The organism is Frigoribacterium sp. VKM Ac-1396 (assembly GCF_015350895.1).
Taxonomy (GTDB): Bacteria; Actinomycetota; Actinomycetes; order Actinomycetales; family Microbacteriaceae; genus Frigoribacterium.
This window is the reverse complement of sequence record NZ_JADKSD010000001.1, coordinates 1,298,624-1,353,624: the sequence shown is the minus strand read 5'-3', so window position 1 is coordinate 1,353,624 and position 55,001 is coordinate 1,298,624. Positions and strand designations below refer to the sequence as shown.

General features: G+C 73.6%; 57 protein-coding genes (2 of these 57 running past the window's edge). 36 read left to right on the top strand and 21 right to left on the bottom strand.

Features of this window, described 5'->3' with window-relative positions; translation table 11 throughout:
* The 3 genes from ITJ55_RS06275 to ITJ55_RS06265 all read left to right on the top strand — a co-directional run.
* Nucleotides 1-552 carry the 3' portion of a DUF3618 domain-containing protein gene (locus ITJ55_RS06275; protein WP_194594532.1) on the top strand. It extends 48 nt beyond the left edge of the window, so the window shows 552 of its 600 coding nt (coding positions 49-600); its start codon lies off the left edge, out of view; its stop codon occupies nt 550-552.
* Between the two features lie 299 nt (nt 553-851).
* Complete coding sequence (locus ITJ55_RS06270) at nt 852-1,976, top strand: AI-2E family transporter (RefSeq protein WP_194594531.1); 1,125 nt, start codon at nt 852-854, stop codon at nt 1,974-1,976.
* A gap of 111 nt (nt 1,977-2,087) precedes the next feature.
* Nucleotides 2,088-2,939, top strand: a complete 852-nt coding sequence (locus tag ITJ55_RS06265; protein ID WP_194594530.1) for an alpha/beta fold hydrolase — start codon at nt 2,088-2,090, stop codon at nt 2,937-2,939.
* A gap of 190 nt (nt 2,940-3,129) precedes the next feature.
* Here the strand turns inward: ITJ55_RS06265 and ITJ55_RS06260 are convergent, their stop codons facing one another.
* Together ITJ55_RS06260 and ITJ55_RS06255 are read right to left on the bottom strand one after the other, a co-directional pair.
* Nucleotides 3,130-3,387 carry a hypothetical protein gene (locus tag ITJ55_RS06260; RefSeq protein ID WP_194594529.1) on the bottom strand — a complete coding sequence of 86 codons (258 nt, stop codon included), beginning with the start codon at nt 3,385-3,387 and terminating at the stop codon, nt 3,130-3,132.
* A gap of 61 nt (nt 3,388-3,448) precedes the next feature.
* On the bottom strand, nt 3,449-3,646 hold the full coding sequence (locus tag ITJ55_RS06255; RefSeq protein WP_056259102.1) for a hypothetical protein: 198 nt from the start codon (nt 3,644-3,646) through the stop codon (nt 3,449-3,451).
* Nucleotides 3,647-3,842: 196 nt separating this feature from the next.
* Here ITJ55_RS06255 and ITJ55_RS06250 point away from each other — a divergent pair, with 196 nt between their 5' ends.
* Nucleotides 3,843-5,528, top strand: coding sequence for a RecQ family ATP-dependent DNA helicase (locus tag ITJ55_RS06250; protein ID WP_194594528.1), 1,686 nt, complete (start codon nt 3,843-3,845; stop codon nt 5,526-5,528).
* Between the two features lie 50 nt (nt 5,529-5,578).
* Here the strand turns inward: ITJ55_RS06250 and ITJ55_RS06245 are convergent, their stop codons facing one another.
* The 3 genes from ITJ55_RS06245 to ITJ55_RS06235 all read right to left on the bottom strand — a co-directional run bounded on the left by ITJ55_RS06245 (nt 5,579) and on the right by ITJ55_RS06235 (nt 7,941).
* On the bottom strand, nt 5,579-6,271 hold the full coding sequence (locus ITJ55_RS06245; RefSeq protein WP_194594527.1) for a triacylglycerol lipase: 693 nt from the start codon (nt 6,269-6,271) through the stop codon (nt 5,579-5,581).
* A 117-nt stretch (nt 6,272-6,388) separates the two neighbouring features.
* Complete coding sequence (locus ITJ55_RS06240; protein ID WP_194594526.1) at nt 6,389-7,585, bottom strand: LysM domain-containing protein; 1,197 nt, start codon at nt 7,583-7,585, stop codon at nt 6,389-6,391.
* Between the two features lie 107 nt (nt 7,586-7,692).
* Nucleotides 7,693-7,941 carry a hypothetical protein gene (locus tag ITJ55_RS06235; RefSeq protein ID WP_194594525.1) on the bottom strand — a complete coding sequence of 83 codons (249 nt, stop codon included), beginning with the start codon at nt 7,939-7,941 and terminating at the stop codon, nt 7,693-7,695.
* Between the two features lie 161 nt (nt 7,942-8,102).
* On the opposite strand from ITJ55_RS06235, the gene ITJ55_RS06230 reads away from it, so the two are divergent.
* The gene (locus ITJ55_RS06230; protein ID WP_194594524.1) at nt 8,103-8,279 is read left to right on the top strand and encodes a CsbD family protein; all 177 of its coding nucleotides are present in this window, start codon (nt 8,103-8,105) and stop codon (nt 8,277-8,279) included.
* Between the two features lie 77 nt (nt 8,280-8,356).
* Here ITJ55_RS06230 and ITJ55_RS06225 read toward each other — a convergent pair whose 3' ends face one another.
* The gene (locus ITJ55_RS06225) at nt 8,357-9,601 is read right to left on the bottom strand and encodes a GAF domain-containing protein (RefSeq protein WP_194594523.1); all 1,245 of its coding nucleotides are present in this window, start codon (nt 9,599-9,601) and stop codon (nt 8,357-8,359) included.
* 205 nt (nt 9,602-9,806) lie between these two features.
* Between ITJ55_RS06225 and ITJ55_RS06220 the strand changes: the two genes are divergently transcribed.
* From ITJ55_RS06220 to ITJ55_RS06210, 3 genes are all read left to right on the top strand, one after another.
* Nucleotides 9,807-10,511 carry a DUF4232 domain-containing protein gene (locus tag ITJ55_RS06220; RefSeq protein WP_194594522.1) on the top strand — a complete coding sequence of 235 codons (705 nt, stop codon included), beginning with the start codon at nt 9,807-9,809 and terminating at the stop codon, nt 10,509-10,511.
* 611 nt (nt 10,512-11,122) lie between these two features.
* Nucleotides 11,123-12,073 (top strand): alpha/beta fold hydrolase, encoded by a 951-nt coding sequence (locus ITJ55_RS06215; RefSeq protein WP_194594521.1) that lies wholly within the window; start codon nt 11,123-11,125, stop codon nt 12,071-12,073.
* Entirely contained in the window at nt 12,070-12,906 is an 837-nt protein-coding gene (locus tag ITJ55_RS06210) for an alpha/beta fold hydrolase (protein ID WP_370544044.1), read from the top strand. Before ITJ55_RS06215 ends, ITJ55_RS06210 begins: the two co-directional genes overlap by 4 nt.
* 77 nt (nt 12,907-12,983) lie before the next feature.
* On the opposite strand, the gene ITJ55_RS06205 is transcribed toward ITJ55_RS06210, so the two are convergent.
* Together ITJ55_RS06205 and ITJ55_RS06200 are read right to left on the bottom strand one after the other, a co-directional pair.
* Entirely contained in the window at nt 12,984-13,322 is a 339-nt protein-coding gene (locus tag ITJ55_RS06205) for a hypothetical protein (protein WP_194594520.1), read from the bottom strand.
* Nucleotides 13,319-13,915 carry a hypothetical protein gene (locus ITJ55_RS06200; protein ID WP_194594519.1) on the bottom strand — a complete coding sequence of 199 codons (597 nt, stop codon included), beginning with the start codon at nt 13,913-13,915 and terminating at the stop codon, nt 13,319-13,321. The genes ITJ55_RS06205 and ITJ55_RS06200 overlap by 4 nt, the downstream gene beginning before the upstream one ends.
* A gap of 90 nt (nt 13,916-14,005) precedes the next feature.
* On the opposite strand from ITJ55_RS06200, the gene ITJ55_RS06195 reads away from it, so the two are divergent.
* The gene (locus ITJ55_RS06195) at nt 14,006-14,707 is read left to right on the top strand and encodes an alpha/beta hydrolase (protein ID WP_194594518.1); all 702 of its coding nucleotides are present in this window, start codon (nt 14,006-14,008) and stop codon (nt 14,705-14,707) included.
* A 113-nt stretch (nt 14,708-14,820) separates the two neighbouring features.
* On the opposite strand, the gene ITJ55_RS06190 is transcribed toward ITJ55_RS06195, so the two are convergent.
* From ITJ55_RS06190 to ITJ55_RS15950, 4 genes are all read right to left on the bottom strand, one after another.
* Nucleotides 14,821-15,444 (bottom strand): DUF805 domain-containing protein, encoded by a 624-nt coding sequence (locus ITJ55_RS06190; RefSeq protein ID WP_194594517.1) that lies wholly within the window; start codon nt 15,442-15,444, stop codon nt 14,821-14,823.
* Between the two features lie 193 nt (nt 15,445-15,637).
* Nucleotides 15,638-17,317 (bottom strand): glycosyltransferase family 2 protein, encoded by a 1,680-nt coding sequence (locus tag ITJ55_RS06185; RefSeq protein ID WP_370544043.1) that lies wholly within the window; start codon nt 17,315-17,317, stop codon nt 15,638-15,640.
* Nucleotides 17,314-18,615, bottom strand: a complete 1,302-nt coding sequence (locus ITJ55_RS06180; RefSeq protein WP_194594516.1) for a hypothetical protein — start codon at nt 18,613-18,615, stop codon at nt 17,314-17,316. The genes ITJ55_RS06185 and ITJ55_RS06180 overlap by 4 nt, the downstream gene beginning before the upstream one ends.
* The gene (locus ITJ55_RS15950) at nt 18,612-19,637 is read right to left on the bottom strand and encodes a WcbI family polysaccharide biosynthesis putative acetyltransferase (RefSeq protein ID WP_228497572.1); all 1,026 of its coding nucleotides are present in this window, start codon (nt 19,635-19,637) and stop codon (nt 18,612-18,614) included. The genes ITJ55_RS06180 and ITJ55_RS15950 overlap by 4 nt, the downstream gene beginning before the upstream one ends.
* 212 nt (nt 19,638-19,849) lie before the next feature.
* Here ITJ55_RS15950 and ITJ55_RS06170 point away from each other — a divergent pair, with 212 nt between their 5' ends.
* From ITJ55_RS06170 to ITJ55_RS06155, 4 genes are read left to right on the top strand one after another with little or no spacing between them, the layout of a single operon-like run.
* Nucleotides 19,850-21,046 carry a glycosyltransferase family 4 protein gene (locus tag ITJ55_RS06170; RefSeq protein ID WP_194594515.1) on the top strand — a complete coding sequence of 399 codons (1,197 nt, stop codon included), beginning with the start codon at nt 19,850-19,852 and terminating at the stop codon, nt 21,044-21,046.
* Entirely contained in the window at nt 21,043-22,311 is a 1,269-nt protein-coding gene (locus ITJ55_RS06165) for a glycosyltransferase (protein WP_370544042.1), read from the top strand. Before ITJ55_RS06170 ends, ITJ55_RS06165 begins: the two co-directional genes overlap by 4 nt.
* Nucleotides 22,308-23,432 carry a glycosyltransferase gene (locus ITJ55_RS16485; RefSeq protein WP_194594514.1) on the top strand — a complete coding sequence of 375 codons (1,125 nt, stop codon included), beginning with the start codon at nt 22,308-22,310 and terminating at the stop codon, nt 23,430-23,432. The genes ITJ55_RS06165 and ITJ55_RS16485 overlap by 4 nt, the downstream gene beginning before the upstream one ends.
* An 11-nt stretch (nt 23,433-23,443) precedes the next feature.
* Nucleotides 23,444-24,265, top strand: a complete 822-nt coding sequence (locus tag ITJ55_RS06155) for a glycosyltransferase family 2 protein (RefSeq protein WP_370544041.1) — start codon at nt 23,444-23,446, stop codon at nt 24,263-24,265.
* Nucleotides 24,266-24,434: 169 nt separating this feature from the next.
* Here the strand turns inward: ITJ55_RS06155 and ITJ55_RS06150 are convergent, their stop codons facing one another.
* Nucleotides 24,435-25,094 (bottom strand): GNAT family N-acetyltransferase, encoded by a 660-nt coding sequence (locus tag ITJ55_RS06150; RefSeq protein WP_194594513.1) that lies wholly within the window; start codon nt 25,092-25,094, stop codon nt 24,435-24,437.
* A gap of 25 nt (nt 25,095-25,119) precedes the next feature.
* Nucleotides 25,120-25,404, bottom strand: a complete 285-nt coding sequence (locus ITJ55_RS06145) for a hypothetical protein (protein ID WP_194594512.1) — start codon at nt 25,402-25,404, stop codon at nt 25,120-25,122.
* A 155-nt stretch (nt 25,405-25,559) separates the two neighbouring features.
* Between ITJ55_RS06145 and ITJ55_RS06140 the strand changes: the two genes are divergently transcribed.
* From ITJ55_RS06140 to kdpC, 7 genes are all read left to right on the top strand, one after another.
* Nucleotides 25,560-25,889 (top strand): hypothetical protein, encoded by a 330-nt coding sequence (locus ITJ55_RS06140; RefSeq protein ID WP_194594511.1) that lies wholly within the window; start codon nt 25,560-25,562, stop codon nt 25,887-25,889.
* Nucleotides 25,890-26,002: 113 nt separating this feature from the next.
* Nucleotides 26,003-27,373 carry an LCP family protein gene (locus ITJ55_RS06135; protein ID WP_194594510.1) on the top strand — a complete coding sequence of 457 codons (1,371 nt, stop codon included), beginning with the start codon at nt 26,003-26,005 and terminating at the stop codon, nt 27,371-27,373.
* 219 nt (nt 27,374-27,592) lie between these two features.
* The gene (locus ITJ55_RS16230; protein ID WP_157490114.1) at nt 27,593-27,730 is read left to right on the top strand and encodes a hypothetical protein; all 138 of its coding nucleotides are present in this window, start codon (nt 27,593-27,595) and stop codon (nt 27,728-27,730) included.
* On the top strand, nt 27,727-27,816 hold the full coding sequence (gene kdpF, locus ITJ55_RS16480; protein ID WP_056259158.1) for a K(+)-transporting ATPase subunit F: 90 nt from the start codon (nt 27,727-27,729) through the stop codon (nt 27,814-27,816). The genes ITJ55_RS16230 and kdpF overlap by 4 nt, the downstream gene beginning before the upstream one ends.
* Nucleotides 27,816-29,489 carry a potassium-transporting ATPase subunit KdpA gene (kdpA, locus tag ITJ55_RS06120; protein ID WP_194594509.1) on the top strand — a complete coding sequence of 558 codons (1,674 nt, stop codon included), beginning with the start codon at nt 27,816-27,818 and terminating at the stop codon, nt 29,487-29,489. The genes kdpF and kdpA overlap by 1 nt, the downstream gene beginning before the upstream one ends.
* A gap of 2 nt (nt 29,490-29,491) precedes the next feature.
* Complete coding sequence (gene kdpB / locus ITJ55_RS06115) at nt 29,492-31,690, top strand: potassium-transporting ATPase subunit KdpB (protein ID WP_194594508.1); 2,199 nt, start codon at nt 29,492-29,494, stop codon at nt 31,688-31,690.
* Nucleotides 31,691-31,717: 27 nt separating this feature from the next.
* Entirely contained in the window at nt 31,718-32,323 is a 606-nt protein-coding gene (kdpC, locus tag ITJ55_RS06110) for a potassium-transporting ATPase subunit KdpC (RefSeq protein ID WP_194594507.1), read from the top strand.
* A 509-nt stretch (nt 32,324-32,832) separates the two neighbouring features.
* On the opposite strand, the gene ITJ55_RS06105 is transcribed toward kdpC, so the two are convergent.
* Together ITJ55_RS06105 and ITJ55_RS06100 are read right to left on the bottom strand one after the other, a co-directional pair.
* Entirely contained in the window at nt 32,833-33,543 is a 711-nt protein-coding gene (locus ITJ55_RS06105; RefSeq protein WP_194594506.1) for a hypothetical protein, read from the bottom strand.
* A gap of 127 nt (nt 33,544-33,670) precedes the next feature.
* Nucleotides 33,671-34,546, bottom strand: coding sequence for a cyclase family protein (locus ITJ55_RS06100; RefSeq protein WP_194594505.1), 876 nt, complete (start codon nt 34,544-34,546; stop codon nt 33,671-33,673).
* A gap of 134 nt (nt 34,547-34,680) precedes the next feature.
* Between ITJ55_RS06100 and ITJ55_RS06095 the strand changes: the two genes are divergently transcribed.
* On the top strand, nt 34,681-35,136 hold the full coding sequence (locus ITJ55_RS06095; RefSeq protein ID WP_194594504.1) for a MarR family transcriptional regulator: 456 nt from the start codon (nt 34,681-34,683) through the stop codon (nt 35,134-35,136).
* A gap of 33 nt (nt 35,137-35,169) precedes the next feature.
* On the opposite strand, the gene ITJ55_RS06090 is transcribed toward ITJ55_RS06095, so the two are convergent.
* On the bottom strand, nt 35,170-35,649 hold the full coding sequence (locus ITJ55_RS06090; RefSeq protein WP_194594503.1) for a GNAT family N-acetyltransferase: 480 nt from the start codon (nt 35,647-35,649) through the stop codon (nt 35,170-35,172).
* Between the two features lie 98 nt (nt 35,650-35,747).
* On the opposite strand from ITJ55_RS06090, the gene ITJ55_RS06085 reads away from it, so the two are divergent.
* From ITJ55_RS06085 to ITJ55_RS06060, 6 genes are all read left to right on the top strand, one after another.
* Nucleotides 35,748-36,980, top strand: a complete 1,233-nt coding sequence (locus ITJ55_RS06085; protein ID WP_194594502.1) for a DUF2254 domain-containing protein — start codon at nt 35,748-35,750, stop codon at nt 36,978-36,980.
* 251 nt (nt 36,981-37,231) lie between these two features.
* On the top strand, nt 37,232-37,663 hold the full coding sequence (locus ITJ55_RS06080) for a translesion error-prone DNA polymerase V autoproteolytic subunit (RefSeq protein WP_194594501.1): 432 nt from the start codon (nt 37,232-37,234) through the stop codon (nt 37,661-37,663).
* Nucleotides 37,656-38,957 carry a Y-family DNA polymerase gene (locus tag ITJ55_RS16220; RefSeq protein WP_194594500.1) on the top strand — a complete coding sequence of 434 codons (1,302 nt, stop codon included), beginning with the start codon at nt 37,656-37,658 and terminating at the stop codon, nt 38,955-38,957. Before ITJ55_RS06080 ends, ITJ55_RS16220 begins: the two co-directional genes overlap by 8 nt.
* 109 nt (nt 38,958-39,066) lie before the next feature.
* A complete protein-coding gene (locus ITJ55_RS06070) occupies nt 39,067-39,684 on the top strand; it encodes a hypothetical protein (RefSeq protein WP_194594499.1) in 618 nt (205 codons plus the stop codon).
* A 236-nt stretch (nt 39,685-39,920) separates the two neighbouring features.
* Nucleotides 39,921-40,850, top strand: coding sequence for an acetamidase/formamidase family protein (locus ITJ55_RS06065; protein ID WP_194594498.1), 930 nt, complete (start codon nt 39,921-39,923; stop codon nt 40,848-40,850).
* Nucleotides 40,851-41,369: 519 nt separating this feature from the next.
* Complete coding sequence (locus ITJ55_RS06060) at nt 41,370-41,939, top strand: manganese efflux pump MntP family protein (RefSeq protein ID WP_194594497.1); 570 nt, start codon at nt 41,370-41,372, stop codon at nt 41,937-41,939.
* Between the two features lie 155 nt (nt 41,940-42,094).
* On the opposite strand, the gene ITJ55_RS06055 is transcribed toward ITJ55_RS06060, so the two are convergent.
* Entirely contained in the window at nt 42,095-43,702 is a 1,608-nt protein-coding gene (locus tag ITJ55_RS06055; protein ID WP_194594496.1) for a serine hydrolase, read from the bottom strand.
* Between the two features lie 154 nt (nt 43,703-43,856).
* On the bottom strand, nt 43,857-44,900 hold the full coding sequence (locus ITJ55_RS06050; RefSeq protein ID WP_370544040.1) for a DMT family transporter: 1,044 nt from the start codon (nt 44,898-44,900) through the stop codon (nt 43,857-43,859).
* Nucleotides 44,901-44,992: 92 nt separating this feature from the next.
* On the opposite strand from ITJ55_RS06050, the gene ITJ55_RS06045 reads away from it, so the two are divergent.
* From ITJ55_RS06045 to ITJ55_RS06035, 3 genes are all read left to right on the top strand, one after another.
* Nucleotides 44,993-45,547 carry a CGNR zinc finger domain-containing protein gene (locus tag ITJ55_RS06045; RefSeq protein WP_228497571.1) on the top strand — a complete coding sequence of 185 codons (555 nt, stop codon included), beginning with the start codon at nt 44,993-44,995 and terminating at the stop codon, nt 45,545-45,547.
* Between the two features lie 74 nt (nt 45,548-45,621).
* Nucleotides 45,622-46,179 (top strand): MarR family transcriptional regulator, encoded by a 558-nt coding sequence (locus tag ITJ55_RS16475; RefSeq protein ID WP_194594493.1) that lies wholly within the window; start codon nt 45,622-45,624, stop codon nt 46,177-46,179.
* A 66-nt stretch (nt 46,180-46,245) separates the two neighbouring features.
* Nucleotides 46,246-46,686, top strand: coding sequence for an OsmC family peroxiredoxin (locus ITJ55_RS06035; protein ID WP_056258068.1), 441 nt, complete (start codon nt 46,246-46,248; stop codon nt 46,684-46,686).
* A 111-nt stretch (nt 46,687-46,797) separates the two neighbouring features.
* Here ITJ55_RS06035 and ITJ55_RS06030 read toward each other — a convergent pair whose 3' ends face one another.
* Nucleotides 46,798-47,856: a magnesium and cobalt transport protein CorA gene (locus ITJ55_RS06030; RefSeq protein ID WP_194594492.1), complete on the bottom strand. Its 1,059-nt coding sequence runs from the start codon at nt 47,854-47,856 to the stop codon at nt 46,798-46,800.
* Nucleotides 47,857-48,416: 560 nt separating this feature from the next.
* On the opposite strand from ITJ55_RS06030, the gene ITJ55_RS06025 reads away from it, so the two are divergent.
* The 4 genes from ITJ55_RS06025 (at nt 48,417) to ITJ55_RS06010 (ending at nt 52,947) form a co-directional block, all read left to right on the top strand.
* Nucleotides 48,417-49,391, top strand: a complete 975-nt coding sequence (locus tag ITJ55_RS06025; protein WP_194594491.1) for a D-isomer specific 2-hydroxyacid dehydrogenase family protein — start codon at nt 48,417-48,419, stop codon at nt 49,389-49,391.
* Nucleotides 49,392-49,573: 182 nt separating this feature from the next.
* Entirely contained in the window at nt 49,574-50,521 is a 948-nt protein-coding gene (locus ITJ55_RS06020; protein ID WP_194594490.1) for an aldo/keto reductase, read from the top strand.
* 124 nt (nt 50,522-50,645) lie between these two features.
* Nucleotides 50,646-51,281, top strand: a complete 636-nt coding sequence (locus ITJ55_RS06015; protein WP_194594489.1) for a hypothetical protein — start codon at nt 50,646-50,648, stop codon at nt 51,279-51,281.
* 205 nt (nt 51,282-51,486) lie between these two features.
* Nucleotides 51,487-52,947 carry an NtaA/DmoA family FMN-dependent monooxygenase gene (locus ITJ55_RS06010; RefSeq protein ID WP_370544039.1) on the top strand — a complete coding sequence of 487 codons (1,461 nt, stop codon included), beginning with the start codon at nt 51,487-51,489 and terminating at the stop codon, nt 52,945-52,947.
* Between the two features lie 94 nt (nt 52,948-53,041).
* Here ITJ55_RS06010 and ITJ55_RS06005 read toward each other — a convergent pair whose 3' ends face one another.
* A complete protein-coding gene (locus tag ITJ55_RS06005) occupies nt 53,042-53,521 on the bottom strand; it encodes a hypothetical protein (RefSeq protein WP_194594488.1) in 480 nt (159 codons plus the stop codon).
* Nucleotides 53,522-53,756: 235 nt separating this feature from the next.
* Here ITJ55_RS06005 and ITJ55_RS06000 point away from each other — a divergent pair, with 235 nt between their 5' ends.
* Both ITJ55_RS06000 and ITJ55_RS05995 read left to right on the top strand, forming a co-directional pair.
* Nucleotides 53,757-54,815: an LLM class flavin-dependent oxidoreductase gene (locus tag ITJ55_RS06000; protein ID WP_056258052.1), complete on the top strand. Its 1,059-nt coding sequence runs from the start codon at nt 53,757-53,759 to the stop codon at nt 54,813-54,815.
* Nucleotides 54,816-54,881: 66 nt separating this feature from the next.
* Nucleotides 54,882-55,001: the 5' end (the start) of a D-arabinono-1,4-lactone oxidase gene (locus ITJ55_RS05995; protein WP_194594487.1), read on the top strand. Its footprint extends 1,137 nt past the window's final position; the window shows 120 of its 1,257 coding nt (coding positions 1-120); it begins with the start codon at nt 54,882-54,884; the stop codon falls past the right edge of the window.

Here is a 55,001-nt window from a genome sequence, read left to right as displayed (position 1 = left end):
CGCGCCGAGATCGAGCGCACGCGTGCCGGCCTCAGCTACGACGTCGACGCGCTCGCCGACAAGGTGAACCCGTCGAGCATCGCCCACCGCCAGACCGAGAAGGTCAAGAGCCGCTTCTCGGGCGTGCGGGACTCGGTCATGGGTGCGGCGCACGACACGGCGTCGGGTGCCTCGGGCGCAGGACACGACGCCGCCGGCCGCGTCTCGGACGCGTCGTCGGCCGCCGTGCGGAAGGCAGGGGGCAACCCGCTCGCCGTCGGCCTGATCGCCTTCGGCGCGGGCTGGCTCGTCTCGTCGTTGATCCCGGCGTCCGACAAGGAGAAGGAGCTCGTCTCCGACGCCAAGGACGCGGCGGGCCCGGCGCTCGACTCGGTCAAGGGCGCGGCCCAGGACGTGGCCTCGAACCTGAAGGAGCCCGCGCAGGAGGCGTTCGCCTCCGTCAAGGGCACGGCGCAGGACGCCGCGTCGACCGTGAAGGACGACGCCACGAGTGCCGCCGGCGACGTGAAGGACAGCGCACAGCAGTCGAAGGAGAACGTGCAGGGGGCCTGACCCCACGCACCCGTCGGCCCCGACGCCGGAGGTGTCCAGTGGGTCGGTCAGCTTGCCGCTGTGCTCGGGGCTGCCGTCGACCGGGCGCGAGATCGTCGTCCCGATCAGCCCGATCAGCCCGATGTGGCTGATCAGCCCGATCTGGCTGATCTCCTCGGTGCCGTCGCCCTCGGCGTTCCCCCGTCCGGGGCGTCCGGTGACGGGTTGACGACCTCGGCAGCTGTCGTGTAGCCGTCTGCCTGCACCGCGCCTCCCGGGCGGGTCGGCCCTCGGCGCGCCCGACACGCCAGGATGGGCGGATGCCCTCGTCACCCCGTGCCCGTCTCGTGCGTCGATCGGCCGGAACGGCCCGCCAGGCCGACACCCCGCCCAGCCCGATGCAGCGCCCCGGTGCCTTCCGGTTCGGCCTGATCGCGACCCTGGGCGGCGGGCTGGGCGTCGGCATCATCGTCGCCCTGATGGCCCTGTCGACGATCCTCGTCTACATCGGCCTCGCGTTCTTCCTGGCCCTGGCCTTCGAGCCCGTCGTCCGTCGCCTCGCGCGGGCGGGTGCCCCCCGGTGGGTCGGCGTCGTCGTCGCGGTCGTGCTGGTCGTCGGGGTGGTCGTCGGCATCGTCGCCGCCGTCGTGCCGAGGCTCATCGAGCAGATCGGTGACGTCGTGCGGACCGCCCCGGCCGCGTTGCAGGAGCTCTCGCGCCAGCCCTGGGTGCAGCAGACGGTCGAGACCATCGGCTTCGACCTCGACATCGACGACGCCGTCGGGGCCGTGACGTCGTACCTGCTCGACCCCGACCAGCTGCTCGCGTTGGGCGGCGGGCTGCTGGCCGTCGGGCGCGGCATCACCAACGGGATCACCGCCGTCATCGTGGTCGCCATCCTGACGCTCTACTTCGCCATCACGCTGCCTCAGATGCTGCGCTCGCTCAGCCGGGCCGTGCCGCGCAGCCACCGCGAGAACGTCATGAGCATCGCGGACGAGATCTTCTTGTCGGTCGGTCGCTACGTCGCCGGGCAGGTGGCGCTCGCCGCGATCAACGCCGTCTTCGTCTTCGTCGTGCTCGAGATCGCCGGCGGGCCGTTGCCGGTGCTGTTCGCGACCCTGGCCTTCTTGGGAGCGCTCATCCCCGTGGTCGGCACCGTGGTCGCCTACTCGATCATCATCGCCGCCACGATCACCGTCTCGCCGGTGACGGCGATCGTGGTCGGCGTCGTGCTGCTCGTCTACGCCCAGGTCGAGGCTTACGTGCTGACCCCGCGGGTGATGTCGAAGGCCGTCGCCGTGCCCGGTGCCCTCGTGATCGTGGCGGCGTTCGGCGGCGGGGCCCTGGGCGGCGTGCTCGGCGCCCTCGTCGCGATCCCGATCGCCACGGCCGGCGTGGTCGTCTTCGAGCGCGTCGTGGTGCCGCGGCAGCAGCGGGTCTAGGCAGCCCGGTCGGGTGGTGCGTCCGGGCGTCTCGTCCGAGAGGCGCGTGTGCCCGGCGGAACCGGTCGGTGGGTCTGGTCTGCGGGCGGCCGCGCCGCTAGCGTGACCGACATGAGCGCGGTTCGAGTTGACGTGACCCTGTCGGATGGAGCCACCCTGGCGGTCACGCGGTGGCCGGGCGAGGGCCCGACGGTGGTGCTGTTGCACGCCGGGGTCGCCGATCGACGCAGCTGGACGGCGGTCGCCGACGAGCTCGCGGGTGAGGGCCTCGACCTCGTCGCGTACGACCGCCGGGGCTTCGGCGAGAGCCCGGCCCACGCCGAGGGCAGCGAGGCCACGCACCTGGGCGACCTCGTCCAGGTGCTCGACCGCGTGGACGTCGGCCGCGCGGTCGTCGTCGGCAACTCGATGGGCGGCGCCCTCGCCCTCGACCTCGCGCTGACCGAGCCGACCCGGGTGGCCGCCGTGCTGCTGATCGGCGCCGCGGTCAGCGGCATGACCGACGACGACACCCCCTTCGACTGGACGCCCGACCCCGCGTCGGGACCGCTGATGGAGGCCCTGGACGAGGCGTCCGGCAGCGGTGACGTCGACGCGCAGGTGGGCCTGCTGGCACACCTCTGGCTCGACGGGCCCACGAGTGACGCGGGACGGGTCGGGGGTACCCCGCGCGAACTCTTCGCGCGGATGAACGAGCGCATCCTCGAGGTCGACGCGGCCGACGACGCGGGCGACGCGGGCCTGGACGCCTGGGCGCGGCTCGGGGTGGTCGAGGTGCCCGTGCTGGCGACCTGGGGCGCCCTGGACATCCCCGCCGACGAGCCGTTCTACGCCGAGACGGCCCGGCGGATCGGTCAGGGCCCCGGGCGGGTTCTGCCGGATGTGGCCCACCTGCCGGGGCTGGAGCAGCCTGCCCTCGTGGCCGACCTCGTCCGCGAGGTGGTGCTCGGCCGGGCCATGTGACGACGACGGGTGACCGGCCCGGGCGGGAGCCCGGCGGGTTCAGGTCGCCGAGCCCCCGGGGCCACGACGGTGACGTCGATCACGTCGACGACGGGGCGTGGCAGGGGCGGCGGGGTCTGGGCCTGCGACAAGAGTAGCCACCTGCGGGCGATAGGTGAAGAGGCGGACCGCACCCGCGCCTCCTGGGTCGTCAGACGGCCGGGCCGCCAGGACCGTCGTCGGTGGACGAGGCGGAGGGACGCGCCGGACCGGCCGGCCCGTCGTCGGCGAGCAGCAGGTCGATGCGCAGTTCGCGTTCACGCGTGACAGCCGACAGGGCGCGGATCACCCAGAGCAGGGTTCGGATCAACAACACGCCCAGCGTGATCGCGAGGGCGGCGACCACCACGAAGAAGACGGGGTAGAGGACGCCGATGAGCGAGAAGCCGAAGCCGGGGCCGTAGGTCATGGCTCCACGCTAGGCCACGGCCGCGAAGGGGCGGCTCCGTCTCGCGACGGAGCCGCCGGTGTCACTCCTCGGCGTCGGCGGGGCTCTCGTCCGCCTGCGCGGTCTCGTCCACGCGGTCACGCAGGTGGTCCGCCATGGCGGCGGCCCCCTCGTCGCCGTGGTCGGCCTCGACCTGTTCGATCAGGCCGCTCAGCTTCTCGTCGTCGGTGGCCTCGGTGGCGCCGTCCATGACGGGCTCGGTCTGCTTCTGGTCGCTCATGGCGTGAACGCTACGCCCCCGACCACGGCACGATCACGGTGGCGGCGCCGACCGGACCGCCGACGGCCGTCGGGGGTAGGGTCCGGCGCTCGACGGCGCCGGGGTACGCGAGGGCCGGGCATCGCCTGGCAGCGCCGCGCGTGTCGCCCGGCGCGTGCCTGGGATGGACTTCTGCCCCACCAGGACCGAGGACCACATGAGCGCCACCACGCACCGCACCGCCCGCACCGCCCGCCGTGACGAGATCGTCCGTGCCGCCGCCGACCTGTTCGGCTGGGACGACCTGCACCCCGCCCAGCTCGAGGCCCTGGAGGCGGTGGTCGCCGGGCGGGACACCCTGGCGGTCATGCCCACCGGCTTCGGGAAGTCCGCGATCTACCAGGTGGCCGGCGCGGTGCTCGACGGGCCCACCGTCGTCGTGTCGCCGCTCATCGCGTTGCAGGCCGACCAGGTGGCCGGACTGGTCGGGCGTCCCGACGCCCCTCCCGCCGTCGCGATCAACTCGGGCCACACCGACGCCGAGAACGACGAGGGCTGGCGACGGCTGGCCGAGGGTGAGGTCACCTACGTGTTCCTCGCCCCCGAACAGCTCGCCCGTGACGAGACCGTCGAGCGACTGCGCGACGCCGGGGTCGCCCTCTTCGTCGTCGACGAGGCGCACTGCGTGTCGTCGTGGGGCCACGACTTCCGGCCCGACTACCTGCACCTCGGCGAGGTCGTCGAGCGCCTGGGAGGGCCGACCGTGCTGGCGCTGACCGCGACGGGGTCGGGCCCCGTGCGCGACGAGATCGTCGAGCGGTTGCGGCTCGACGACCCGCTCGTGCTGAGCCACGGCTTCGACCGGCCGAACCTGTCGCTCGAGGTCGTCCGGCACGAGGACGACGACGAGAAGGCCCGCGCGGTCGTCGACCAGGTGGCCGACCTGACGACCCCGGGCATCGTCTACGTCGCGACGCGCAAGGCGACCGAGGACTACGCCCGCGCCATCGCCGAGCGGTGCCCCGACCGCACGGTCGTCGGCTACCACGGAGGTCAACGATCGGCCGAGCGGGGCGAGCTGCACGAGCGGTTCCACGCCGGCGAGGTCGACGTGGTCGTCGCGACGAGCGCCTTCGGCATGGGCATCGACAAGCCCGACGTCCGCTTCGTCGTGCACGCCGACGTGCCCGACTCGCTCGACTCGTACTACCAGGAGATCGGCCGCGCCGGGCGCGACGGCGACCCGGCAACGGCGACCCTGCACTACCGACCGGAAGACCTGTCGTTGCGGTCGTTCTTCGCCTCGGGCCTGCCGGGGCGGGCCGACCTGCGCGGTGTCTTCACGGCCCTCTCGGCGGCGGGCCGGCCGGTCCGACGGTCGGAGGTCGCCGACCAGCTCGCGCTCGGGGCCCGGACGGTCTCGCGCCTGATCGACCTGTTGCTCGAGGCGGGGACGCTGTCGGAGTCGTCTAAGGGGTTCGAGCCGGTCGACGGCTTCGACGCGAAGGCGGCCGCCGAGGCCGCCCGGCGGGTCGCCGAGACCCGGGAGCGCGTCGAGCACTCGCGCATCGAGATGATGCGCACCTTCGCCGAGGCTCCCGGCTGCCGCCGGCACTTCCTGCTCGGCTACTTCGGCGAGGACTCGCCCGAGCGCTGCGGCAACTGCAACGGCTGCCGGGTGGCCGAGCAGGCCGAGGAGGCGCGCGAGGGCGGGCAGGGTGATCGCACCGACACCGCGCCTCCCGCGTTCGCGAACGGGACCCGCGTCGAGCACGCGACCTGGGGCGCGGGCACGGTGATGAGCACCGACGACGACCGCATGACGGTGTTCTTCGAGAGCGAGGGCTACAAGGTGCTGGCCGTCGCCGACGTGGTCGACCACGAGCTGCTGACGCCGGCCTGACGGCGGCCTGACGCCGCCTGACGGCGGCACGCTGCGGCGTCGGGCCGCCGTCAGGCGGGTTCGTCGGCGGCGGCCAGCACGGTCGCGATCGTGCGGGGGTGGGCCAGCACGCGGAAGTGCCCCCCGGCGTGCAGGCGGACGTTGACGGCGCCGGGCAGTTCGCTGCCCTCGGGGATGTGCGGGTCGAACTCGCCGTAGACCGAGGTGATGCGGCCGTTGACCGACTCGTCCCGCCCGAGCAGCACCGTCGTCGCGTCGCGCGGCGAGAAGGCGCGGAGGGCGGGCAGCACCAGCCAGGTGGCGTACCGCGAGCCCGAGAAGGGCGAGCAGACGGCGACCATCGACCGCACGCGACGCGTCTCGTCGAGTAGGGCCATGACGTACTTGCCGATCAGGCCGCCCTTGCTGTGGGCGACGATCACGACGTCGGTGAGCCCGTGCCCGACCAGGTAGGCGGCGACATCGCGGGCCGTGGCCGCGACAGGGCGGCTGTTCCAGCGGAGGTCGTCGAGCACGTGGACCGGGTGGCCCTCGGCGTGCAGCCGTTCGATCATCGGTCGGAGGAAGGCCCAGGTCTCCCAGACGCCGGGGATCACGAGCACCGGTCGCCCGTCGCCGCCGAGGTAGCGCTCGGGGTCGCGAGGGCTCGTCACGGCACGGATCTGCCAGACGGCGGCGTAGGCGTAGTCCTCGAGCCACCAGACGGCGTGACGGACGATCCGTCGGGGGTCGATCGGGGGCATGCCCCCGACCCTAGGCGTCGGGATCGGTGGTGCGCCGGGTCCGGCGTCGTCGCGGTCGGGCGCGGTGCGGGCGGCCGCCGTCGCGGTCGGCCGTCGTCGTGGTCGGGCGCGGTGGGGTCAGACGCTGTCGGGGTCGAGCACGAGGGTCGTGCCCTCGAACAGGTGCTGTTCGTCGTCGATGACCTGCAACCCCTGGTTCAGGTACAGCAGGGCCGAGACCGAGACGCCGAAGCGCTGGGCCACGACGTCGATGAGGTCGCCGGGCGCCACGGTGTAGCGCTTGGGCGCCCCGCTCGCCGTCGTCGCCTCGAGCGTCCCGGTGGCGAACGCCGTCGCGCCGGAGTCGACCGGCGCGATGTTCGTCTGTCGGGCCGGCACCGACCAGGCGACGGGCGCGACCGCGAGGACCTTGCCGGTCGCGAGCTCGACCGGGACGTCCGAGGAGGTGCTGGTCGAGTAGACGACGAGGGTCGAGAGGTACGAGGGCTGGCTGACCGCACCGAAGCTGCCCGACGCCGACGTCGGGGCGGCGGTGAGGCCGCCGATGCCGACGCCCCCGTCGCCGCCGTAGGTGATGCCGTCGCCCACCGACGGGGCGATCTCGAAGAACGCGGCGGTCACCGGGACCGGCAGGCTCGACGTGGCGTTCGTCAGCTCGGCCGAGTACGTGTCGTCGCCGACGGCCACGACCCGGTAGTGGAAGTGGACGCTGCCCTTGGGCGACGCGACGTCGGCCTCGGCGACCACCGTGCCGGCGGCGACCGGGGTGACGAACGGCGCGGGCACGGACGCGTCCTGCGGCGGCGGGGTGGCGGCCCGGGGCGAGGGCGACGACGAGGTGGTCGGCAGCGGCGAGGGCGACGGGGACACGCTGGGCGTGGGCGAGGAGGTGCGGGCGACCGTGGTCGGGCGAGGTGCCTCGGTGGGGGCTCCGGCCGCGAACGGGGTCGAACCGGTCGTGAAGAGGACGGCGCTCACGACGACCGAGACGAGGGCCGCGCCTGCGACGACGCCCCCGACGATCGCGAGGCGTCGGCGCCCGGAACGGGGTGCGGGGTCGTCGTCGCCGGCGTCGTCGCCGTCGTCACCGTCGACCGGGGCCGACCCTGCGGACGGGACGTCGTCGTCCGTTCCGGCTTCGCGGTGCGACCAGGCGACGAACCGGGGCCCGGTGTCGGTGCCGGGGCCGGTGTCGGTGCCGGGGCTCGGCTCGGAGGCCGTCGTCGAGCCCTCGGCCGACGGGGGTGGAGCGAACAGCTCGTGCCCGGGCGTCAGGCCCTCGTCGTCGTCCGCCCCTGATGTGTGCCGTGCCATGGTGCCCCCTCCGCGACGATCCTAGGGGCTGGCTCCGACGGGGTCGAGACCGATCGGTCTCGGCCCGGAGGTGAGGTCGGCCGCGGGGTCGGCGGCCGGGATCGACCTCAGTGGCCGGGGTCGACCTCGGCGGAGGGGGCGCCGGACCCGGCGGCGGGGGCGTCGGACCCGGTGGCGCCGGGTTCGTCGTGGACGTCCGTCTCGTCCATGCGCACCCGTAGGTGCTCGGCCTTCTCGTCGTCGGTCGCGCCCGCCAGGTCGCTCTCGACCTGTTGCTGCAGGCCCGCGAGCCGTTCGGCGTTCGTCGCGTCGTCGCTGCCGTCCATGATGGGGCTGGTCTGAGGGGTGGTGTCCATGTCGTGGACGCTACGCGCGCGGCCCGTCGTCGACGGCCGGGGCACACAGGGTGGGTCCGTGACCCGGAACAGCCTGTGAACGTCGGACCCGGCGCGGCCGGGCGGCCTACCGTGTGCCAGGTACCGGGGCTCACCGGTCGCCCACAACCAGGAGGCACGGCATGTCCGTAGGAGACAAGGCAAAAGATTTCGTCCAGAAGGCCGCCGGCAAGGCCGAAGAGGCCGTCGGCAAGCGCACGGACGACGAGGAGCTCGTCGAGCAGGGCCACAAGGACCAGCACATGAGTGAAGAGCGTCTCGAGACCGAGAAGGCCAAGGACGACCTCGGCAAGAACTGACCTCAGCGTCGGTTCGCGCCGACACGACGAAGGGCCCGGCATCCACGGATGCCGGGCCCTTCGACGTTCCGCCGTGGTCAGCCGTCGTCGTGCAGCCGGGCCTCACCGTCGACCGGACGACCGTCGTCCGACTCGTGCCGGAACAGGTGCCGTTGCACCGCGAGGGCGAGGGACCTCAGGGCCGTGGCGTCCGCGGTCGAGAAGCGCCGCGCCTCCTGGTCCATGACGCAGAGGGCGCCGATGCGCTGACCGTCGGGCGACTCGATGGGGTAGCCGGCGTAGAACCGGATGCCGGGCTCGCCGGCGACGACCGAGTAGTCGGCGTACCGCGAGTCGAGGCTGGCGTCCTCGATCACGAGGTGACCGGTGCGACGGATCGTGGTGTCGCAGAACGACTCCGGCCGCGGCACGGTGAGCGGCTCGGCTCCGGCCACCGACCGCATCACCTGGGTGTCGCTGCGGACCAGGGTCACGGCGGCGAGGGTCGTGCCGAAGAGGCGACGAGCCCGTTCGGTGAGGTCGTCGAGCTCGGGGTCGTCGTCGGCGCCCAGGCGTCGTTCGAGCCTCTCGAGCGCGCGCTGCCGGGCCGGCTCGTCGAGGGGCACGGTCTTCACGGCGAGGGGTCGGGCCGGGTCGAGCCTCCCGCTGATGTTCAGCGCGATGGGGGCGGCCCAGCGGGCGTAGACGGGGGCGCTCTCGGTCTCGAAGGCGTGATCTTCGGCCTCGGGCACGAACACCATCGAGGGACGGTCGGCGACGAGGTGCCGGGTCGCCGTGTTCAGCCGGACGGCGTTGCGGTCGACGACGCGACCGAGCCTCGCGGGGAAGTGCGGGTTCGACCCGAACGACGGCACGGCGAGGACGAACGTGGTCGTCGCCGCCGGCGCACGGCCGGCGACGTCGTCCAGCAGCGCGGACAGGTCGTCGCGCCACGCGTCGACGTCGATCAGTGCGAGTGCCTCGTTCGCCCCGAACGACAGGACGACGGCGTCGAAGCGGGCGAGGTCGACGCCCACGAGGGACGCCGGGCCCTGACGGGCCGTCATCCGGCCGTCCACGACGATGTCGACGTCGGTCGCCCGACCCGTCAGGGCCGTCAGGCTGCGGGCGAGGTGGCCGGGCAGCCCGAGCTCGTGGGTCCGCACGCCTCGGCCCGTGGCCGCCCCGTCGCCGACGATCAGCACCCGGTCGGGGTCGGTGCCCGGGGCGTGCAGGTGGGGCGAGTCGGTCGCCACGACGTGGCGTTCCCACGAGTGCGGACTCGTGCTGAGCCACGCCCGGATGAGCGGACGGGCGACGACGTGGGTGGCGGGGTGGAGCAAGCGGGCCTCGCCTCGACGGGGGGACGTGCCGACACGGGGACGGCCTGGAGAACCCTCGTCACGCGCTCGACGATGCGGCCTGGTCCGACCGAGCGTAGGCACGCGTCGAGCTCGGCGGCCACTGCTCGGTGGGGGCTTGACAGGGCGACTTCCGAAGAATCGTGCAGTCTGTGCAAAATCGGGTGGGCCGTGATTCGGTGGAGGCATGAACCGCTCGATCCGACCACTGGCCACCGCGGCCGCGCTCACCGCATCCCTCGTCCTCGTGCTCTCGAGTTGCTCGTCGCCGGGCGACGCCGCGGCGACGACCACCCCGACCGTGACCGTCACGGCGTCGCCGTCGGGCGGTGCCTCGGGCGGTGCCTCGGGCGGCGCCTCGGCGCCCGCGAGCACGCCCTCGCCGACGGCGACCGCGGGCCCGGACGGCGCGTCCGGCGGCGGGGGCGACCTCGGCGACGGGTCCACGGGCGAGGCGTCGTCACGCTGCACGGTGGGCGAGCTCACCGCCGAGATCGCCGACGGGGGAGGAGGCGCGGCCGGCAGCTACGGCGTCGCCATCATCCTGACGAACAGCGGGCAGCGCTCGTGCACCCTGCAGGGCTGGCCGGGCGTCTCGTTCGTCGGCGACGGCGACGGGACGCAGATCGGGGCCTCGGCCGCCCTCGACCGGTCGACCCCGCACGAGAGCCACACCCTCGCCCCCGGCGACGAGGTGCAGACGATCGTGCAGATCGCCCAGGCCGCGAACTACCCGGCCGACGAGTGCTCGCCCCAGGCGACCGACGGGTTCCGCGTCTACCCGCCCGGGTCGCTCGAGTCGATCTTCGTGGGGGCCTCAGGCTCCAGCTTCGACGCCTGCTCGAACCCCGCCGTGCAGCAGATGACGGTCAGCGCGCTCGCCACGTTCTGACCGGCGGGCCGGGCCGGGTCGATCCGGGTTCGACGCACGTTCGCGTTCACCGCCGGTCCGGCTCCGCCGCCGGTCCGGCTCCGCCGCCGGTCCGGCTCCGCCGCCGATCCGGCTTCGCCGCCGGCGTCGGCGTCGGCGTCGTTTCTGTCGGCAATTCCGGGCTGGTGCTGCGGCGGGGGCTCGAGACCGGCGCGGGACGGGGCTGGCCGCGGCAGGAGCCAGGAATTGCCGGACCTTGGCGGGACGCGAGGCGCGAGGCGCGTGATGCGCGGACCTCCGGGTCGAGGCCGGGTACGCGGACGATCCGGCGAAGCGCGGCGACCGGTGCCGGGGTCGATATTGTCAGCGGCGTCGACCCGGGCATCGCCCCCGCCCCCGTCCCCGGTGTCGGTGTCGGTGTCGGCGTCGCCGTCTCTGCCGGCAATTCCGGGCTGGTGCTCTGGCGGGGTGTCGAGATCGGCAAGGGATGGGGCTGGCCGCGGCAGGAGCCAGGAATTGCCGGCAGGGGCAGGGGCAGGGGCCGGGGCAGGCGCGTGGGCCGGGGCTCGTGATCCGGGCTGCCGTGTGGGGCCCCGTCGCGCCCGCGTCGACCCCGTGACTACGGTGGCCGCATGACCCACCCACCGCACGCCCCGTACCGAACGGGCTCCGTCGAGACGACGGACGGCGCGTCGCTCTTCGTCGAGGAGTCCGGCAGTCCCGACGGAGTCCCCGCGCTCTGGTTGCACGGCGGGCCCGGCGGTTCGCTCGGTCGAGGCGGCTACCGACGCTCGTTCGACCCGCGGGCCTACCGGCTGGTCGGCCTCGACCAGCGCGGTTGCGGTCGCAGCACGCCGAACGTCCTCGACGACCTGGCCCGCCTCGACCAGCACACCATGCAGCGGCTCGTCGCCGACCTCGACGAGGTCCGCATGCGACTCGGCATCGACAGCTGGGTCGTCGGCGGGGTGTCGTGGGGCACGACGCTCGCGCTCGCCTACGCCGAGGAGCACCCAGACCGCGTCCGCGCGCTCGCCCTCATGGCGGTCACGACCACCAGCCGCGACGAAGTCGACTGGATCACCGGCGGGGTCGGGCGGCTCTTCCCCGAGGAGTGGGCCGTCTTCGACCACGAGAGCAGGAGGCGCGACGACGAGAGACCGGTCGACGCGTACGCGAGACGGCTGGCTTCCGACGACGCGGCCGATCGTGCGGCCGCCGCGGCGAGCTGGGACCGGTGGGAGGGCGTGCACGTGAGCCTCGACGACCCGGACTCTCGGGGGCGAGGTCTTCTCGGCCCCGAGCGGCGACAGGCGTTCGCCACGCTCGTCACCCACTACTGGAGCAACGACGGCTTCTTGGCGGGTGATCGGTCGATCATGGCCCGGCTGCCTCGGATCGCCCACGTCTCCGCCGCGCTCGTGCACGGCCGCCGTGACGTGAGCGGCCCGATGGCCACGCCCTGGCGGCTGCACCGCGCCTGGCCCGCGAGCACCCTGACCGTCGTCGAGGACGAGGGGCACGGCGGCCCGCGTCAGGTCGAGGCGCTCAGCGCCGCGCTCGACGGGTTCGCCCGACGGTGAAGGCCGAGCCGGATCTGCGACGCGCGGACCTCGTCCGGCCCGAGGGTGTGCGGTGGCTGCCGGCGCACCACTCGGGTGACGGCGTCCTCGTGCTGGCGGGGTCGTCCGGGCGGGTCGACGACGAACGGGCTCGGGCTTTCGCAGGCCTCGGTTGTCTGGCCGAGTCGATCCGCTGGTTCGGCGGTGAGGGGCAGAGCGCCGGGCCGTGGGACGTCCCGCTCGAGACGTTCGTGGACCGTCTGGACGCCCTGGCGAGCGGGTGCGACCGGGTCTGGATCGTCGGGACGTCCTTCGGGGCCGAGGCGGCGCTGGCCACGGCGGCCCGGGCCCCCGGGGTGGCGGGTGTCGTGGCGTTCGCGCCGTCGGACGTCGTCTGGGCCGGCTACGACCCGACCGGTGCCGAACGGTCGCACTGGACGTGGGCCGGGGAGCCCCTGCCGTTCGTGCCGATCGACCCGGACGGCTGGGCGAGCGAGGCGCCTCCTCGGTTCTCGCCCCTCTACGAACGGTCGCGGCGGACGTTCGCCGACCGGGTGGGACCGGCGACGATCGAGGTCGAGCGCATCGCACGCGTGGTCGTTGTCGCCGGCGGCGACGACCAGGTCTGGCCGAGCACGGTGCACGCCGAGAACGTCAGGCGTCGGCGGGCCGAGCACGGAGCCGAGACCGTCGTGGTCGAGGCGGCGGGCGCCGGGCACCGGGCGGTGCTGCCCGGCGAGCCGGTTGTCCAGGGCGGCACGACCATGCGGCGTGGTGGCACCGAGGCGGCGGATCGCGAGCTCGGTGCTCGGGCCTGGACGGCGATCACCACGCTGCTCGCGGCCGCACGCTGACCCGCGCCCTGGGACGATCCGCGGTCGCGCTCGCTGCACGGGGAAGTCGCCCAGGCGCTGATGCGGTACGTACCGGATCAGGCAGGGTCGAGGTCGTTCAGCCGGGCGACGAAGGCCTCGAACCTGGCCGGGTCGGTCCGGCTGCTGAGGGACTCGCCGAACCACGTCGTCCAGATCGCGTCGACCTCGGCGGCGGTGATCGCGCCGGACCTCACGAGCTGACTGACCATGGGGACCGCCTCGAGTTCGTACTCGTCCCAGGGGGCGCCGTCCTCGGTGCCGGGCTCGAGGCCGTAGGGGTCGAGGGTGTTCAGCTCGGTTAGCACCTCGTCGACGAGGTCCCGCCAGGCCCGGCTGCGGCGGGGGACGCCGGCGTTCGCGTCTCGGGGACGGGGGGCTGCGGGGAGGGCGCTCACCGCGCCTCCTGACGGCCGGTCTCGTCGAGCGCGCGCAGCAGCGCCTCACCGTCGCGCACGTCGACGAAGGTCATCGGCAGGGGCGCCATGACCCCGTCGAGACCCGTGTTGGTCAGACCACGCTGGCGGGCGCCGAACGGGGTGTTGCCGGTGGTCGAGTCGGTCCAGTCGACGCTCACGTGGGTGCGGTCGCGCGACCACGAGACCTGCTGGTTCTGCTGCGTCGCGGGTGCCTGGTGGACGGTCGAGCCGACGACCAGGAACGACCGCTGGTCGGTGACGGCGTAACCCGTCCTGGTCTTCCGCGAACGCTTCAGCAGGAACCGGCCGACGACGAAGAAGAGGCCGATCACGACGAAGACGCCGCCGAACAGGACGAAGAACACGGAGGCGCCCTCGCGCAGCACCGAGACCTCCCAGAAGATCGCGAACCCGCACCAGAGCAGGCTGAACGGCACGAAGAAGAGGTCGTTCCGGCCGAACGTCACGGTCTCGTCGGGCCCACCCGACCAGAGGAGGCGCTCGCCGGGGCGGAGCTCGGGCTGCACGAGGGCGCGTCGGTCGTCGGGCTGGCGGGCGTCGGGAGCGCTCATGGTCGAGAAACTACCGTGGCGCGTCCGTCGGCGTCACCACGGTCGTAGTGTCGGGGCTCGACCCCGTCAGCCCCTCGAGAGGCAGCACCCATGGAACTCGTCTTCGTCCACGGCGCACTGGTGAGGGACGGTGACTGGTGGTGGCATCGCGCGGCCGCGCTCCTGCTCGACCGGACGGGCGTCCGCAGCCGAGCCGTCGCCCTGCCGTCGTGCGGCGAGGGGCCGGACGCCGCGCCGTCGGCCGGTCTCGTCGAGGACGCCCGGGCGCTGCGTCGCGTGCTCGACGACGTCGACGAGGCCGTGGTCGTCGGTCACTCGTACGGAGGGACGGTCGTCGCCGAGGCGGGCGCCCACCCCGCCGTGCGACACCTCGCGTTCGTGTCGTCGTACCTGCCCGAACTCGGCGACTCGCAGGGAGCGGTGATGAGCGGCGAGACCGACCCGGTCGCCGTGGCCGACGCCGGCGACGGGACCCTGGGCGTCAGCGGCTACGACGAGTCGTCGTTCGGCAGGAGGTTCCTCCACGACGCCGACGACGCCACCCGCGCCGAGGCGTGGCGCCGCGTGACCCGTCAGGGCGTAGGGGCCTTCGTCACCCCGACGAGCGCCGTCGGCTGGCAGGGCGTCGACTCCACCTACCTCGTGTGCACCGACGACCGCAGCACGTCGGTCGGCTTGCAGCGCCACCACGCGGCGAAGGCCACCCGGTCGGTCGACCTGCCGACCGGGCACCACCCGTTCCTCTCGCGGCCCGACCTCGTCGTCGACCAGGTCGAAGCGCTGCTCGCCTGAGTCGCAGGGGCGGGGCGGTCCGGCCTCGGGCCGTCGGGCCGTCGGGCCGTCGGTCGGCCGGGCCAGCGGTCGGTCGGGCCTTCGGACCGTCGGTCAGTCGGGCCGTCGGTCGGTCAGGCCGTCGGTCGGTCGAAGCGAGCACCGCGGGGCTTCGGTCCGAGCAACGACAGGATGAAGATGACGAACGAGCCGAGGTAAGGGAAGAGGCTGATGAGTAGCAGCCACCCGCTGAGGTCGACGTCGTGCAGTCGACGGACTCCGAGGGAGAGGAACGGCACGAACGTACCGAAGAACAAGATCGCGAGCACGATGCCGAACGGGATGAAGCCCGGCCCCGGGTTCAGGGTGCCGTCGACGTCCGTGGTGCTGCCGGGGTAGCCGGCGACGAAGCCGACGATGCTGAGGGCGAAGAACAGGACGCCGTTCGCCAGGACCACCCACCAGTACTCGCTGCGGCTCGCCCTGCCCGAGAAGTCGGCGTACTTCTTGAAGAACCGCTTGACCGCGTCGACCGGTCCCGCGCCGTACAGCGGGGCCCAGAGGGGGACGGGCCCGCCCGAGCCGTAGGGCGGAGGCGTCGGCTGACCGTAGGTCGGCTGCTGGCCGTACGGCGGAGGCGTCGGCTGGCCGTACGTCGGCTGCTGGCCGTAGGGCGCAGGACCCGCTTGCCCGTCCGGCTGCCCGTACGGCGGCACCGCCCCGCCCTGCTGGTCCGCCCCGTCGTTCCGATCGGTCATGAGATCCCCCTCGTCCGTGCCGCCCACCGCGACACCGTCACCCTATCGACGTGCTGCGGCCCCGCCCCCTTCGGCGACGATCGAGTGGTCCCGGATCGTGCTTCGTCGGTCATCGAAGGACGATTCGGGACCACTCGACGCCGGACGGGTGGCGGATGCTGCGACGCGGCGTCGGGTGCGGCCGGCCGAGGGGTCAGCCCCAGCCGCCGAGGTAGGCGGCGACGCTCGGCTCGCCGACCACGGGGGTCAGCCAGTCCACGGAGGCGCGGTGCGAGACGAACGCGACGCCCGCCCCCCAGCGTCGGGCGCGGAGGCGGGCCCGACGCGACTCGACCGTCACGAGCACGCGGCCCGACGGGCCGAGCAGCTCGATCGTGCCGAGCGACCCCACGCCGACGGCGTCGGTCGCCGATCGCAGGTCGCGCGCGACGTCGTCCCCGAGCCCGACCGCCGCGGCCGCCGCCCGGGCGCGGGCGTCGTCGGAGCCGCCCGCGTCGACCGGGGGCAGCACCCGCACGGGCCCGTCGACCGTCACGACCACCCGGGCGCCGGCGAGTGCCGCGGCGGCAGCGTCCGTCGACCGGCCGAACACCCGCCCGTCTGCCTCGAACACGGCCGCGACCTCGTCCGGCACCACGACCGTCACGTCCGGCACCGACGCCCGCACGCTGTCCACCGCCACGAACGCCGCCCCGGCCGAGATCGGCGACCCGGCCGAGGTCGGCGACCCGGCCGAGGTCGGCGACGCGGCCGAGGTCGGCGACGCGGCCGAGGTCGGCGACGCGGCCGAGGTCGGCGACGCGGCGGCGACCAGCTCGACGCACACGTCGACGGCTCGGCTGCGCACCCCGAACCCGCGCGAGCCGCGCACCGCGATCAGGTCGGCGAGGCGCAGGGTCTCGCCGTTCTTCTCGGCCTGGCGCCGCGCCTCCTCGGCCTCTCGAGCGGTGCGCTCGGCCTCCGAGGGAGCGCCGGCGGCGCCGGCCGAACCGGCACCCGCCGAACCGGAGCCCGCCCCGCGCCCTGCCCAGTCGGGCCCGTCGTGCCAGGCCACCGCGCCGGGCACGTGAGCGAACACGGCGCCGGCGAGCCAGGCCCGGTGGGCCCACTCCCAGTCCTCGCCGCCGTAGCTCGTGAACGACTCGTCGAAGCCGCCGACCTCGTCGAAGAACCACCGCGTGCAGCAGGTGACCGCACCGATCAGGTGGCGGTACGAGCGGTCGTCCGCGTTCAGCAGGTCGGCCGACCAGCCGTAGGCCTGCTGCAGCCAGCGCGGCTGCTCGAGCTCATGCGCGGGCCCGGCCACCTCGACCGGCTGGGAAACCGGCACCGGCACCGGCTCGCCGACACCGCCGACACCGCCGCGACCACCACCACCGCCACCGCCCAGTACCCCCGCGAAGTCCGCGTGCTTCCGCTGCCCGACGGTGACGGCCTCGGGCGCGAGCGCGGGCAGCCGGGTGAGGCGCAGCACGTAGTCCGGTTCGGGCGACGTGTCGGCGTCGACGAAGCAGAGCACCGAGCCCGTCGAGGCGGCGACGCCGACGTTGCGGGCGGCCGAGAGGCGGAAGCCGCGGTCCTCCTGCACGATCAACCGCACCCCGTCGGGCACGGTGGGTGCCGTCGGCGAGCCGTCGTCGACGACCACCACCTCGAGCCGGTCGGCGGGGTAGCTCTGTCGGGCGAGCGCGGCGAGGGTCCGGTCGAGCTCGGCCTGCTGCCGGTAGTGCACGACGATCACCGACACCAGTGGCGGCAGCTCGGGCCACACGCCGTCGAGGGCGTCCCACGAGTTGCCGACCACGAACCGCCCGCCCGCAGGAGGCGCGGTGCCGGTCACCGCGGAGGCCGACGACCCGGCGTCGCGGGTCACCAGCGCACCCCGTCGGTCCACCAGGCCGCGTAGGCGTCGGCGACCTCGTCGAGCCCCGGCAGGGTGTCGGCGTCGTGGTCGAGCCAGGTCGACGCCGGGTCGGCCAGGGCCGCCGCGATCGCCGCCGCGAGTCCGCCTTCGGGGTAGAGGGTGAGCGTGCCCGGCCTCAGCGTCGCCATCTCGCGGGAGTACCGCGTGTCGGGCACGAGTGGGCGCCGCCCGGCCGCGATCCAGGTCGCGATCGACCCGGAGGCCGACACGTGCTGGTGCGCCGCCACGGGCACCGACGCGCGCCGGGCACGGTCGAGCAGGGTCGCGTCGTCGAGGTAGCCCGTCGCACCGAACGGCACGCCGAGGGCGGCGGCCTCGTCGACGAGCTGCTGCAGTTCGGCCTCGTGACCCGGGGAGGCGCGGCCGAGCGCCACGACGCCGGTCACGTCCGCGTCCGGTCGCGTCGTCGCGCCGTCCGTCCGGTCGGCCCCTGCGCCGGGTCGCCCGGCCGCGAGTCCGGCGACGGCCGCGACGACCTCGGCGTGCCCCTTGCCCGGGTAGAAGAACCCGATGACGGCGACGTCGCCGTCCGGTTCGGGCCGCCCGTCCGGCAGCGGGTGACGGTCGACGGGCAGGGGGATCACCTCGACCGGGCCCTCGAAGCCGACCCGTTCGCGCAGCAGGGTGCGCTCGTGCTCGCTGTTCACGACGACGCCCCGGGCGACGGCGACCACGCGGGCGTAGGCCTCGCCGCGCCTCCGGAGGTTGCGCTCGCCGTCGGACGGCTGCGGCAGGTCGTGCAGCGTCACGGTGAGCGCGGTGCCGTCGGCCAGGTGCTCGACGACGTCGGCCGCGGCCGCGGGCGACGGGCCCCAGAGGCGGTCGGTGAACTGCAGGTGCGCGCGCGGCACGACGACGTCGACGGGTGCCGGGTCGGCTGGGGTGACCTCGACGGCCGGGGGGAGGGGCGTGGTCGTCAGCAGCTCGGGGTCGAGCAGGTACGGGTCGACCGGGGCCGTCGGCGCGGGGCCGTGCCCGTCGTGGCCGCCCGAGACGCCGGGCGGGCCAGGGGCGTCGACGGGTGCCGGGGCGTCGAGCAGGTCCGGGGCGTCGAGCAGGTCGGCCACGTCGAGCGCGAGGTGACGGCCGCTCCGAGCCTCGACCGTCGCGGCGATCCGGGCAGCGTACGCCGCGACTCCGTGCTGGGGGTCGTGGTGGGTGACGACCACCGGCAGCTCGGCGAGGTCGTGGGTGGCCGCCGCGGCGTCCGCCGCCTCCGAGCGGGCCGAGTCGCGGGCCGCGCTCATGCCGCACCCCAGAGGGCGAACGTGTCGGCGTGCCGGGCCAGGGCGGCTTCGACCGCGTCCGGGTGCTCGGCGTACCAGGCGAGGTGCGCCCGCCGCACCTCGTCGGCGTCGACGCGCTCGCCGCCGACGACCCAGTGGTCGGTCGGCTCGTCGTCGAGGCCCCAGGCGTCGATCACGGCCTGCTCGCGCGGGGCGTGGACGCTCGAGAGCACCGGCCGGCCCGGGTCGACGACGTGCTCGGGCAGGCCGAGCCGCTGCCGCACCCGCGACGCGAGGGCCGTCCAGACCGGGTTGCCCGGGTGGTTCAGGGTGCGCATCTGGTCGAAGCGCGGCGTGCCCGGCCCGTCGCCGCCCCGGCCGTCGGCACCGCCCGGCCCGTCGCCGCCCGGCCCATCGCCACCCCGCCCGTCGCCACCCCGGCCGTCGGCACCCGACCCGACCTCGAACAGGTCCGACGCGACGACCGTGTCGTGGGCCGCCTCACGCTTCCGCAGCTCGGCCAGCGACAGCTCGGCGACCGACCGCACGACGGCCGGGGTCAGGGCGTCGGCGGCCAACGGCCGACCCGCGGCCTCGGCGATCAGTCGGACGTCGTGGTACTCGACGACGGGCGGCACGAGCGAGACGTCGCTCGGCGGGCGGACGATGACGTGCGCGGGGTACAGACCCGCGAACCGGACGACGGGCACCCGGACGACCCGCGCCTCCCGGGGCAGCATCGCGGCCAGCTGGGCCGTGCCGAGCGGCAGGCCGTGGTAGTCGTCGCGCACCGGCTGCGAGACGAGCAGGCCGGCCCGGCCGAGCCACCGGCGCAGCTGCGGCAGGTCGGTGGCCGTCAGCTCGTGGACCGGGGGCATCCGGACCGTCGTGAGCCCCGCCCCGTCGAGGAAGATCCGCAGCGACTCGGCCTGGCAGTTGCCCACCACGAGGGCGATGGCGCCGTCGCCCTCGGGCTCGCTCAGACCGTAGAAGTCGCCGTAGTGGCGGGTGCGTCCGTCGGGTTCGGTTCGCTGTTCGGACATGGTTCCCTCCGGCCCGGACTCGGAACGGACAAAGGGGGTCGCGCGGGCCTATGTTGAGTCAACAGCGACTTCCCCGGTCGCGTCATCCTTTCCCGCCGCCAGCCCCGGCACATCCCACCCGCATCGCCGCGGGTGCTCGTCGTCCCTCCGGTCCAGGCCTCGCGCGCCGGTCCGGCCACGGCGGGCGATCCGATCACGCCGAGGAGGCTCCGATGACCCATGACGCCCCGATCCACGCCGCGCCGATCCGGGTCGCCTCCGTTCCCGCCGGGCACCCCTACGTCCGCTCGTTGCTCGACCCGGCCGAGGCCACGGCCCGGGTCGTGCACCTCGCCGACCCGCTGCCCGACCCCGCCGAGCCGGCCCGCTGGTGGCCGCCCGTGGTGCTCGACGCCGCCTGGTTGCGGGCGCACGCCGACGAGGTCGACCTGCTGCACGTCCACTTCGGCACGGAGTCGTACCCGACCGAGCACCTCGTCGCCGTCGTCGAGGCCCTTCGCGAGCTGCGCCTGCCGCTCGTGTACACGGTGCACGACCTGACCAACCCGCAGCTCGTCGACCAGGCGCCCCACCTCGAGCACCTCGACGTGCTGATCCCCGCCGCCGACGAACTGATCACCCTGACCGACCCGGCCGCCGACGAGGTCGAGGCCCGCTGGGGTCGCCGACCGACCGTCATCGCCCACCCGGCCATCGTCGACCCCGGGCTCGACGAGGGCCGCGACGCCGAGCTGCCGGTCGGCACGCCGGGCGACGCGATCGTCGTGGGCGTGCACCTGCGCGACCTGCGACCGAACGTCGCAGGCGACGAGACCGTCCGCACCCTGCTCGCGGCGGTCGCGGCCCTGCGTGCCACGGGCGCCCCCGTGGAGGCGCGGGTCGACCTGAACGAGCGGGTGCGCGACCCCGAGCAGGCGGCTCGCGTGCGCGAGCTCGTCCGTGCCGCCGGCCCCGCGGCGACTCTCGTCGAGCACCCCCGCCTGGACGACGCCGCACTCGAGCGCTCGCTGGCCGACCTCGACGTGTCGGTGCTGCCCTACCGCCACGGCACGCACTCGGGCTGGGTCGAACTGTGCTGGGACCTCGCCGTCCCGGTCGCCGCGCCCCGCGTCGGCCACGCCGCCGCGCAGCACCCCGAGGCCGGGGCGACCGCCTCGTTCGACCTCGACGACCCCGCCTCGCTCGCGGCCGCCGTGATCGCCCTGGTCAGCCCGCACGCCGTCGACGAGACCGCCGACGCCCACGACGACCCGGCCCGCGTGCCGGCCTCGCGGCGCGGCACGGCGCACCGTGCCGACCAGCAGCGACGCCACCGTCGGCTGCGGCGGCAGCAACGGCACGACGTCGCGGCGGCACACCTCGCGCTGTACGAGCGCGCCCTCGCGACGGTCGCGGCGGTGACGGCGTGATCCGCGCCTCCCGGCCCCTGCGCATCGTCGTGGTGGCACCGCTGCGCTACCCGATCCGCGAGCCGTTCGCCGGCGGCCTCGAGTCGAGCGTCCACCACCAGGTGCGCACCCTGCGCGAGCGCGGGCACCGCGTGACGTTGATCGCGACCGAGGGCTCCGACCACCTCGACCAGAGTCCGCCCGAGTTCGTGCTGCCCGCCGTGGTCTTCGACGACCCGGCCGAGGCCACCGACACGACCTACCCCGCGGGCTACCTCGAACGGGCGCTGCCGGCCCTCGAGCGGGCGCTGCAGCACGTCGCCGACCACGCCGACGACTACGACCTGGTCGACAACCACAGCCTGCACGGCGTCCCGCTGGCCCGGGCCGACCGCCTCGGCGTGCCGATGGTCAGCACCCTCCACACGCCGACCCTGCCCGACATGCTCGCCGCGCACCGCTCGTCCGAGGGGCCGCGCAGCCGCTTCGTCGCCGTCAGCGGGCACACGGCCGCCGCCTGGGCGACCGAGGGCGTCGAGGCGACCGTGCTGCCCAACGGCGTCGACACCGACCGCTGGGGCCTCGGCCCGGGCGGCGACGACCTCGTCTGGTCGGGGCGCATCGTGCCCGAGAAGGGCCTGCACCTCGCCCTCGAGGTCGCACGCCGTGCCGGGCGCCGCCTCGTGATCGCGGGTCGCATCGGCGACGTCGACTACTTCGAGACCGAGGTCGCGCCGCACCTCGGCGTCACCGCGCACTATGTCGGCGAGCTGCGCCAGCCCGAGCTGGCGGCCCTCGTCGGCCACAGCGGCTGCGCCCTCGTCACGCCCGTGTGGGAGGAACCCTTCGGCCTCGTCATCGCGGAGGCGCTGGTCACCGGCACGCCGGTCGTCTCGTTCGCCGTCGGGGGAGTCCCCGAGGTCGTGGCGGGCTCGCTCGGGGCCGCCCTCGTCCCCGCCGGCGACCTCGACGGCATGGCCCGCGCCGCCGACGACCTGCTGCGCCGCGTCGGGACGGACGCGATCGCCCGCCGAACCGTGCGACAGGACGCCGTCGACCGCTTCTCGCTGCGGGCCCGCGCCGCCGTGCTCGAGGGGTTGTACGCCGAGGTCGTGGCGTCGGACGCCCGGACGTCGGACGCCGGGGCGACGAACGCCGGGGCACGAGCCGGGGCGACGACCGACGCGACCGTCGTCGCGGGCCTGCACCGCGCCTCCTCGTCCCTCGCCGGCGGCCTGTCCGCCGTCAGGCCGGTCGGGTCGGGGCGACGCGCGGTGACGGCGTGACCGCGCGGCCGCTCGTCGGCTGGTACGTGCACCACCACGGTGCCGGGCACCGCACCCGCTTCTCGGCCGTTCGACCGCACCTCGACGCCGACGTCGTCGTGTTCAGCTCGCTGGCGGCCCCGGCCGACCTGCCGGACGACACCACCTGGGTCGAGCTCGAGCGGGACGACGCCCCGACCACGGGTGCCGACGGGGTGGTCCGTCACCCCGCCGACGCCTCGCCGACCGTCGGCGGCCTGCTGCACTGGGCCCCCGTCGCGCACCCCGGGCACACGGCCCGCCTCGGCCGCATCGCCGCCGTCGTGGCCGGTGCCGCCGCCGACGGCCGACCCTTCGACGCCATGGTCGTCGACGTCTCGGTCGAGGTGACGTTGTTCGCCCGCCTGCTCGGCGTCGAGGTCGTCGTCGTGTCGCAACCGGGCGACCGGACCGACGAGCCCCATCGGCTGGCGTACGACGCCGCCTCACGCGTGATCGCGCCGTGGCCCGCCGGCACCCACGACTCGTCCGCCCTCGACCGCGTCGCCCCGAAGGTGCGCTGGGTGGGCGGCATCTCGCGGCAGGCCGGGCGCCAGGTCGCCACAGCCGCGCCCGCTGTCGCCGCGGGCCCGTCGTCGGCGGTCGTGCCCGGCAGCGTGCTGTTCGTCGGCGGCGCCGGCGGCAGCGACCACGACGACCTCGCGGCGTCGCTCGCCGGGGCGGCCCACGCCACCCCCGACACCACCTGGTCGACCCTGGGGATCGACCGCTGGGTCGACGACCCCTGGGCCGAGATGGCCACGGCCGAGGTGATCGTGACCTGGGCCGGTCAGAACACCGTCGCCGACCTGGCCGCCCTCGGCGCCCGGGCCGTCGTCGTGCCGCAGACCCGACCGTTCGACGAGCAGCTCACGACCGCCCACGCGCTCGACCGGGCCGGGCTCGCCGTCGTGGCGACCTCGTGGCCCGCCGACGACGAGTGGCCGGCCCTGATCGAGCGTGCCCGCGGGCTGCGCCCCGACTGGTCTGCCTGGCAGGTCGAGGGTGCGGCCGCCCGGGCGGCGACGGTCGTCGCCGAGGTCGCCGGACGCGGTGTCGGACGCGACGCCGGCCGTGGCGCTCTGGCCGGAGCCCTCTCGTGACGGTCGTCGTCGTGACCCTCGCCTCGGCCACGCGGATGAAGCACGTCGCGAACCAGATCCGCTTCGTCCGCCGGGTGGCCCCCGACGCCGGCCACGTGGTGGTCTGGCTCGACGAGACGCCGGCCCCCGACGTCCCGGCACTCGCGGGCGTCACCACGCTGCACGTGCCGCCGGGGCCCGACGGCCTCCGCCTCGCCGCCGGCCGCAACCGCGGAGCCGACACGGCGATCGGCCGCGGCGCGACCCTGCTGGTCTTCCTCGACGCCGACTGCGTGCCGGGCGACGACCTGTTCCGTCACTACGCGCACGCCGCCGACGAGCACCCCGGCGCGCTGCTGAGCGGGCCCGTCACCTACCTGCCCGAGGGCTTCGTGCTCGGCGCGGGTGAGGGCCTCGACGAGGCGACTTCTCCGCACGCGGCGCGACCCGCGCCTCCTGCGGGCTCGACGGTCGTGGCCGGGGCCGCGGACTACCCGCTGTTCTGGTCGCTCTCGTTCGCCGTCACGCCCGCGACCTGGGCGCGACTCGGCGGGTTCGACGAGCGCTACGAGGGGTACGGCGGCGAGGACACCGACTTCGCCTTCACCGCCCGGTCGCTCGACGTGCCGCTCGTCTGGGTCGGCGGCGCCCACGCGTACCACCAGCACCACCCGACCTCGTCACCCCCGTGGCGGCACCTGCCCGACGTCGTCCGCAACGGAGCGCTCTTCGCCGAGCGGTGGGGCGAGTGGCCCATGGGCGGCTGGCTCGAGGCGTTCGAACGCGAGGGCGCCGTGCGCCGCACCGACGACGGGGGCTGGGCCCTCGTCGACGGCCCGGGCGTCGCGCGCTGACCCACCCCGGGTCGCACCCTTCCCGAGTACGCGCCGGCGCCTCCGCGTCGCACCGCTAGGTGAGCGTCGCACCGCCTGATTCGACGGTGCGACGTCCAGGTGACGGTGCGACGGCGCCTCTCGGCGGCAGGGGTGGCGGGGCGACACCCCGAGGAGGCGCGCGCGGCCCTCAGGGTCGGGTCGCCTCGTCGAGGCCCAGCGCTCGCCGCGCCTCCGACGCCCCGTCGACGTGCGGCGTCCACAGCGGCCGGACGAACGCGTCGCGCACGAGCCGCAGGTGCCGGTCGAGTTCGGCCTCACCCCGCGGGGCGACCCTCGACACCCCGTTGTCGACGTAGCCGAGCCGGCGCGACACCCCGAGCGACGCGGCGTTCCACTCGGCCGCGCTCGAGGTCGCGACCTCGGCGCCCAGGTGGTCGAAGGCGAACGACAACGCCGCGGCCCGCATCTCGGTGCCGAGGCCCTGGCCCTGGGCCGACGTGGTCAGCCACGAGCCGGTCTCGACGGTGCGCAGGGCGACGAAGTCGCGCCCGACCAGGTCTTGCACGCCGATCGGCACGCCGTCGCGGCGCACGACGAGGTTGAGCGACCACGAGGCGGGGGTGAGCGCGGCCCGCTGGCGCCACTGGTGCTGCACCAGACCCGCGGTCAGCTCGTCGTCGGGCAGGTCGGTCCACGGTTGCGAGAACGGCATGCGGGCGGGGCCGTGGATGCCGGCTCGGGCAGCCTCGACGAGCCCTGGCAGGTCGCCGTCACGCAGCACCCGCAGCTCGAGCCGCGGCGTGCGCAGGGTCAGGCGGAACAGCGGCCAGACGTCGACGAGGTCCATCGCCCGAGCCTAGCCAGGCGGCCCGTCAGTCGAGCTTGCCCTGGTCCGACGACTTCTTGTGGGCGATCGCGTCGCGTTCGGCGGCGAGGGACGCGACCGTGGCCGGGTCGAGGGCGTCGTAGTCGACGAACGGGTCGGGCTGGCCCGTCTTGTCGGCGACGACCGCCGAGTACGCCGACACGGCGAGGCGCAGCTTGGCGGTCGCCCGCCCGGCGCGTTTGCTCGACAGGGGTTTCTCCTGCATGACCTTGCGGTGGTGGTCGAGCGCCTCGACGAGGTCGCGGTGGGCCGTCTTGAGCTTTTTCGCCATGCGACGATCATGCCCACCCGACGCCGTTCTGCCAACACGACCTCGGCCCCGGGGGACCGACCGGGGTACGGCCGGCGCGTGGGGACGAGACGTGACCGGGGTGCTTTCACAGCGGGCGGCCACACTGCCGTAACCTCGCGGCGGGACCATCAGGCATGATCTCGCTGACCGGAGTGATCCGCCCCACCGACGAGGTGGCCGTGCTGCACGTCGTCGAGCAGAAGCTCCGGCGGCACTTCCCGGCGATCAGCGCCGCATCCGAGGTGCTCGTGCTGCAGGCCTGGGGCCTGCCCGTCCGGGTCACCGAGCAGCTCGCCCGGCTGCGCCTCGACGTCGTCGTGGGCGACCGGTCCGAGGCCGACACCTTCCGCGACACGGTCGGTGCCGAGCTGCGGGGCTGGTCGGGGACCGGTTCGCTCCGCGTCGACTGGACCGAGGACGTCCTCCCCGCGGTCGCACCCGTGACGCTCGGCGAGGCCGGTTGAGCGTGTCCGACCGAGGTCGCCGTCGAGGCGACCTCCGGCTCCTGCCCACCCGCGCCTCCTAGGATGCTCGACGACGGTGGCCGCCCGAGCCCCCGCCCACCGAGGGAGTGACGATGGCGGACGACGCACGACGAGGCCCGGCGCCCGACGACTCTCCCGACGACGGAGGCGCGGTTCGGGCCGGCGGGATCGCCCGCCACGGTCGCCTGCGCCGTGGGCACCCCGTGGCCTTCGCCGCGAAGGTGACGGCGGCCGCACTGGCCGTCGTGCTGGTGAGCACCACCTCGGTCGCGGCCATCGCGACCTGGCAGGTGCTGCAGACCGCCGCGCCGACCGTCTCGCTGACCGGACCCGACGGGTCGACGGCGACCCCCGTGCCGCAGCTGACGGCGCAGACGGGCGAGGTCAACCTGCTGCTCATCGCCACCGACACCCGCGAGGGTCAGGGCGCCGGCTTCGACGACCCGGCCAACCTCGAGGCCAGCAGCGGCGTCGGCAACAACGACGCGAACCTGCTCGTCCACATCTCCGAAGACCACACGAACATGGCCGTGGTGAGCTTCCCCCGCGACCTGATCGTGCCCATCCCCGAGTGCCAGGGCGACGACGGCAGCGTGACGCCGGCGACCGACGCGGCACCGCTCAACGAGGCGCTGAGGCGCGGCGGCGAGCAGAACGGCCTCTCGTGCGTCGCTCGGACCATCTCGGAGCTCACCGGCGTGCAGGTGGACTACGCGGGTGCCATCAAGTTCGACGGGGTGGTCGCCATGGCCGACGCGGTGGGCGGCGTCGACGTGTGCCTCGCCACGCCGATCCAGGACGACGACGTCGTGCCGGCGCTCGACCTCGAGGCGGGCACCGTCAACCTGACCGGTGCCGAGGCCGGGTCGTTCCTGCGCTCGCGGCACGGGGTCGGCGACGCCAGCGACCTGGGGCGCATCAGCAACCAGCAGACCTTCTTGTCGGCGCTGGCGAGGCAGACCGTGTCGGCGGGAACCCTGACCGACCCGACGAAGGTGCTGGCGATCGCCCGGGTCGCGTTCGCGAACATGACCCTCAGCGACACGTTGGCCGACGCGGCGACCCTGGCCAAGCTGGGCCTCGCCGTCAACACGGTGGGGCTGTCGAACATGGTGTTCGTGCAGTACCCGGCGGTCGACGCACCGTGGAACCGCAACAAGGTCATCCCCGACGAGGGCCCGGCGGCCGTGCTGAACGACGCCCTGCAGCGCAACCTGCCGCTGACCCTCTCGGCCGACAGCCTGGGGCGTTCGGCCGTGCTCGACCCCGACGCGCCGGCCTCCTCGAGCCCGAGCAGCCCCTCGGCGACGCCGAGCGACGAGCCGTCCGACGCGACCACGACGCCGACCGACGCCGCGTCCGGCGACGCGTCGACCGCGACGCCGGCCCCGACCTCGGCCGCGTTGCCCGACAGCGTGACGGGCCAGTCGGCCGACCAGGTCACCTGCGCCAAGCGCGATTGAGGGCCAAGCGCGACTGAGGGCCGCCGCCGTTCGGCGGGCCGCCGCCGTTGGGAGGGCCGCCGCCGTTCTGCAGGCCGCCGCCGTTCGGCGACCTCCGCGGGGGCGTGGGGCGGGAGGGCCCCCGTGTGGTGTCCGTGAGGATCGGCGCGATGGGCGTGAGGAAGTCGTGAGGAGCGTCGGGACGGCACCCGCCGAGGTGTCTACTGACTCGCTGTGCCCGTGACGGGCACCGAGCCGCGAGGCTCGCCGATCGTCCTCTCCCTTGGAGTCGTAGTGCTCGACATCGTGTACGTGCTCGCCGTCATCGCTGTGTTCGCAGTGGTGTCCCTCGTGGCGAAGGGGGTCGAGAAGCTGTGATCGTCTTCAGCATCGGGGCCGCCGTCCTCGCCGTGGCCGCCCTGGCGTACCTCGTGTACGCCCTCGTGAAGCCCGAGAAGTTCTGATGGACGCGTTGTTCGGCGTCCTCCAGATCCTCACCGTCGTGGTCGTCCTGGTGGCGCTCTACCGACCCGTCGGCGACCACATGGCGAACGTGTTCACCACGACGAGGGACCTCCGCGTCGAGCGGGGCTTCTACCGCCTCGTCGGCGTCGACCCGGCCTCCGAGCAGACCTGGCAGGCCTACCTCCGGGGCGTCCTGGCGTTCTCGTTCGTCGGCGTCCTGTTCGTGTACGCGATCCAGCGCCTCCAGGCGTTCCTGCCGTACTCGCTGGGCTTCCCCGCCGTCCCCGAAGGCCTCTCGTTCAACACGGCGGCCTCCTTCGTCACGAACACCAACTGGCAGTCGTACTCGCCGGACGTGACCCTCGGGTACGCGGTGCAGCTCGGCGGCCTCGCCGTGCAGAACTTCGTCTCGGCGGCCGTGGGCATCGTCGTGGCCGTCGCCCTGATCCGAGGGCTCGCCCGGGCGAAGACGGGGACGCTCGGCAACTTCTGGGTCGACCTGACCCGCACGCTCGTGCGCCTGCTGCTGCCCCTGGCCGTCGTCGTGGCGGTCGTGCTCGTCGCGGGCGGCGTCGTCCAGGACTTCGCCGGCTTCACCGACGTCACGACCCTGACCGGGGGCACCGCGACGATCCCCGGCGGGCCGGTCGCCTCGCAGGAGGCCGTCAAGATGCTGGGCACCAACGGGGGTGGCTTCTTCAACGCCAACAGCGCGCACCCGTTCGAGAACCCGACGCCGTGGACGAGCCTGCTGCAGATCCTCCTGATGCTCGTCATCCCCTTCTCGCTGCCGCGCACCTTCGGCCGCATGGTCGGCTCGACGAAGCAGGGCGTCGCGATCGCGGCCGTCATGGCCACGATCTTCGCGGTATCCCTGTCCGCCCTCACGTGGGCCGAGCTCCGAGGCGCCGGCACGGCACCGCAGCTCGCCGGCGGCGCGATGGAAGGCAAGGAGGCGCGGTTCGGCATCTGGGGATCGACCCTGTTCGGTTCGACCTCGACCCTCACCTCGACCGGCGCCGTCAACTCGATGCACGACTCGTACACGGCGCTCGGCGGCATGATGCCGATGATCAACATGATGCTCGGCGAGATCGCCCCCGGCGGCGTCGGATCGGGCCTCTACGGCATGCTCGTCCTGGCCGTCATCACGGTGTTCATCGCCGGCCTGCTCGTCGGCCGCACGCCCGAGTACCTCGGCAAGAAGATCGGGCCCCGCGAGATCAAGCTCGCCAGCCTGTACATCCTCGTCACGCCGACGCTCGTCCTGGCCGGCACCGCCCTCAGCTTCGCGATCCCCGCGGTGCGCGCCGACGTCGAGGGCACCTCGATCTGGAACCCGGGCCTGCACGGCTTCAGCGAGGTGCTCTACGCCTTCACGTCGGCGTCGAACAACAACGGGTCGGCCTTCGCGGGGCTGACGGCGAACACCCCCTGGTTCAACACCGCCCTCGGCGTCGCGATGCTGCTCGGCCGGTTCGTGCCGATCGTGCTCGTGCTCGCCCTCGCCGGATCGTTCGCCGCCCAGGCCGTGGTGCCCGCCACCGCCGGCACCCTCCCCACCCACCGGCCGCAGTTCGTCGGCCTCCTCACCGGCGTCTCCGTGATCGTCACGGCGCTGACCTACTTCCCCGTCCTCGCACTGGGACCGCTTGCCGAAGGGCTGCAGTGACCATGTCCACCACCACCGACTCATCGACCCCAGACACGCCGACCACCGACTCACCGACCACCGACACGCCGACCGCCGAACGCGGGGGTGACCAGGCCCCCACGAACCGGGGAGGCGCGTTCGGCGCGGCCCAGCTCGTCGCCGCCCTGCCCGGGGCCCTGCGCAAGCTCGACCCGCGCGAGATGTGGCACAACCCCGTCATGTTCATCGTCGAGGTGGGCGCCGCCTACACGACGATCCTCGCGGTGGCCGGCCTCTTCACCGGTCCCCAGACCTCGGGCGGGTCGCCGGTGCCCGGCTCCTTCACCTGGGCCATCGCGATCTGGCTCTGGCTCACCGTCGTCTTCGCCAACCTCGCCGAGTCCGTCGCCGAGGGGCGGGGCAAGGCCCAGGCCGAGACCCTCAAGGCGACCCGCACCAGCACCACGGCCCGGCGCGTGGCGTCGTACGACGCGACCTCCGACGCGGGGGCCGAGCGCGCCTCCGTGGAGTCCGTCTCGTCGGCCGACCTGACGCTCGGCGACACGGTCGTCGTGACCGCCGGCGAGTTGGTGCCGGGCGACGGCGACATCGTCTGGGGCATCGCGAGCGTCGACGAGTCGGCGATCACGGGCGAGTCCGCCCCCGTGATCCGCGAGTCGGGCGGCGACCGCAGCGCGGTCACCGGCGGCACGCGCGTGCTCTCTGACCGCGTCGTGGTGCGCATCACCAGCAAGCCCGGCGAGACGTTCGTCGACCGGATGATCCGCCTCGTCGAGGGTGCCTCGCGGCAGAAGACCCCGAACGAGATCGCGCTGAACATCTTGCTCGCGAGCCTGTCGATCGTCTTCGTCGTCGTGACGCTGACGCTGAACCCGATCGCCGGGTACAGCGACGCGTCGGTGAGCATCCCGGTGCTCATCGCCTTGCTCGTCTGCCTGATCCCGACCACGATCGGCGCGCTGCTGAGCGCCATCGGCATCGCGGGCATGGACCGTCTCGTGCAGCGCAACGTGCTCGCCATGTCGGGGCGCGCGGTCGAGGCCGCGGGCGACGTGACGACGCTGCTGCTCGACAAGACCGGCACCATCACATACGGCAACCGGCAGGCCGCCGAGTTCACGCCCCTCGACGGCATCGCACGGGCCGAGCTCGTCGACGCCGCCGCGCGGTCGTCGCTCGCCGACCCGACGCCCGAGGGCAAGTCGATCGTCGACCTCGCGCTGACCACGGGGTGGCACGACGCCGACGGTCGACCCGGCGTCATCGTCCCCTTCACGGCCCAGACCCGCATGTCGGGGCTCGACCTGCCCGACGGCCTGCAGATCCGCAAGGGCGCCGGTGCCTCGGTCATCTCGTGGGTCGAGCAGGACCGCCGCCTCGCCTCGAGCGAGCACGACGAGCTGCAGGCCCGCATCGACGAGATCTCGAACGCCGGCGGGACGCCCCTCGTCGTCGCGACGAAGACGGCGGCGGCCGGGGCTCGCGTGCTCGGCGTGGTGTACCTCAAGGACGTCGTCAAGACCGGGCTGCGCGAGCGCTTCGCCGAGCTGCGCTCGATGGGAATCCGCACGGTGATGGTCACCGGGGACAACCCGCTGACCGCGAAGGCGATCGCCGCCGAGGCCGGCGTCGACGACTACCTCGCCGAGGCGACGCCCGAGGACAAGCTCGCGCTCATCGGTCGCGAACAAGAAGGAGGCGCGCTCGTCGCGATGACCGGCGACGGCACGAACGACGCCCCGGCACTCGCCCAGGCCGACGTGGGCGTCGCCATGAACACGGGCACCTCGGCCGCGAAGGAGGCCGGCAACATGGTCGACCTCGACAGCGACCCGACCAAGCTGATCGACATCGTCCGCATCGGCAAGCAGCTGCTCATCACCCGAGGGGCGCTGACGACGTTCTCGATCGCGAACGACATCGCGAAGTACTTCGCGATCATCCCGGCGATGTTCGCCGGGGTGTTCCCGGGGCTCGGGGTGCTGAACCTGATGCAACTGAGCTCGCCGGCGTCGGCGATCCTCTCGGCGATCGTCTTCAACGCGCTCGTCATCGTCGTGCTCATCCCGTTGGCCCTGCGGGGCGTGCGGTACCGGGCGGCATCGGCGTCGTCGATCCTGTCGCGCAACCTCCTCGTCTACGGACTTGGCGGCGTCGTCGCCCCGTTCGTCGGCATCAAGATCATCGACCTCGTCGTCAGCGTCATCCCCGGCTTCTAGCCGGCGACCGGAACCGAGAAAGAGACCATGAACACACGCACCCTCCTCCGCCAGTACGGCGTCGCCCTCCGCGCGATGCTCGTCTTCACCGTCGTCCTCGGCGTGGCCTACACGGCCGTCGTCACCGGGGTCGGGCAACTCGTCCTGGGTGGCAAGGCCGACGGCTCCGCCCTCCGCGTCGACGGGAAGACCGTGGGCTCGTCCCTCATCGGGCAGTCGTTCACCGACGCCGACGGGGCCGCCCTGCCCGAGTGGTTCCAGTCACGGCCCTCCGCGGCAGGGGACGGCTACGATGCCTCGGCGTCGAGCGGCAGCAACCTCGGCCCCGAGAACGACGACCTCGTCGCCGCGATCGACGAGCGCCGCGCCGCGATCGCCGCGAGCGACGGCGTCGACCCGGAGGACGTCCCCGCCGACGCCCTCACGGCGTCCGCCTCGGGCCTGGACCCGCACATCAGCCCCGACTACGCCCGCATCCAGGTCGAGCGCGTCGCCACGGCTCGCGACCTGCCGGTCGCGGACGTCGAGGCCCTCGTCGAGGAGCACACCCAGGGCCGGGACCTCGGCTACCTGGGCGAGCCCACCGTGAACGTGCTCGAGCTCAACGCGGCCCTGGCCGAGACGGGGCGCTGAGGCCGGCGGGTGTGCCCGGCGGCGGGCTGCCCGGCGGCCTGGCGGCCCGGCTGCCCGGCTGCCCGGGCCGAACTCCGCGATGAACCCGGTTTTGAACGATGAACCCGCAAGGAACGGGGTTGATGGTTCGAAACCGGGTTCATGGCTGGTGGGGCGCGGGTGCGGGGCGCGGAGCGCGGAGCGCGGGGCGCGGGGCGCGGGGCGTGGGCGGAGGGCGCGGGTGCAGGTGCGGGGTGCTGCATGGCCGGGTGCCGGGTGCCAGCGTGATCCGGTACGTACCGGATCAGCTGGCGGTCGGGCGTGAGGTTCGCCCCGAACCCCGTTCGCGAAGATGAACCCCGTTTTTTCGGGGTTCGTCTTCGTGAACGGGGTTCGGGGCGATGTGTCTTCCCCGGGGGGACGGGAAAACCCCGCCTCGTGCGGGGGCACGAGGCGGGGTCCACCGGGATCGCCGACCCCGTCGAGCAGGGCGGGGCCGGTGCGTCGTCACGGAGACGCCCGGATGAGTGTTACTCCGTGGCGGCGGTGATCTTCGCGACGCCGACGAGCATCTCGTCCTGGACGGCGTCGGTGTTGAAGGTCTGGTTCAGCAGGGCTGCGGCGTCGGGGCTGATGTGGACGGTGGTGCCCTCGAGGACGGCGTTGGTGCCTTCCATCTGGATGGGCTTGAGGGTGCCGCCCCAGAGGTTGAAGAGGTAGGCGTCTTCGGCGGCGACCTGGCCGTTGGCGGTGACGGTGCCGTAGAGCTTGCTCTCACCCGGGTCGATGCGGAAGTCGGTCAGTTCGACGACGGTGTCGCCGGCGGTCAGCGACAGGCCGGAGCCGTCGTGGTCGATCTCGCCCTGGACGTAGGGGCGGACGTCGCCGTTGGGGTCGTAGTAGTCGACGTTGCCGCCGGTGATCGGGAACGCGAACGTGCCCGTGGCGGAGTCGAAGGTCGCGTTGCCGACGACACCGGGGGTGAGGCCGAGCGAGGTGAGGGCTTCGACGAAGGATGCGTCGACGGTGACCTGGGTGTCGACGCCGTTGCTGAGGTCCGCGATCGAGGCCAGGGGGGTGGCCTCGGCGCTGGGCTCGGCCGACGCGGAGGTCGAGGTCGAGGAGGTGTCGGTCGCGGTGCCCGAGTTGGACGAGCAGGCGGCGAGGGAGAAGATCAGGGCGCCCGAGGCGGCGATGCCGAAGGCGGCTTTCGTGATGCGCTTGCGAGTGAAGGCGTTCATGGTGAAGCTCCTTGTCTGTTGGTCCCGGTGGGGATGTACAGGGTTCGCCACCACGACCCGAACCGATGGGTGAAGTCCACGTTCGTTACCCGCTCGTGATCTTCACCCCCGAACGAGGGCCACCCGGTCAGAAGATGGCCTGCGGGTTCACCGGCACGCCCGTGAGCCCGTGCAACCGCGGCGGTGCGACGCTCAGCAGGAAGGCGTACCGGCCGAGCTCGGCACACGTCGCGGCGAGGTCGTCGGTGGCGACGCTGTCGACGAGGGGCATGCCGAGGCGGGCCAGCGCCACCATGTGCAGGGGCATGGGCACCTGGGGGTCCGTCGGCGGGAACGAGTCGCCGACGTCGCCGGCGTAGAGCGAGACGCCGCGGTCGTGCAGCCAGCGGATGGCGTCGACGGTCATGCCCGGCGCCGGCTCCTCGGAGTCCCAGCTGAAGCCCCACCCGCTCCGGACGACGACCGCGTCACCGGGCAGCACCTGCGCGCCCGAGTGCTCCTCCGCCGCGTCGAGGTCGGCCCGGGTGATCGCGTGGGCGGACGGCAACCGCCCGCCGGGCGCGAGGTCGAGCAGGACTCCCCGCGTGGTGATGCCGACGGCGAAGGCGGTCGTCGAGCCGTGGTCGACGCCGCCGGCGGTGACGGCGTCCTCGAGGGGCATCCCCGGGTACACGACGCCGTCGACCGGCAGGTGGGCGAACGCGTCGAGGTGCGTGAGCGCCGGGTGGTGCGGCGTCACGATCAGCACCTCGGACATGCCCATGGGTGGCGTTCCCGTGTGGAGCAGGGCCTGCTGCACGGGGGGCGACGGCGGCGACGGGGGAGCGAACGGCCCGCCGAGCATTGAGGCCGGCTCGACCGGGAGCGCGAGCGACACGCTCCGCCCGACCCGCACCTCCTCGGCGGCGCGCGCCCTCGCGGCGTCGTCGATCAGGTTCAGGGTGCCGAGTTCGTCGTCGGCGCCCCAGCGGCCTCGGTCGTCGGGGAGTTCGGATGCGGTCATGGTGTCTGTCCTGTCGATTCGACGGCGCGCGGGTGGGTGGTGCACACTCCGAGGAGGTCCTGCAGAAGCAGGTTCCTGCACCATACCCCGAGAAGCAGCTTCCTGTTTGTGGGGTCGACGACGAGGAGGCGCGCGTGGGCGACGACGGAGGGTCCGGTCTCGACTCCGTGCTGGGGTGGAACGCGGTCAAGGTCGCGCGCATCATCGGGGCCCGCATCACCGCGGGCATGGCCGAGCACGACGTCAGCCTCGTGCAGTTCGGCGTGCTCTCGTGCCTGGCCGACGGTGCCGAGCTGACGTCGGCCGAGATCGCGCGGGCCGTGTTCGTCCGCCCGCAGACCATGTCCGACGTCCTCGACGGCATGGAGCGGCGGGGTCTCGTCCACAGGGTGGGCGTGCGCGCTCGTGGTCGCAGGAACCCGGCGGCGATCACCCCGACGGGCCAGGGTGTGCTGGACGCCGTGCAGGCGGTGGCGCTTGCCACGAACGATCTCACCTCGCTCGGCCTGGACGCCACGCAGAGCGCGCAGCTCAACGCCCTGCTGCTCACCGTCATCGATCACGCCGACGAACCGACGCACCCGGCGTGACCCGTCCCGGACGGGCCTGACGGTCCTGATCGGTCAGGCGGGTCGGACGTCCCGGGCGAAGCAGACCGACTCGGCCGACCCGACGTACGAGCCGAAGAGGGGGATGCTCTCGTAGCCCTCGCGTTCGTAGAAGCGGATGGCGTCCGGCTGCAGGGTGCCCGTCTCGAGGACGACCCGTCGGGCGCCCAGGGCTCGAGCCTCGTCCTCGAGGCGGCGCAGCACCGCCGTCGCCACCCCCGACCCCCGCGCGTCGGGGTCGACGTACATCCGCTTGACCTCGACCGTGTCCGGGCCGACCACCGCGTCCGCCAGCGGTCGCAGGCCTCCGCAGGCGATCGGGCGGCCGTCGTCCGACCGGGCGACGACGAACACCGGGACGTCCGCCGCCGACGGCGGCGTGCCGGGCTCGTGGTCGTCGCTGCCGTAGCGGGCGTCGAGCTCGGCTCGCTGCGCGCGCCGCAGGGCCTCGGCGTCGGGGTGGTCGAAGGGGGTCGGGGCGATCGTCCAGCTCATGTGCTCCATCCTCACTGACCGACAGGGACCGTCGCTCGTGGTGACGCCGGGCGGGGCCGGGCGGATCGCGGCCTGACGCACCGTCTACGCTCGGCGGCATGCTGTCGTTGACCCGTGTGCGGGAGTCGTTCTGGTTCTTGCCCGCCGTGTTCGGGCTCGTGGCGATCGTGCTGGCCGAGGTGCTCGTCACCGTCGACCGCACCCTGCCCACGTCGCTGACCGAGGGCCTGCCGCTGCTGGGTGCCCTCAGCGCCTCCGGGGGTCGCTCGCTGCTGTCGGGCATCGGCACGTCGATGCTGACGGTGGCCGGCACGTCGTTCTCGATCACGATCTCGGTGCTCGCCACGACCTCGTCGACCTACGGCCCGCGCCTGGTGCGCAACTTCATGGCCGACCGGGCCAACCAGTTCGTGCTCGCCACGTTCACCTCGACCTTCCTCTACTGCATCGTCGTGATGCGCACCGTCCACACCGAGGTCGACGACACGAGCGCCTTCGTCCCGGTGATCGCCGTGCACGTCGCGGTCCTGCTCAGCGTGTTCGACGTCGGGGTGCTGGTCTTCTTCATCCACCACATCGCGGGGTCGGTGCAGATCACCTCGCTGCAGGCGCGGGTGCTCGACGACCTGCGGGCCGTCGCCGCGCTCGTCTACCCGACGAGCCCGCGCGACGACGTCGACCAGGAGGCGCGGGCCGGCCTCTCGAGCGACGGTTCCGTCCCGGCGGACGGCGCGGTCGTCCGGGCCGACGCCGACGGCTACGTGCAGACGGTCGCGTGGGAGGCGCTCCGCCGCGCGGCCGTCCGCGACGGCGTCGTCGTCGAGGTCGTCTCGATGCCCGGCCGCTACGTGATCGTGGGGGACCCGCTCGTCGTGACCAGCGCCTCCGTGGGGGCCGACACGACCCGCGAGCTGCGTCGCGCGATCACGCTCGGAGCCGCCCGGACGCCGCACCAGGACGTCGAGTTCGCCCTGCAGCAGCTCGTCGAGATCGCCGTGCGCGGCCTGGCGTCGGGCAGCAACGACCCCTACACGGCCGTCAGCGCGCTCGACATGTCGGCCGGCGTGCTCGTGCCGCTGTGGCGCCGGGGCGAGCCGGTCACCGCCCTGCTCGACGACGACGGCGCCCCGGCCGTCCTCGTCTCGTGGCCGTCGGTGGACGAGCTCGTCGACTCGCTGTTCGACACCGTCCGCACCTACGCGCTCGACCAGCCGGCCGTGCTCGCGGCGGCGCTGCGCCTCATCGACCGGCTCGACGACGCGGCGGGCCCGGCCCGGGCCGGCCGGCTGGCCGACCACGAGACGGCCGTCCGGGGTGCACTCGCCGGATGAGCCGCGTCGGGTCGCGTGTCTCGTCGGCACCGGCACCGGCACCGGCACCGGCACCGGCGCTGGCTCCGGTACCGGCACCGGCACCGGCCCCGGCACCGGCACCGACTCCGACGATGTCGGTAGCGTGACGTAGCGTCCTCGGTGGGAGGCGCGATGCGAGACCACCGGCAGCTGACGGCACGAACCGGCGTGCGCCTCCTCGTCGACCCCTCGGCCCGCCGCGTGCTCGCGACCGAGTGCGAGGTCACGGCGTGACCGTCGTCGTCGGTCCCGTCGGCGGCGACGAACGCCCCGACCACCTGCTGCCCCAGCAGGCCTCCGAGGCCGTCCACGCCGGCTTCCCGTCGCCGGCCCAGGGCTACTACAACGGGCCCGTCGACCTCAACCGGCACCTGATGCGCGACCCGACGGCGACGTTCCTCGTGCGGGTGAGCGGGGACAGCATGACCGGTGCCGGCATCTTCGACGGCGACGAGCTCGTCGTCGACCGCGGTCTCGACGCCCACGACGGCAACGTGGTCGTCGCCGTCGTCAACGCCGAGCTGACGGTCAAGCGCCTGTCGTACCGGCAGGGGCAGATGGTGCTGAGCCCCGAGAACCCGGCCTACCCCGAGATCGTGCTCTCCGAGCTCGACGAGGCCACGATCTGGGGCGTCGTGACGAGGTGCCTGCACCGTGTCTAGGTCCACGACGTCCGAGCGCAGCATCGCGATCGTCGACGCCAACAACTTCTACGTCTCGTGCGAGCGCGTGTTCGACCCGTCGCTCGAGGGCAAGCCGGTGGTCGTGCTGTCGAACAACGACGGCTGCGTCATCGCGCGTTCGCAAGAGGCGAAGGCCCTGAACGTCGACATGGCGGCACCGTGGCACAGCATCGCCCCGATCGCGGCGATGCAGGGCGTCGTCGCGGTCTCGAGCAACTACGAGCTCTACGGCGACATGTCGGCCCGGTCGGCCGAGATCCTCAGCCGGTACACGAGCGACCAAGAGGTCTACTCGATCGACGAGTCGTTCATCGAGCTGACCGGCACGCTCGACGAGACGATCGCGCAGGCTCGCGAGATCCGCCGGGCGATGCGCAAGCTCATCGGCCTGCCGGTCAGCATCGGCATCGCGCCGACCAAGACCCTGGCGAAGCTCGCCAACCGCGGCTCGAAGCAGAACGTCGCCCTGGCCGGCGTCTGCCACCTGGGCAGCTACGCCCCCGACCGTCAGACCGCCATCCTCGCGAGCGTCGACGTCGGCGACGTCTGGGGCATCGGCCGTCGCACGGCGAAGAAGCTCGCGCCCCTCGGCATCCACACCGCGGCCGACCTGCGCGACGCCGACGCCGCCCGCATCCGCACGCGCTTCGGCGTCGTGCAGGCCCGGGTGGTGCACGAGCTGCGCGGGGTCGACTGCCTGCCGATCGAGCAGGTGCAGCCCGAGCGCGAGCAGATCTACCACTCGCGGTCGTTCGCGGTGCCGATCACGACGGTGACCGAACTCGAAGAGGTGCTGTCGGTCTACACGCAACGGGCCGCGGCCCGGTTGCGGAAGCAGGGCTCGCTGACGCGCCTCATGCGGTGCTTCACGGCCACGTCGCCGTTCTCCGACAGCGCCGCCCACACGAACCACTCCGTGTCGGTCGCGTTCCCCGAGCCCACCGACGACGCCGCCCTGCTCTACCGGTCGGCCATCGCCGCCCTCGGCCCACAACTCGAGGCCGGCAAGCGCTACGTCCGGGCCGGCGTCACCCTCATGGAGCTCACCCCGCGCGACGAGCACGCCAGCCTCGACGTCTTCGGCGAGGGCGACGCGACACCGCCCGCCTACGGCGCGGTCATCGACCGCATCGCCGGCAAGTTCGGAGACGACACGCTCGGCCTCGGCGTCGCCGGCCTCCGACACCGCCGCGGCTGGTCGATGAAGCGCGACATGGTCTCGCCCCGCGCCACCACCCACTGGGATGAACTGGCGACGGTGAAGGCGCGGTAGCCGGGCCGCGGCCGCGGCCGCGGCCTCGGTCTCGGTCTCGAGGCCGATCCCTGTCCCTCCTGCGGACGAGATCACCGTCACGCCCCTCGCGACGCACCATGCTGGGCTGATGACCGCCACGACCGCCACGACCGCGACGACCGCCACGCGCGTCGTGCTCGGCGCCGCGGCAGCCGCCCTGTTGGCGTCGGTCGCCGTGACCGTCCTCGCCCAGCACGTCGCAGCCGACGGCCGCACACTCGTCGTGGGAGCCCTGGGTGGCACGACGCTCGTCATGGTGGCCGCACTCGTCGCGGGTGTCGCCCTGATCGTCTTGATCCTCGGCCTCGCCTGGTGGCTCACCCGCCGGTCGGGCTTCTGGCCGCAGCTCCTCGTGCGGTCCGCCGCGTCGCTCCTCGCGGTGGTCGTCGGACTCGGGCTCTGCGTGGTCGCCTGGCTCGGCGCGTTGGGCTTCGTGAGGTACGTCGACGTGGGCACGGTGGACGGGCGAACGGTCATGGTGGCCGAGTACCAGTCGCTGGCCGGTCTGGGTGCCGTGCTCGGCTACCGGGACGGCTGGCTCGTCACGCCCGTTCCCGGCGCGACCGGCCGCGAGATCGGCCCCGACGACGGCGCGGTCGACCCGCAGGCCGAGTTCGGTGGGTACCGACTCGAACTGACCGCAGACCGGGTGACGGTCCGGTTCGGGGCGGACGGCCGGAACGTCCTGACCGCACCTCGCCGATAGGCCGCTTGCCGAGCCCTACTTCGAGGTGGCGAGCCCTACGAACGCGGCCGTGATCAGCCCGGCGCCGACGACGGTGATGGCAATGATGAGGACGTGGAAGAACAGGACCATGGGGGCGTCGGTCTCTCTCTGATCGGGTGCGGCGGGGTGTCGGCACGACGGGCCTCCATCGTACCGATCGAGCCTGGGCGGGCGGCGTCCGCGGTGGGTGCGGACGAGCGGCCTACGCTCGGACGATGACGACCCACCGCCTCGACCCCCGCACCGACACCGCCGCCGAGGTCTTCTCGCGCGACCACGCTCCCGTGCTGACGATCGACCCCGGCGACACGGTCGTCGTCCGGTCGCTCGACGCGTCCGGCCACCTCGAACCGCAGACCGTGCCCGGCGAGGTCACCCCGTACCTCTTCCCGACCCGCCGCGGCCATGCCCTGACCGGCCCGATCGCCGTCCGGGGCGCCCGGCCGGGCGACATGCTGCAGCTCGACCTGCTCTCGCTCACCCCCGACGACTGGGGGTTCACGGTCGCCGCGGCCGCCGACACCCCCGTCACGCGCCACCTCGGCCTGGTCGACGCCGACGCCGCCTGGTTGCTCTGGAGCATCGACCGCGAGGCCGGCACCGCCACCGAGAGCCGGGGCCTCCGTCGCCCGATCGCGCCGTTCCTGGGCGTCATGGGACTGGCACCGGCCGAGGCCGGAGAGCACTCGACCATCCCGCCCCGCGCCTCCGTGGGTGGCAACATCGACTGCCGCGACCTCGTCGCGGGCACCACCCTGTGGTTGCCCGTCGCGGTCGACGACGCCCTGCTCTACCTCGGCGACGGCCACGCGGCGCAGGGCGACGGCGAGGTCGGCGGCACCGCGATCGAGACCGGCATGACGACGGAGGCGCGGGTCGGCCTGGCCAGCGACCGCCCGCTCGCGACGATCCACGCCGAGACCCCCGAGGCCCGCATCACCTTCGGCTTCGACGCCGACCTCAACGTCGCCAGCGGCGACGCGCTCGCCGCGATGGTCGAGTGGATGCAGCAGCTGTACTCGCTCGACGCGGCCACGTCGCTGGCCTTCGCCAGCACGGTCGTCGACCTGCGGGTCACCCAGGTCGCGAACCGCACGTGGGGTGTCCACGCCGTGTTGCCCCGCGACGTGCTCGTCCCCGCCTGACCGGAGCCGCGCCTCCTGCCCGCGCCCCCGCCCCCTGCCCCCTGCTCGCACCCCGCGCCCTCTGCCCGCGCCCGGCCCCCTGCTCGTACCCCCGCGCTGCACCCCTCCGTTCGGCGCTGAACCCCTGCCTAGGCAAATCGTCGAGCGCCGGTGCAGCGGGTGCCCGAGCCGCGCCCTGCGCTGCACCCCTCCGTCCGGCGCCGAACCCCTGCCTAGGCAAATCGCCGAGCGCCGGTGCAGGGGGTGGCAGACGCGGTCCGCGTGACGCACCCTCGCGTTCGGCGCTGAAACCCTGCCTAGGCAAATCGCTAACCGCCGGTGCAGGGGGTGCCCGAGCCGGTCGCGCGGCGGTTCGGGTCGCGACGCCTCGCCCGACGGTGGGCCGACACCCCGAATTCGGCATCCCGAATACCTCTGATCAGGACTTTTCCGGACGAGGAGGCGCGCTCGGCATGGCAGGATCGTCAGGTTCCGAGACACCGGCGTCTCCACCCGACCGTCTCGAAAGGCGCTGCCCCCATGTCGTTCTGGGCCCTCTTCCTCATCGCGCTCGGCGTCTCCGCCGACGCCTTCGCCGTCGCCCTCGGCAAGGGCCTGCACATGACGCGCTTCAACCTGCGGCACGCGATCGTCATCGCCGTGACGTTCGGTGCGTTCCAGGCGCTCATGCCGCTGCTCGGCTGGTTGCTGGGCTCGACCTTCGCGCAGTACATCGCGCCCTTCGACCACTGGGTCGCGTTCGGCCTGCTCGCCCTGATCGGCGGCAAGATGCTCTACGAGGCGTTCTCGTCGCACCAGGACGACGAGAAGGACACCGACCGGCTCCCCCTTCGCGAACTGGCCGTGCTCGCCGTCGCGACGAGCATCGACGCTCTCGCGGTCGGCGTGACCCTGGCGTTCCTGCCGGTCTCGATCGGTTGGGCGATCCTGCTGATCGGCGTCACCACGGCCGTGCTGACCTTCGTGGGCGTGCTCGTCGGTCGCCGGGTGGGCGCGACGTTCGGCAAGCCGGCCGAGATCGCCGGTGGCGTGATCCTCATCCTGATCGGCGTGAACATCGTGCTCGAGCACACGGGCGTCCTCGGCTGAGCCGCCACGCACCGGATCACCGACGAACCCCGAACGCGCAGACGAACCCCGAGAGATCGGGGTTCGTCTTCGTGTTGGGGGTTCATCGCCGCACGTGGCGACACGACCCCGCAGGAGGCGCGGGCCGGGCCGGTCGCGTACCTTCGGCAGGTGCGTCAGTCGCGCGGCATCCGCAGTTGCGCCAGCGCGGGGGCGTGCAGCGGCTGGGTCTCCCACAGGGCGGTGAAGGTGCCGTCGGCCTCGTCGAGCGTCAGGTGCAGGCGGTGCGGCGTCTCGACGAAGACGACGTCCACGTGCAGGAGGTCGGCCGAGCGGGTCGCGCTCGTCGCGACCGGCGTGCCGCCGGAGCCGGAGCCGGAGCCGGAGCCCGAGCCAGAGCCGGAGCCCGAGCCGTCGCCGGCACGGGCGCCGGAGCCCTCGGCGGTGACGACCCAGTCCTCGGCCTCGATGCGGGCCACGAGCCGGTCGTCGGCCTCGACGAGGGTGAGCGTGGTCGCGGCGTCGGGCGAGGAGCGCAGCTCGACCACGGTGAGGCCGGGCTGGTCGTTGCCGTCGGCCGCGGTGAACGAGACGAGTCGCTCGGTGCCGGGGGAGTGCTGGTCGGCGACCGGCGCCTCCTCGGCGGACGGGCGGACGGGTGCGGCGTCGTGCTCGGCCGGCCCGGCGACCCCGGGCAGGGTGAGGTCGGCCAGGCGGGCCGCCAAGGCGGCGTCGGCACCGGCGGCACCCGCAGGGCCCGCATCGCCCGCGCCATCGCCCGCGCCCGCGCTCGCGGCGTCAGCATCGCCGTCGGCCCCGGCCCCGGCCCCGAACGCCGGCAGCAGGTGCGTCCAGGCGGCGTCGAGCACGGCCTGCATGTCGAGCGACTGGCCGGTGAGCGCGAGGACGACGTCGTGCTCGGGCAGCACGACGGCGAACTGACCGTAGGCGCCGTCGCCGCGGTAGCCGTGTCGGGCGATCCAGAACTGGAACCCGTAGCCCTGGGCCCAGTCCGGGTTCGCCTCTCCGGCGTTCGAGACGTGAGCGCGGGTGGCCTCGGCGACCCACTCGCGAGGCAGCAGCTGCACGCCGTCCCACTCGCCCTGCTGCAGGTACAGCTGCCCGAGGGCGGCGATCGCCTGGGTGGTGGCGTGGAGTCCGCTGAAGCCGAGCTCGCGACCCGACCCGTCGCGCTGCCAGCCGACCTGGCCGATGCCGAGCGGGTCGAACAGGCGCGGGCGCAGGTACTCGGTGAGCGACTGCCCGGTGACCCGCTGCACGATCGCGCCCACGCTGAACGTGCAGGGCTGGTTGTAGGCGAAGACGGTGCCGGGCTCGTCGTCGGGCGGGGTGAGCATGAAGCCGCGGACCACGTCAGCGGGGTCGATCGCCAGCGCCCGGTCGAGCGTCTCGGCCCGGTGCCCGCTGGCCATCGCCAGCACGTGCCGGACGCGCATCGACCGGCTGCGCGGGTCGGTCACCTCGGCGTCGAGCTCGGGGAAGTGGCTGAGCACGGTGTCGTCGAGGCCCATCAGGCCCTCCGCCACGGCGAAGCCCACCGCCGACGAGGTGAAGCTCTTGCTCAGCGAGTAGAGCAGGTGCACCCGGTCGGCCGAGTACGGAGCCCACCAGCCCTCGGCGACGACCCGGCCGTGGCGCAGCAGCATGATGCTGTGCGGTTCGACCCCGGCGGTGGACTCGAGGGCGTCGACGAAGGCGGCGACTCCCGCCGCGTCGACGTTCTGGGCAGAGGGCGTGCTGCGCGGCAGCGTCGTCGAGGTCACCCCCCGACCCTATGCCCGCCCCTCGCCGGGTCGGGTCCGACCCGGAGCAGCGGTGGATGACCTGCGGACCCGAGGGAGAGCCGAGGAGGCGCTGGTCAGGTCGACATCGGCACGGCGTCGTGGTCGACCCCGTCGGCGTTCTCGACGAAGTCCATCACGCCATGGTCGCACCACGGCCGTCGGCGGCCACCGCGTCGCCGAGGGGCGTCTCGGCGACCGCGTCGGCCACGACCTCCGCCTCGCGGGTGCGCTCGGCCCGGACGAATCCGATGCCGACCACGATCAGCAGCCCGCCGCCGAGCTGCAGCGGGGTGAGGGCCTCGTCGAGCAGCAGCCAGGCGTAGAGGGCGGCCGCCGCGACCTCGAGCAGGCCGACGAACGACGCCAGGCGTGAGCCGAGCATGCTGCTGGCCGTGATGCTCGTGGCGTAGGCGAGCGCGGTGGCGACGACGCCGACGACGAGCATCGGCACCCACCACGGCACGACGGCGTCGAAGAGCGGAACGTCGGCCGAGGACGTCGTGAACGGCACGAGGCCGGTGAGCCCGAGCAGGCCGAGCAGGCCGGACCCGACCAGCAGGCCCGACGCCGCGAGGGCGACCGGTGGCAGGTCGCCGCTCGGGCGGGCGGCGAGCACGAAGTAGGCCGCGCAGCACACCATCGCCGCCCCGGCGAGTGCCAGGCCGGCGGGGTCGAGGGCCACGCCCCCGCTCGGGGCGACGACCAGCAGGAGGCCCGCGAAGGCGATCACGGAGCCCACGAGCACGACGGCCTGCGGCACGCGCCGCGTGGTCGCCCAGGCCACCCCGACGAGCAGCAGCGGGGCGAGGTACTCGACCAGGATCGCCGTGCCGACCGGGATGCGGACCACCGCGGCGAAGTAGAAGACCTGCGTGCCGGCGACGCCGACCACGGCCATGCCGAGCACCCGCCACCGGGCTCGCCAGACCGGACCGAGCCGGCCCCGCAGGGCGAACAGGGCGACGGGGGCGAGCACCACCCCGCCGATCAGTGCTCGGACGGTGACGGCGGCGACCGGGCTCCAGCCCGACTCGAGCAGCGGCTTGACGAAGGGGCCCGAGAAGCCGAACGAGGCGGCCGCGACGAGGGCGACGAGCAGGCCCGCGGTGGTCGAGGCCGGGCGGCCCGCGGCAACGGGTGTCGTCGAGGTCGGCGTGGTGATCGCACCAGTGCTCACGGGGTGTCCTCCTGTCAGGGCCGTCATGCACAATGGGTGGTGACGCGCCGTCTCTGTCGCGAGCGTACGACCGCCCAGAACAAGGAGTCAACTTGCATTTCGCCCCTGACACAGAAGACGTCCTCGAGTTCAACGTCGCCCTGGTCAACACGGGTGCCGGGGCGAGTCGGTCCGGCGACGACGAGCTGTCGACCCGGGCCGAGCTCACGGCCCTGCTCGACGCGTTCGCCTTCTCTGGCCGTTTCGACCGCGACGACGCCGAGCTGGCCGCGGTGCAGGGCGTCCGGGCCGAGCTGCGGCGCATCTGGACGCTCGAGCGCGACCTCCTGGCCGGCGAGGTGAACCGGATGCTGGCCGACAGCGTCTCGTCCCCCCGTCTCGTGCGGCACGACGCGCTCGACTGGCACCTGCACGCGACGAGCGACGACGCGCCCCTGGCCGATCGCATCCGCGTCGAGTCGGCGCTCGCCCTGGTCGACGTGATCCGCACCGACGAGACCGGGCGACTGCGAGCCTGCGCCGCGGACGACTGCGAGGGGGTCTTCGTCGACCTGTCGCGCAACGGCTCCAAGCGGTTCTGCAGCGTGCGCTGCGGCAACCGGGTCAACATGATCGCCTTCCGCGAGCGCCGGGCCGACGCCGATTGACAGGGTACGGGCTCGATGTCCCCGAAACGAGTTGTGCACAATTTAGTCGCGCACGACGTGCTACAGTCCTCGACATGACCGCAGCAGCCGCGACGACGACCCCGGGCCCGACGCCCGTGCTCGACGAGCAGATCTGCTTCGCGCTCTACAACGCGTCGCGGGCGGTCACGGCCCGCTACCGCGACCTGCTCACCCCGCTCGGCCTGACCTACCCGCAGTACCTCGTGCTGCTCGTCCTCTGGCAGGGCGGTCCGACCACCGTCTCCGAGCTCGGCCAGCAGCTGCAGCTCGAGTCGGGCACGCTGTCGCCGCTGCTCAAGCGGCTCGAGGCCCACGGCCTGCTGACGCGCACGCGATCGGCGGTCGACGAGCGGTCGGTCGACGTCGCCCTGACCGACGCCGGCACCGCGCTCCGCGAGCAGGCCGCCGGCTTCGCCGACCAGATCTGCGGCGCGACGGGGCTCGAGCTGACCGACCTCCAGACGCTGCGGGCCGACATCGCCGCGCTCGCCGCCGCCGTCCGGGCCAACACCGCCGCCGTGACCGCCTCCGCCGCCACGCCGGCCGCCGCCACCTTGCCCGCCGCCACCCCGGCCCCCACCACCCCGGCCCCCGCAGACCCGCACCACTGACCCACCAGATCCCCCTCCACCCCGTCCGGTGCCCTTCCGCACCGACCCCACGAAAGAGAGCACTCCATGCCCACTCGCACCTCACGCACCGCCTGGAACGGCAGCCTCGAGACCGGTGAAGGCCAGGTCGAGCTCTCGAGCTCGAAGCTCGGCACCTACGACGTCTCGTTCCCGAAGCGCGCCGCCGACGACGCAAACGGCTCGACCAGCCCCGAAGAGCTGCTCGCCGCGGCCCACTCTGCCTGCTACGCCATGCAGTTCTCGGCCGTCCTCGGCCAGGCCGGCGGCACCGTCGAGGCCCTCGACGTCAAGGCCGACGTCTCGCTCGGCCCGGACTCGGCCGGCGGCTTCAAGCTCACCGGCATCGCCCTCACCGTCCGCGGCGAGGTCTCGGGCATCGACGAGGCCGCCTTCCTCGAGGCCGCGCAGAACGCCAAGGAGACGTGCCCGGTCTCGAAGGCCCTCACGGGCGTCGAGATCACCCTCGACGCCGCGCTCGAGGCGTAGGCCCGAGCCGCAGCACCGCACCTCCCCGAGGACGCAGGAGGCGCGGGTCACCCGACCCGCGCCTCCTGCGGCCTCTGCGTCCCGGCCCCGTGAGGCCGGTCGATCACGTCGTCAGAGCCATTTCTTCCACTTGAACACGCCCCAGATGCTGGCGCCGACCGCGACCATCGCGGCGACCGCCATCGGGTAGCCGAACTGCCAGTGCAGCTCGGGCATGTTGTCGAAGTTCATGCCGTAGACGCCGCCCACCAGGGTCGGCGCGAACAGGATCGCCGCCCAGCCCGAGATCTTCTTGACCTCGTCGTTCTGCTGCAGGCCGACCTCCGACAGGCGTCGGGTCTCCTCGTTCTGGGCGAGCCCCGCCTCGGACAACCGCCGCATCTCGTCGTTCTGCGCCTGGGTCACCAGCGTCGAGTGCACCGTGAGGGCGTTCTCGAGCAGGGCCCTGAAGGTGTCGGCCCGCTCGCCGATCCGCAGCACGTGGTCGAGCACGTCGCGCAGCGACCGCTGCAGCTCGACGTCGACGCCGTACTTGTCCGAGCCGCGAAGCAGGTTCTCGAGCATGCCGCGCAGCGGGCTCGTCGCCCGCTGGAAGCTGATCACCTCGCGCAGCAGCTCGTAGATGCGTCGCGAGACCTCGGGGTCGCCGCCGAAGAGCTCGTCCTCGATCTCGTCGATGTCCTTCTCGATGCCCGCGACCACCGGTCCGTAGCCGTCGACGACCTGGTCGAGCACGGCGTAGAGCACGGCCTCGGGGCCGAGGGCGAGCAGGTCCGGGCTCGACTCGAGACGGCGGCGCACCCGGCCGAGGTCGGGGTTCTCGGCGTGCCGGATCGTGATGACGAAGCCCGGCCCGACGAACACGTGCACCTCGCCGAACTCCACCGTCTCCTCGGCGTCGAGGTACCGGGCCGAGCGCAGCACGACGAACAGCGTCTCGCCGAAGCGTTCGAGCTTGGCGCGCTGGTGGCCCTTGAGGGCGTCCTCGACGGCCAGCGGGTGCAGGTCGAACTCCTGCGCGATCGAGCGCACCTCGTCGGGGTCGGCTCGGTAGAGGCCGATCCACGCCATGCCCTGGTGCTCGTGCAGCAACTCGAAGGTCTCGTCGAGGTTCGCCGGGCTGTCGGTGCGGTGCCCCGCGACGTAGATGCCGTTGTCGATGAGTGCCATGGTCTGCGTTCCTTGCCGTTCGTGGTGCGACGGCGTCGTGGTGCGACGCCGACGTCGAGCCGGGTGGTGGTCACGACAGCCGTCGGGGACGACGGGCGGGCGGTGCGGGCCGGGGGCGACGCACACGGGCGGCGACGCGACACCCGGAGGCGCGGATCGCCGACGACGCGCGTCGACGGAGACGTCGGTGCCCGTGGGCATCGCTCGTGATCGGTCGGCCCGGTCGCTCAGACGAGCGGGGCGGACGGCGCGACCACGGAGGGATGCCGCGGGGCGCCAGTACTGTCACCAGCCATCGCCGCTCACCTGCCTTCCGTCGTGCTGCCGCCGGGCCCGGACGGGCCGTGGGCACTGTGGGCCGTGGGACAGCGTACCCCCGCGGCAACCCGGGGGCGACCGGTGCGGACGGGTGATGTGAGAAGGAGGCGCGTGTCGCCGTTGACCCGTGCCTCCCGCGTCCACGATCGGGTTCGCGACCGGCAGACGGCGCCACTCTGCCACCGGTGCGGGCGAGACACGAGCCTGAGTCGTCTTCGTGACCCGATCGATACGGTGGAGCGATGAGCACCGTCGCCGTCACCGTCCTTCCCGCCGCCTCCGCCACCGCCGACTCCGAGGGGTCGTCGGGCGACACGTGGGGCGTCGGGCCCGCCGAGCGAGCGGTCGAGGCGACCGACGCGCGTCTGGTCGAGCTCGGCGACGAGACCGAGATGATCGTCGTCGGCGGCCGCGTCGACCAGGACGAGCTGCGCACCGCGATCGAACAGCACCCCGGGGTCCGCGTCGTGCAGCTGCCGAGTGCCGGCGTCGACGCCTACGTCGAGACGATGCAGGCCACCGCGCGCGACGGCCTCGTCTTCACCAGCGCCAAGGGCGCCTACAGCGCACCCGTGGCCGAGCACGCCCTGGCTCTGACGCTGGCGACCCTGCGCTCCCTGCAGATCAGGGCCCGCGCCTCCTCGTGGGAGCGCGAGCAGCGCGGCATCTCGTTGAACGGGTCGAGCGTGACGATCGTCGGGGCCGGCGGCATCGGCACCGAGCTGCTGCGCCTGCTGCAGCCCTTCGACGTCGAGGTGACGATGGTCCGCCGCACCGACGAGGCCGTGCCCGGCGCCCACCGCACGATCACCGTCGACCGCCTGGCCGAGGTGCTGCCGACCAGCGACGTGGTCGTCGTCGCCGCGGCCCTCACCGGGGGCACCCGCAGCCTGCTCGGCGCCGACGAGTTCGCCGCCATGAAAGACACCGCCGTGCTGGTCAACATCGCTCGCGGCCCCCTGGTCGACACCGACGCCCTCGTGACCGCGCTCGCCGAGGGGCACATCGGAGCCGCCGGGCTCGACGTCGTCGACCCCGAGCCGCTGCCCGACGGCCACCCGCTGTGGGCCGAACCGCGGGCGCTGATCACCCCGCACCAGGCCAACACGAACGCCATGACCGAGCCCCTGTTCCAGGCCCGCGTCGAAGCGAACGTGCGGGCGCTCGCCGAGGGCGGCGAGCCCGAGGGCGTCGTCGACGTCGAGCAGGGCTACTGAGCCGCTCCTTCCGGCGCACCAGCGAACCGCGGGGTGGACACGACACCGTGACGTGCGGCGGTGCCGTGTCCACTCGACGGTGTCGCAACGTCGCCAGGCTGGGAACGAACCCGCCCCCGACGCGTTAGACCTGGGTAGTCGCCGCGCCGACCCGACGCGACGTTCGCGAAAGGAACCCCCGCATGCCCCTCATCGGAACATCCGACCTCGACGTCTTCCCCCTCGCCCTCGGCGGCAACACCTTCGGCTGGACGAGCGACGAGGCCGAGTCGCACTCGGTGCTCGACGCGTTCGTCGCCGGAGGCGGCAACTTCGTCGACACGGCCGACGTCTACTCGGCCTGGGCCGACGGCAACTCGGGCGGCGAGTCCGAGACCGTGATCGGCACCTGGCTCGCGCAGGGCGGCGCCGCCCGTCGCGACCAGCTCGTGATCGGCACGAAGGTCAGCCAGCACCCCGAGTTCCCGGGGCTGAGCGCCGCCAACGTCGCCGCCGCAGCCGACGCCTCGCTGACTCGCCTGCAGACCGACCACATCGACCTGTACTGGGCGCACTTCGACACCGGCGACGACCTCGCCGAGACCCTCGGCGCGTTCGACGCACTGCAGAAGGCGGGCAAGGTGCGGCACGTCGGCATCTCGAACTTCTCGCCCGAGCGCATCTCCGAGTGGATCGAGATCGCCGGCCGTGAGGGTTTCGCGGCCCCGGTCGCGCTGCAGCCGCACTACAACCTCGTCACCCGCGGGGCGTACGAGCGCGACCTGGCACCGCTCGCCGCCCTGAACCAGCTCGGCGTCACGCCGTACTTCTCGCTGGCCGCCGGCTTCCTGACCGGCAAGTACCAATCCCGCGACGACATCGCCGGTGCCCGCAGCGGCAACGTCGAGGGCTACTTCAGCGACGAGGGGCTCGAGGTCGTCGCGGCCCTCCGCGACATCGCGAGCGCCCACTCGGTCGAGATCGCCTCGATCGCGCTCGCCTGGCTGCAGGCCCAGCCGCGCGTGGTCGCCCCCATCGCCAGCGCGCGCACCCTCGAGCAGCTGCCGGCCCTGCTGGCCAGCGCGAGCGTGGCCCTCAGCGCCGACGAGCTCGCCGCCCTCGAGGCCGTCTCGGCCCGGGTGCCCGAGTAGCGACCTCCTCGTCGGACGACCCGCGCCTCCCGGGCTCGGCTCCCCGCGGTCCCGCCCCGGCGGCGCGACCGCGGAGCCCCCGGGAGGCGCGGTGCGTGCAGCCCCCTCGGCGTACGGTCGAGCGATGAGCAGCCCGACCCCCGACCAGAGGTTCCACGGACGCATCGCGGGCTTCGGCACCACGTCCGGCACGCGGGTCGTCGTCGGGCTCTGGACCCGCTCGCCGCTCGGGCGGTTCGTCGACGTGATGGTCGAGGACGCCGACGGCCACCGCACCCTGCTCGCGCCGTCGCAGGCCGTGGCGGAGTACGTCTCGTCGACGTACACGTTCGACGAGGTACGGGTGCAGCCGGTCTCGTGGCGCGGCGTCGACCGGACGCTGCGGGTGTCGGCCGGGCCCGACGCCTCGGGTGACGACGTGCTCGACCTGTCGCTCGAGATCGGGCCGGTGTCGCCCCTCGGCTGGCTGCTGCGCCTCGTGCCGGCCGCGTTCGCGACCCGGCCCGGCTGGCTGACGCTGATCGACCCGGTGGCGCGCCTGCTCGTGCCCGGGGCCCGCACCGCGGGCACGGCCGGAGGCGGACGCCGCGAGTACTACGGCGTGACGCTGGCCCGCCGCATCGTCGCGGTCGACGCCCGTCTCGACGGTCGCGCCCTCGGGGCACTCGCCCCGCTCGACCCGCCCGTGCGGTTCGGCTTCGGTTCGGCGCCCGCCGACCCGAGCCTCGTCGACGTCACCACGACCATCCGCGAGCGCTGACCCCGCCGGACTGTCGGCCGTCCGCCGCCCCGCCCCGACCCGCCCCGCCCCGACCCGTTGCACCGCGGTTCGTGCACCGCACCCCGACTAGTGGCGGTGCGGTGCACGAAACGCGGTGCCGAAGCCCTGCCGGCTGCACGCCGCGGCGCGACACGGGGCGACGCCCCCGGCGGACGAGGAGGCGCGGTGCGGCACAGTAGGACGCGTGAGCACCGCAGACACCCCCGCGTCCGACCCGACCGCCGTCGACCCGTCCGCCGTCGACCCGTCCGCCACCGCCGGCGCCGGGGGCCCCACCGTGACGAAGCGGCTGATCCTCAACCTGTTCGAGATGAACTGCGTCGGCCACATCACGCACGGCCTCTGGCGGCTGCCGCACAACCACCGCAGCGAGTACAAAGATCTCGCGTACTGGCTCGAACTCGCCCGGCTGGCCGAGCGCGGCGGCTTCGACGCGATCTTCATCGCCGACGTGCTGGGGGCCTACGACGTGTTCGGCGACAGCCCGGCGCCGGCCCTGCTCGAAGGCGTCCAGGCGCCGAACAACGACCCGATGATGGTCGTGCCGGCGATGGCCGCGGTCACCGAACACCTCGGCTTCGGCATCACGTTCTCGACCAGCTACGAGCCGCCCTTCGCGTTCGCGCGGCGCATGTCGACGCTCGACCACCTCACCAAGGGGCGCGTCGGCTGGAACGTCGTCACGTCGTACCTGCCGAACGCCGCGCGCAACTTCGGCCTCGACGCCGAGATCCCGAAGGCCGTGCGCTACGCCCGCGCCGCCGAGTACCTCGACGTGCTCTACAAGCTGTGGGAGGGCTCGTGGGAGGACGACGCGGTCGTCGCCGACCCCACCGCCGACGGCCTGGTCCCCGGCTCGGGCGTCTATACCGACCCGTCGAAGGTCCACGCGATCGACCACGTCGGCGAGCACTTCCGCGTCGCGGGGCCCCACCTCAGCGAGCCGTCGCCGCAGCGCACGCCCGTGCTCTTCCTCGCGACGGCCTCGCCGAAGGGCGTCGAGCAGGCAGCCCGCAACGCCGAGGTCGTCTTCACCGGCGGGCCGGCGGTCCGGGCCGTCGGGGCCGCCACCCGCGAGGCCGCCGTCCTGGCCGGTCGCTCGGCCGACGACGTCTCGTTCATCGTGCAGGCGGGCGTCATCACGGGCGAGACCGACGAGGTCGTCGCCGAGAAGCTCGCCCTCTACCGGTCGTTCGCGAGCGAGCAGGGCAAGCTGATCCACCGCAGCATCCCGTTCGACGCGCCGTCGCACCCGCGCGACCGCAGCGTCCGCGACGCGCTCGAGGCCGAGGGGCGGCTCGACCACCCGGGCGCAGCCGCGTTGCCGCTCGACATCACGGTGGGCCAGCTGATCGACTCGGTCGACGAGGCCTGGGGCGGCACGTTCTTCGTCGCGGGCACGCCGACGGTCGTGGCCGACGAGATCGAACGGTGGCTCGACGACGAGGGCATCGACGGCATCAACCTGCGCCAGTACCACTCGTTCGACACGCTGACCGACTTCGTCGAGCTGGTCGTGCCCGAGCTGCGGCGCCGCGGGCGACTGCGCGAGGCGTACGTGCCGGGCGAGACGCTTCGCGAGCGGTTGACCGGCGGCGGTCCCCGCCTGCCCGGGACGCACCCGGCGGCCGCCTACCGCCGCTGAACCCCGGGAGGCGCGGCGCGGTCGGCGACGCCGGTCGCGCCGTCGTCCGGGTCGCGCGGTCGCCGGGGTCGCGTCGTCGCGCGGCGCGGCCGGGTCAGCTCGTGGCGGGGCTGCGGTAGCGGGCGGGCACCGGCGGAACGCGCAGCCAGGTGGTGCGGCTGCCGCCGCGGCCGTCCGACCACTCGACGAACACGGTGCCGAGCGCGACGAGCGCGTCGAGCTCGACCGGGGTGGCGATGCCGATCATCGCCCCGGGGCGCAGCTTGTCGCGGCCGCGGACGGGCCCGCCCGGCAGGTCGACGAGCACGTCGCGCACCGAGCGACCGACCGTGCGCAGCACGAGGCAGGTGCCGAGCGGCAGGCCGGGGTCCTCACCGTCGTTCGGCAGGTCGAGCCAGGTCAGCACGAAGGTGACGGGTCGGCGGACGCGGGTGACGCGCTCGGGGCGGACGCGCAGCGCTCGGGTCGAGGTGGCCGGTGCGGTGCCGGTCGTGGCCTCCGGGTCGAGCGTGGTCGCGGCGTCCGACGGGTCGGTCGGGCCGGGGCGTCCGGTGTCGGGCTCTGCGGTGTCCATCGTGGTGGTGTCCCCTGAAGTCGTGGTGTCGTCCGTGGTCGTGTCGTCGTCGACGCGTGGCTCTCGAACGGCTCCGTCCAGCGAACCGCACCCGGGGCCGGGGGACAACGGTGCGCGGCTACCCAGTACGGGGGTGGGGCGGTCCCCAGTCCGGGGGACGCACGACGGGGGACGCCCGACGGGGACCGCCCGACACGGGCCGCGGGCCGCCGTGCCGTCTGGCTAGGCTCGACGGGTGACCACCGCCTCCTCGTCGTCCTCGCCGTCCGCCGACCCGAGGCCGCTGCGTCGGCTCGGGTTCCTCACCATCGGTGCGTTCGAGGGCGACGACCCGACGGTCGGCCTCGAGCAGGGGCTCGAGCTCTTCGAACGCGCCGAGGCGCTGGGGCTCGACGGCGGCTGGACCCGCACCCGGCACCTGCAGTTCGGCATCTCGTCGCCCGTGGCGTTCCTCTCGGCCGCGGCGCAGCGCACCTCGCGGCTCACCCTCGGCACGGCCGTCATGCCGCTCGGCTGGGAGAACCCGTTCCGCCTCGCCGAGGACTGGGCGACCGTCGACGTGCTCTCGCGTGGCCGGTTGCAGCTCGGGGTGAGCGTCGGCGAGCCCCGTGGCTACGACGAGGTCGGCCCGCACCTCTACGGCGACGCGGTCGACCACCAGGACTTCTCGTACGGCCGGGTCGAGAAGTTCCTCTCGCTCGTGCGGGGCGAGCAGGTCAGCGCGTTCGAGGGCACCGAGGGCATCGAGGTCTACACGGGCCGGGTGCAGCCGCAGAGCCCGGGCCTCGCCGACCGCGTCTGGTACGGCGCGGGCAGCCCGCGGTCCGCCGAGTGGGCCGGCCGGCAGGGGCTCGGCATGCTGATCAGCAACGTCAGCTTCGCGGGCGCACCCGGGCCGATCGAGCCGACCCGCTTCGCCGCGTCGCAGCTCGAACAGATCCGCGCCTTCCGCGCGGCCCACCCGGCGGGTCAGGAGGCGCGGGTCGCCAAGGGCGCGGTCGTCCTGCCCACCGACACGGCCACCGCCGAGCAGCGTGCGGCGTACGAGGCCTACGCGTCCTCCCGCCGCGACCGCACCACCGTGGCGCACGGGCCCCGCGGCATGATGTTCGACCGCGACCTGGTCGGCCCGTCCGAGTGGATCGCCGAGCAGCTGCACGAGAACGCCGCGATGCGCGAGGTCGACGACCTGATCGTCGAGCTGCCGTTCGACTTCGGCCTCGCCGAGTACGCGCAGGTGCTGACCGACGCCGCCGAGCGACTCGGGCCGCTGCTCGGGTGGCAGGCGAAGTGAGCGCTCACACGACACCCCGGCGGCGCGCCTAGACTCGACGGAGCACCCCGAGTCGAAGGAGCCTCCATGCAGAACTGGGCCGCCAACGTCGAGTACTCGACGACCGACCTGCGTCGCCCCACGAGCCTCGACGAACTACGTGACGTCGTCACGGGCAGTCGTCGCGTCAAGGCCCTGGGGTCGCGC

Excerpts from the sequence above, each read along its gene's own strand:
- ITJ55_RS06270 (WP_194594531.1), top strand. The coding sequence starts at position 852 with ATGCCCTCGTCACCCCGTGCCCGTCTCGTGCGTCGATCGGCCGGAACG.
- ITJ55_RS06265 (WP_194594530.1), top strand. The coding sequence starts at position 2,088 with ATGAGCGCGGTTCGAGTTGACGTGACCCTGTCGGATGGAGCCACCCTG.
- ITJ55_RS06260 (WP_194594529.1), bottom strand. The coding sequence starts at position 3,387 with ATGACCTACGGCCCCGGCTTCGGCTTCTCGCTCATCGGCGTCCTCTAC.
- ITJ55_RS06255 (WP_056259102.1), bottom strand. The coding sequence starts at position 3,646 with ATGAGCGACCAGAAGCAGACCGAGCCCGTCATGGACGGCGCCACCGAG.
- ITJ55_RS06250 (WP_194594528.1), top strand. The coding sequence starts at position 3,843 with ATGAGCGCCACCACGCACCGCACCGCCCGCACCGCCCGCCGTGACGAG.
- ITJ55_RS06245 (WP_194594527.1), bottom strand. The coding sequence starts at position 6,271 with ATGCCCCCGATCGACCCCCGACGGATCGTCCGTCACGCCGTCTGGTGG.
- ITJ55_RS06240 (WP_194594526.1), bottom strand. The coding sequence starts at position 7,585 with ATGGCACGGCACACATCAGGGGCGGACGACGACGAGGGCCTGACGCCC.
- ITJ55_RS06235 (WP_194594525.1), bottom strand. The coding sequence starts at position 7,941 with ATGGACACCACCCCTCAGACCAGCCCCATCATGGACGGCAGCGACGAC.
- ITJ55_RS06230 (WP_194594524.1), top strand. The coding sequence starts at position 8,103 with ATGTCCGTAGGAGACAAGGCAAAAGATTTCGTCCAGAAGGCCGCCGGC.
- ITJ55_RS06220 (WP_194594522.1), top strand. The coding sequence starts at position 9,807 with ATGAACCGCTCGATCCGACCACTGGCCACCGCGGCCGCGCTCACCGCA.
- ITJ55_RS06215 (WP_194594521.1), top strand. The coding sequence starts at position 11,123 with ATGACCCACCCACCGCACGCCCCGTACCGAACGGGCTCCGTCGAGACG.
- ITJ55_RS06200 (WP_194594519.1), bottom strand. The coding sequence starts at position 13,915 with ATGAGCGCTCCCGACGCCCGCCAGCCCGACGACCGACGCGCCCTCGTG.
- ITJ55_RS06195 (WP_194594518.1), top strand. The coding sequence starts at position 14,006 with ATGGAACTCGTCTTCGTCCACGGCGCACTGGTGAGGGACGGTGACTGG.
- ITJ55_RS06190 (WP_194594517.1), bottom strand. The coding sequence starts at position 15,444 with ATGACCGATCGGAACGACGGGGCGGACCAGCAGGGCGGGGCGGTGCCG.
- ITJ55_RS06180 (WP_194594516.1), bottom strand. The coding sequence starts at position 18,615 with ATGAGCGCGGCCCGCGACTCGGCCCGCTCGGAGGCGGCGGACGCCGCG.
- ITJ55_RS15950 (WP_228497572.1), bottom strand. The coding sequence starts at position 19,637 with ATGTCCGAACAGCGAACCGAACCCGACGGACGCACCCGCCACTACGGC.
- ITJ55_RS06170 (WP_194594515.1), top strand. The coding sequence starts at position 19,850 with ATGACCCATGACGCCCCGATCCACGCCGCGCCGATCCGGGTCGCCTCC.
- ITJ55_RS06150 (WP_194594513.1), bottom strand. The coding sequence starts at position 25,094 with ATGGACCTCGTCGACGTCTGGCCGCTGTTCCGCCTGACCCTGCGCACG.
- ITJ55_RS06145 (WP_194594512.1), bottom strand. The coding sequence starts at position 25,404 with ATGGCGAAAAAGCTCAAGACGGCCCACCGCGACCTCGTCGAGGCGCTC.
- ITJ55_RS06140 (WP_194594511.1), top strand. The coding sequence starts at position 25,560 with ATGATCTCGCTGACCGGAGTGATCCGCCCCACCGACGAGGTGGCCGTG.
- ITJ55_RS06135 (WP_194594510.1), top strand. The coding sequence starts at position 26,003 with ATGGCGGACGACGCACGACGAGGCCCGGCGCCCGACGACTCTCCCGAC.
- kdpA (WP_194594509.1), top strand. The coding sequence starts at position 27,816 with ATGGACGCGTTGTTCGGCGTCCTCCAGATCCTCACCGTCGTGGTCGTC.
- kdpB (WP_194594508.1), top strand. The coding sequence starts at position 29,492 with ATGTCCACCACCACCGACTCATCGACCCCAGACACGCCGACCACCGAC.
- kdpC (WP_194594507.1), top strand. The coding sequence starts at position 31,718 with ATGAACACACGCACCCTCCTCCGCCAGTACGGCGTCGCCCTCCGCGCG.
- ITJ55_RS06105 (WP_194594506.1), bottom strand. The coding sequence starts at position 33,543 with ATGAACGCCTTCACTCGCAAGCGCATCACGAAAGCCGCCTTCGGCATC.
- ITJ55_RS06100 (WP_194594505.1), bottom strand. The coding sequence starts at position 34,546 with ATGACCGCATCCGAACTCCCCGACGACCGAGGCCGCTGGGGCGCCGAC.
- ITJ55_RS06090 (WP_194594503.1), bottom strand. The coding sequence starts at position 35,649 with ATGAGCTGGACGATCGCCCCGACCCCCTTCGACCACCCCGACGCCGAG.
- ITJ55_RS06085 (WP_194594502.1), top strand. The coding sequence starts at position 35,748 with ATGCTGTCGTTGACCCGTGTGCGGGAGTCGTTCTGGTTCTTGCCCGCC.
- ITJ55_RS06070 (WP_194594499.1), top strand. The coding sequence starts at position 39,067 with ATGACCGCCACGACCGCCACGACCGCGACGACCGCCACGCGCGTCGTG.
- ITJ55_RS06065 (WP_194594498.1), top strand. The coding sequence starts at position 39,921 with ATGACGACCCACCGCCTCGACCCCCGCACCGACACCGCCGCCGAGGTC.
- ITJ55_RS06060 (WP_194594497.1), top strand. The coding sequence starts at position 41,370 with ATGTCGTTCTGGGCCCTCTTCCTCATCGCGCTCGGCGTCTCCGCCGAC.
- ITJ55_RS16475 (WP_194594493.1), top strand. The coding sequence starts at position 45,622 with ATGACCGCAGCAGCCGCGACGACGACCCCGGGCCCGACGCCCGTGCTC.
- ITJ55_RS06035 (WP_056258068.1), top strand. The coding sequence starts at position 46,246 with ATGCCCACTCGCACCTCACGCACCGCCTGGAACGGCAGCCTCGAGACC.
- ITJ55_RS06030 (WP_194594492.1), bottom strand. The coding sequence starts at position 47,856 with ATGGCACTCATCGACAACGGCATCTACGTCGCGGGGCACCGCACCGAC.
- ITJ55_RS06025 (WP_194594491.1), top strand. The coding sequence starts at position 48,417 with ATGAGCACCGTCGCCGTCACCGTCCTTCCCGCCGCCTCCGCCACCGCC.
- ITJ55_RS06020 (WP_194594490.1), top strand. The coding sequence starts at position 49,574 with ATGCCCCTCATCGGAACATCCGACCTCGACGTCTTCCCCCTCGCCCTC.
- ITJ55_RS06015 (WP_194594489.1), top strand. The coding sequence starts at position 50,646 with ATGAGCAGCCCGACCCCCGACCAGAGGTTCCACGGACGCATCGCGGGC.
- ITJ55_RS06005 (WP_194594488.1), bottom strand. The coding sequence starts at position 53,521 with ATGGACACCGCAGAGCCCGACACCGGACGCCCCGGCCCGACCGACCCG.